General features: G+C 59.7%; 52 protein-coding genes, 1 tRNA gene and 1 pseudogene (2 of these 54 only partly in view). 20 read left to right on the forward strand and 34 right to left on the reverse strand.

Going from position 1 to position 56,545, the window contains the following annotated elements; translation table 11 throughout:
• The 6 genes from ACFVTJ_RS14465 to ACFVTJ_RS14490 form a co-directional block, all read right to left on the reverse strand.
• Positions 1-42, reverse strand: partial view of a glycosyltransferase gene (locus tag ACFVTJ_RS14465; protein WP_386908459.1) — the 5' portion only. The gene continues 903 nt to the left of window position 1, outside the view; 42 of the gene's 945 nt are visible here — the first part of the coding sequence; its start codon is at positions 40-42; its stop codon lies beyond the left edge, outside the window.
• The gene (locus tag ACFVTJ_RS14470; RefSeq protein ID WP_386908461.1) at positions 39-1,037 is read right to left on the reverse strand and encodes a glycosyltransferase family 2 protein; all 999 of its coding nucleotides are present in this window, start codon (positions 1,035-1,037) and stop codon (positions 39-41) included. The genes ACFVTJ_RS14465 and ACFVTJ_RS14470 overlap by 4 nt, the downstream gene beginning before the upstream one ends.
• A 17-nt stretch (positions 1,038-1,054) precedes the next feature.
• Entirely contained in the window at positions 1,055-2,236 is a 1,182-nt protein-coding gene (locus ACFVTJ_RS14475; protein WP_386908463.1) for a glycosyl transferase family 1, read from the reverse strand.
• 63 nt (positions 2,237-2,299) lie between these two features.
• Positions 2,300-3,091 carry a glycoside hydrolase family 16 protein gene (locus tag ACFVTJ_RS14480; RefSeq protein WP_386908465.1) on the reverse strand — a complete coding sequence of 264 codons (792 nt, stop codon included), beginning with the start codon at positions 3,089-3,091 and terminating at the stop codon, positions 2,300-2,302.
• A 4-nt stretch (positions 3,092-3,095) separates the two neighbouring features.
• Positions 3,096-4,244, reverse strand: a complete 1,149-nt coding sequence (locus ACFVTJ_RS14485; RefSeq protein WP_386908467.1) for an acyltransferase — start codon at positions 4,242-4,244, stop codon at positions 3,096-3,098.
• Positions 4,245-4,615: 371 nt separating this feature from the next.
• Positions 4,616-6,094: a lipopolysaccharide biosynthesis protein gene (locus ACFVTJ_RS14490; RefSeq protein ID WP_386908469.1), complete on the reverse strand. Its 1,479-nt coding sequence runs from the start codon at positions 6,092-6,094 to the stop codon at positions 4,616-4,618.
• A 117-nt stretch (positions 6,095-6,211) separates the two neighbouring features.
• On the opposite strand from ACFVTJ_RS14490, the gene ACFVTJ_RS14495 reads away from it, so the two are divergent.
• A complete protein-coding gene (locus ACFVTJ_RS14495; protein ID WP_386908470.1) occupies positions 6,212-7,177 on the forward strand; it encodes a glycosyltransferase family 2 protein in 966 nt (321 codons plus the stop codon).
• A gap of 52 nt (positions 7,178-7,229) precedes the next feature.
• Positions 7,230-8,183: a polysaccharide pyruvyl transferase family protein gene (locus tag ACFVTJ_RS14500; RefSeq protein WP_386908471.1), complete on the forward strand. Its 954-nt coding sequence runs from the start codon at positions 7,230-7,232 to the stop codon at positions 8,181-8,183.
• Positions 8,184-8,373: 190 nt separating this feature from the next.
• Here ACFVTJ_RS14500 and ACFVTJ_RS14505 read toward each other — a convergent pair whose 3' ends face one another.
• Together ACFVTJ_RS14505 and ACFVTJ_RS14510 are read right to left on the reverse strand one after the other, a co-directional pair.
• Positions 8,374-9,363 carry a glycosyltransferase family 2 protein gene (locus ACFVTJ_RS14505; protein ID WP_386908473.1) on the reverse strand — a complete coding sequence of 330 codons (990 nt, stop codon included), beginning with the start codon at positions 9,361-9,363 and terminating at the stop codon, positions 8,374-8,376.
• 109 nt (positions 9,364-9,472) lie between these two features.
• Positions 9,473-9,751, reverse strand: coding sequence for an exopolysaccharide production repressor protein (locus ACFVTJ_RS14510; RefSeq protein ID WP_386908664.1), 279 nt, complete (start codon positions 9,749-9,751; stop codon positions 9,473-9,475).
• Between the two features lie 339 nt (positions 9,752-10,090).
• On the opposite strand from ACFVTJ_RS14510, the gene ACFVTJ_RS14515 reads away from it, so the two are divergent.
• The gene (locus ACFVTJ_RS14515) at positions 10,091-10,357 is read left to right on the forward strand and encodes a DUF6074 family protein (RefSeq protein ID WP_080794423.1); all 267 of its coding nucleotides are present in this window, start codon (positions 10,091-10,093) and stop codon (positions 10,355-10,357) included.
• Positions 10,358-10,428: 71 nt separating this feature from the next.
• Here ACFVTJ_RS14515 and ACFVTJ_RS14520 read toward each other — a convergent pair.
• Both ACFVTJ_RS14520 and rpsU read right to left on the reverse strand, forming a co-directional pair.
• Positions 10,429-11,166 (reverse strand): annotated as a pseudogene (locus tag ACFVTJ_RS14520) (tetratricopeptide repeat protein); the annotation flags it as partial.
• Positions 11,167-11,461: 295 nt separating this feature from the next.
• Positions 11,462-11,689: a 30S ribosomal protein S21 gene (gene rpsU / locus ACFVTJ_RS14525; RefSeq protein ID WP_003498359.1), complete on the reverse strand. Its 228-nt coding sequence runs from the start codon at positions 11,687-11,689 to the stop codon at positions 11,462-11,464.
• Positions 11,690-12,006: 317 nt separating this feature from the next.
• On the opposite strand from rpsU, the gene ACFVTJ_RS14530 reads away from it, so the two are divergent.
• From ACFVTJ_RS14530 to ACFVTJ_RS14550, 5 genes are read left to right on the forward strand one after another with little or no spacing between them, the layout of a single operon-like run.
• Entirely contained in the window at positions 12,007-13,260 is a 1,254-nt protein-coding gene (locus ACFVTJ_RS14530; RefSeq protein WP_003522141.1) for a sarcosine oxidase subunit beta family protein, read from the forward strand.
• Positions 13,260-13,670 carry a hypothetical protein gene (locus tag ACFVTJ_RS14535; RefSeq protein WP_386908476.1) on the forward strand — a complete coding sequence of 137 codons (411 nt, stop codon included), beginning with the start codon at positions 13,260-13,262 and terminating at the stop codon, positions 13,668-13,670. Before ACFVTJ_RS14530 ends, ACFVTJ_RS14535 begins: the two co-directional genes overlap by 1 nt.
• Before the next feature lie 11 nt (positions 13,671-13,681).
• Entirely contained in the window at positions 13,682-13,996 is a 315-nt protein-coding gene (locus tag ACFVTJ_RS14540; RefSeq protein WP_173615648.1) for a sarcosine oxidase subunit delta, read from the forward strand.
• Positions 13,993-16,953 (forward strand): sarcosine oxidase subunit alpha, encoded by a 2,961-nt coding sequence (locus ACFVTJ_RS14545; RefSeq protein ID WP_386908478.1) that lies wholly within the window; start codon positions 13,993-13,995, stop codon positions 16,951-16,953. The genes ACFVTJ_RS14540 and ACFVTJ_RS14545 overlap by 4 nt, the downstream gene beginning before the upstream one ends.
• Entirely contained in the window at positions 16,946-17,500 is a 555-nt protein-coding gene (locus tag ACFVTJ_RS14550; RefSeq protein WP_386908480.1) for a sarcosine oxidase subunit gamma, read from the forward strand. The genes ACFVTJ_RS14545 and ACFVTJ_RS14550 overlap by 8 nt, the downstream gene beginning before the upstream one ends.
• Here ACFVTJ_RS14550 and ACFVTJ_RS14555 read toward each other — a convergent pair.
• From ACFVTJ_RS14555 to ACFVTJ_RS14600, 10 genes are all read right to left on the reverse strand, one after another.
• Positions 17,497-18,537: a DUF2332 domain-containing protein gene (locus ACFVTJ_RS14555; protein ID WP_386908482.1), complete on the reverse strand. Its 1,041-nt coding sequence runs from the start codon at positions 18,535-18,537 to the stop codon at positions 17,497-17,499. The two genes, ACFVTJ_RS14550 and ACFVTJ_RS14555, sit on opposite strands and share 4 nt — an antisense overlap.
• Positions 18,538-18,559: 22 nt before the next feature.
• The gene (locus ACFVTJ_RS14560) at positions 18,560-19,048 is read right to left on the reverse strand and encodes a MaoC family dehydratase (RefSeq protein ID WP_386908483.1); all 489 of its coding nucleotides are present in this window, start codon (positions 19,046-19,048) and stop codon (positions 18,560-18,562) included.
• Positions 19,049-19,102: 54 nt separating this feature from the next.
• Positions 19,103-21,058, reverse strand: a complete 1,956-nt coding sequence (gene glgX, locus ACFVTJ_RS14565) for a glycogen debranching protein GlgX (protein ID WP_386908485.1) — start codon at positions 21,056-21,058, stop codon at positions 19,103-19,105.
• Between the two features lie 307 nt (positions 21,059-21,365).
• A complete protein-coding gene (locus ACFVTJ_RS14570; protein WP_386908486.1) occupies positions 21,366-22,994 on the reverse strand; it encodes an alpha-D-glucose phosphate-specific phosphoglucomutase in 1,629 nt (542 codons plus the stop codon).
• Positions 22,995-22,998: 4 nt separating this feature from the next.
• Entirely contained in the window at positions 22,999-24,441 is a 1,443-nt protein-coding gene (glgA, locus tag ACFVTJ_RS14575) for a glycogen synthase GlgA (RefSeq protein WP_386908488.1), read from the reverse strand.
• A 5-nt stretch (positions 24,442-24,446) separates the two neighbouring features.
• The gene (gene glgC / locus ACFVTJ_RS14580; protein WP_386908490.1) at positions 24,447-25,709 is read right to left on the reverse strand and encodes a glucose-1-phosphate adenylyltransferase; all 1,263 of its coding nucleotides are present in this window, start codon (positions 25,707-25,709) and stop codon (positions 24,447-24,449) included.
• Between the two features lie 21 nt (positions 25,710-25,730).
• A complete protein-coding gene (gene glgB / locus ACFVTJ_RS14585; RefSeq protein WP_386908492.1) occupies positions 25,731-27,938 on the reverse strand; it encodes a 1,4-alpha-glucan branching protein GlgB in 2,208 nt (735 codons plus the stop codon).
• Entirely contained in the window at positions 27,938-30,400 is a 2,463-nt protein-coding gene (locus tag ACFVTJ_RS14590) for a glycogen/starch/alpha-glucan phosphorylase (protein WP_386908494.1), read from the reverse strand. Before ACFVTJ_RS14590 ends, glgB begins: the two co-directional genes overlap by 1 nt.
• Before the next feature lie 481 nt (positions 30,401-30,881).
• Positions 30,882-31,652: a class II glutamine amidotransferase gene (locus ACFVTJ_RS14595; protein WP_386908495.1), complete on the reverse strand. Its 771-nt coding sequence runs from the start codon at positions 31,650-31,652 to the stop codon at positions 30,882-30,884.
• Complete coding sequence (locus ACFVTJ_RS14600; RefSeq protein ID WP_386908497.1) at positions 31,653-32,366, reverse strand: aspartate/glutamate racemase family protein; 714 nt, start codon at positions 32,364-32,366, stop codon at positions 31,653-31,655. It abuts the gene before it with no gap.
• A gap of 167 nt (positions 32,367-32,533) precedes the next feature.
• Here ACFVTJ_RS14600 and ACFVTJ_RS14605 point away from each other — a divergent pair, with 167 nt between their 5' ends.
• Positions 32,534-32,995 (forward strand): Lrp/AsnC family transcriptional regulator, encoded by a 462-nt coding sequence (locus ACFVTJ_RS14605; RefSeq protein WP_386908499.1) that lies wholly within the window; start codon positions 32,534-32,536, stop codon positions 32,993-32,995.
• 30 nt (positions 32,996-33,025) lie between these two features.
• On the opposite strand, the gene ACFVTJ_RS14610 is transcribed toward ACFVTJ_RS14605, so the two are convergent.
• The 3 genes from ACFVTJ_RS14610 to ACFVTJ_RS14620 all read right to left on the reverse strand — a co-directional run bounded on the left by ACFVTJ_RS14610 (position 33,026) and on the right by ACFVTJ_RS14620 (position 35,877).
• Positions 33,026-34,009, reverse strand: coding sequence for an aldose 1-epimerase (locus ACFVTJ_RS14610; protein WP_386908501.1), 984 nt, complete (start codon positions 34,007-34,009; stop codon positions 33,026-33,028).
• A 175-nt stretch (positions 34,010-34,184) separates the two neighbouring features.
• Entirely contained in the window at positions 34,185-35,078 is an 894-nt protein-coding gene (locus ACFVTJ_RS14615; RefSeq protein WP_386908503.1) for an NAD(P)-dependent oxidoreductase, read from the reverse strand.
• A gap of 43 nt (positions 35,079-35,121) precedes the next feature.
• On the reverse strand, positions 35,122-35,877 hold the full coding sequence (locus ACFVTJ_RS14620) for an SDR family oxidoreductase (protein WP_386908505.1): 756 nt from the start codon (positions 35,875-35,877) through the stop codon (positions 35,122-35,124).
• Between the two features lie 214 nt (positions 35,878-36,091).
• On the opposite strand from ACFVTJ_RS14620, the gene ACFVTJ_RS14625 reads away from it, so the two are divergent.
• The 7 genes from ACFVTJ_RS14625 (at position 36,092) to cydX (ending at position 44,427) form a co-directional block, all read left to right on the forward strand.
• Positions 36,092-37,123, forward strand: coding sequence for an L-idonate 5-dehydrogenase (locus ACFVTJ_RS14625; protein WP_386908507.1), 1,032 nt, complete (start codon positions 36,092-36,094; stop codon positions 37,121-37,123).
• Positions 37,124-37,412: 289 nt separating this feature from the next.
• A complete protein-coding gene (locus ACFVTJ_RS14630) occupies positions 37,413-37,991 on the forward strand; it encodes a GbsR/MarR family transcriptional regulator (RefSeq protein WP_386908508.1) in 579 nt (192 codons plus the stop codon).
• A 17-nt stretch (positions 37,992-38,008) separates the two neighbouring features.
• On the forward strand, positions 38,009-39,784 hold the full coding sequence (cydD, locus tag ACFVTJ_RS14635; protein WP_386908666.1) for a thiol reductant ABC exporter subunit CydD: 1,776 nt from the start codon (positions 38,009-38,011) through the stop codon (positions 39,782-39,784).
• Positions 39,781-41,472, forward strand: coding sequence for a thiol reductant ABC exporter subunit CydC (gene cydC / locus ACFVTJ_RS14640; RefSeq protein ID WP_386908510.1), 1,692 nt, complete (start codon positions 39,781-39,783; stop codon positions 41,470-41,472). Before cydD ends, cydC begins: the two co-directional genes overlap by 4 nt.
• Before the next feature lie 68 nt (positions 41,473-41,540).
• Entirely contained in the window at positions 41,541-43,118 is a 1,578-nt protein-coding gene (locus ACFVTJ_RS14645; RefSeq protein WP_386908512.1) for a cytochrome ubiquinol oxidase subunit I, read from the forward strand.
• 6 nt (positions 43,119-43,124) lie between these two features.
• Positions 43,125-44,282, forward strand: coding sequence for a cytochrome d ubiquinol oxidase subunit II (cydB, locus tag ACFVTJ_RS14650; protein ID WP_386908514.1), 1,158 nt, complete (start codon positions 43,125-43,127; stop codon positions 44,280-44,282).
• Between the two features lie 22 nt (positions 44,283-44,304).
• Positions 44,305-44,427: a cytochrome bd-I oxidase subunit CydX gene (gene cydX, locus ACFVTJ_RS14655; RefSeq protein WP_045015706.1), complete on the forward strand. Its 123-nt coding sequence runs from the start codon at positions 44,305-44,307 to the stop codon at positions 44,425-44,427.
• 84 nt (positions 44,428-44,511) lie between these two features.
• Here the strand turns inward: cydX and ACFVTJ_RS14660 are convergent, their stop codons facing one another.
• The 7 genes from ACFVTJ_RS14660 to ACFVTJ_RS14690 all read right to left on the reverse strand — a co-directional run bounded on the left by ACFVTJ_RS14660 (position 44,512) and on the right by ACFVTJ_RS14690 (position 49,920).
• Entirely contained in the window at positions 44,512-44,700 is a 189-nt protein-coding gene (locus ACFVTJ_RS14660; protein WP_006313812.1) for a hypothetical protein, read from the reverse strand.
• Positions 44,701-44,722: 22 nt separating this feature from the next.
• On the reverse strand, positions 44,723-45,142 hold the full coding sequence (locus ACFVTJ_RS14665) for a DUF3597 domain-containing protein (protein WP_386908517.1): 420 nt from the start codon (positions 45,140-45,142) through the stop codon (positions 44,723-44,725).
• Between the two features lie 12 nt (positions 45,143-45,154).
• Positions 45,155-45,406 (reverse strand): GlsB/YeaQ/YmgE family stress response membrane protein, encoded by a 252-nt coding sequence (locus ACFVTJ_RS14670; protein WP_386908519.1) that lies wholly within the window; start codon positions 45,404-45,406, stop codon positions 45,155-45,157.
• Between the two features lie 146 nt (positions 45,407-45,552).
• Positions 45,553-46,410 (reverse strand): carboxylating nicotinate-nucleotide diphosphorylase, encoded by an 858-nt coding sequence (nadC, locus tag ACFVTJ_RS14675; RefSeq protein ID WP_386908521.1) that lies wholly within the window; start codon positions 46,408-46,410, stop codon positions 45,553-45,555.
• 1 nt (position 46,411) lies between these two features.
• Positions 46,412-47,980, reverse strand: a complete 1,569-nt coding sequence (locus tag ACFVTJ_RS14680; protein WP_386908523.1) for an L-aspartate oxidase — start codon at positions 47,978-47,980, stop codon at positions 46,412-46,414.
• Complete coding sequence (nadA, locus tag ACFVTJ_RS14685) at positions 47,977-48,948, reverse strand: quinolinate synthase NadA (protein WP_386908525.1); 972 nt, start codon at positions 48,946-48,948, stop codon at positions 47,977-47,979. The genes ACFVTJ_RS14680 and nadA overlap by 4 nt, the downstream gene beginning before the upstream one ends.
• A gap of 69 nt (positions 48,949-49,017) precedes the next feature.
• Entirely contained in the window at positions 49,018-49,920 is a 903-nt protein-coding gene (locus ACFVTJ_RS14690) for a hypothetical protein (protein WP_386908527.1), read from the reverse strand.
• A gap of 204 nt (positions 49,921-50,124) precedes the next feature.
• On the opposite strand from ACFVTJ_RS14690, the gene ACFVTJ_RS14695 reads away from it, so the two are divergent.
• Positions 50,125-50,499, forward strand: a complete 375-nt coding sequence (locus ACFVTJ_RS14695; RefSeq protein WP_386908529.1) for a PAS domain-containing protein — start codon at positions 50,125-50,127, stop codon at positions 50,497-50,499.
• 71 nt (positions 50,500-50,570) lie between these two features.
• Positions 50,571-51,068: a thermonuclease family protein gene (locus tag ACFVTJ_RS14700; protein WP_386908531.1), complete on the forward strand. Its 498-nt coding sequence runs from the start codon at positions 50,571-50,573 to the stop codon at positions 51,066-51,068.
• Between the two features lie 74 nt (positions 51,069-51,142).
• Here the strand turns inward: ACFVTJ_RS14700 and ACFVTJ_RS14705 are convergent.
• Together ACFVTJ_RS14705 and ACFVTJ_RS14710 are read right to left on the reverse strand one after the other, a co-directional pair.
• Positions 51,143-51,218, reverse strand: a tRNA-Ala gene (locus tag ACFVTJ_RS14705).
• Between the two features lie 153 nt (positions 51,219-51,371).
• The gene (locus ACFVTJ_RS14710) at positions 51,372-51,758 is read right to left on the reverse strand and encodes a TIGR02300 family protein (RefSeq protein ID WP_063947181.1); all 387 of its coding nucleotides are present in this window, start codon (positions 51,756-51,758) and stop codon (positions 51,372-51,374) included.
• Positions 51,759-51,958: 200 nt separating this feature from the next.
• Between ACFVTJ_RS14710 and cmk the strand changes: the two genes are divergently transcribed.
• Complete coding sequence (gene cmk, locus ACFVTJ_RS14715; RefSeq protein ID WP_386908533.1) at positions 51,959-52,618, forward strand: (d)CMP kinase; 660 nt, start codon at positions 51,959-51,961, stop codon at positions 52,616-52,618.
• A 168-nt stretch (positions 52,619-52,786) separates the two neighbouring features.
• Positions 52,787-54,487 carry a 30S ribosomal protein S1 gene (gene rpsA, locus ACFVTJ_RS14720; RefSeq protein WP_063947182.1) on the forward strand — a complete coding sequence of 567 codons (1,701 nt, stop codon included), beginning with the start codon at positions 52,787-52,789 and terminating at the stop codon, positions 54,485-54,487.
• A gap of 89 nt (positions 54,488-54,576) precedes the next feature.
• On the opposite strand, the gene ACFVTJ_RS14725 is transcribed toward rpsA, so the two are convergent.
• Both ACFVTJ_RS14725 and ACFVTJ_RS14730 read right to left on the reverse strand, forming a co-directional pair.
• A complete protein-coding gene (locus ACFVTJ_RS14725; RefSeq protein ID WP_386908535.1) occupies positions 54,577-56,109 on the reverse strand; it encodes a hypothetical protein in 1,533 nt (510 codons plus the stop codon).
• 258 nt (positions 56,110-56,367) lie between these two features.
• Positions 56,368-56,545: the 3' portion of a hypothetical protein gene (locus tag ACFVTJ_RS14730; protein ID WP_386908537.1), read on the reverse strand. It continues 131 nt past the right edge of the window; the window shows 178 of its 309 coding nt (coding positions 132-309); the start codon falls outside the window, past its right edge; it ends in the stop codon at positions 56,368-56,370.

Consider the following 56,545-nt stretch of genomic DNA (forward strand, 5'->3'; position numbering starts at 1 on the left):
GGTTTTCGAAAAATGCGGGCGGGTGACGGTGTTGTCGGTCATGAGACAGCCTTTCTTCCCCGGAATTTCAGGAGTTCCAGCCAGAAGCCGGTGGACCAGGCCAGATGCATCACCATCGCCGAAAAGGCGGCGAGTGGGCCGTATGGGTTTTTCTGACCTATTGCCATCCACAAGCCATAACCCACACATGCGGCAATCCAGAGGCCGAGCGGAATAAGGGCTGCCCAATGCACAAGCGACAGCAGCGCAAGCACGAAGACCGGCAGCACGGCGAGCGGAATCATCTGGCGGATTTTCGGGATCGAGCGATGTTTCAGCAGGTTCTTCGCCCGGCCGCGGCCATAGGCGAGATATTGCCTGAAGAGCGGCATGACGCTCGCGCGCGGATAATAGGTCATGCGGGTCTTGTCGGTCATCCAGATGCGGAAACCGGATTTGCGCAGGCGAAAATCCAGCTCGGCATCCTCATTGTGGCTGAAGCTCTCATCATAACCGCCCACCGCATCGAAAGCGGCGATCCGCATCAGCGCGTGGTGGCCGTGATCGATCCAGTGGCCTTTGGCACCTTCGCGGTGCTTGGAACCGCCATTGCCGAGCTTGGAGTTCTGGGCGATGGCCGTGGCCTTCTGGAACAGGCCGTGACCGACCGTATCCATGGCGACGACGACGGAATCCGCGCCCGTCCGTTCGGCATCCTCGATCAGCCGCTGGCAATAATCATCGGGATAATCGCCATGGGCGTCGATCCGGATGAGATAATCGAAATCCTCGCCGAAGGTGGCGACGGCAAGATTGATGCCGGCGCTCTGGATACGCTTCGGATTGGCAAGAAGCGTGACGCGTTCGTCCTTTGCCGCAAAGGCGGAAACGATGTCGCGCGTTCCATCCGTGCTGCCGCCATCGGCGACGACGATGCGGAACAGGCGCCCCTGCATCGCGCCGGTGAATTTGACGAGCAGCCCCTCGATCGTCTTCTCCTCATTGAGGCAGGGTATGACGATCAGCGTTCTGATGCCGGAATGACCAAGACCTTCCATAACTTGCCCCCTACGCACTACACGGGTGAAAACTGCGCTTCACGGGCGTGGCCGGAAGCGGATTTGGCGAGAGAAGACAATTGCTGCACCAGCAGACGGCAATCGTCGCGGTCGGTCAGCCATTGTTTCCTGTCTGTTGCCGACAGGGCTTGGAAGGCATCCGCATAGGTTTGCGGGGTCATCTGGTTGAAGAGGGCGGCAAGATCGTCAGCGCCCGCCTTTTGCAGGACGAAGCCGATATCGCGCTTTTCGATGAATCGGGCTGTTTCCGTGCCGGAAAGCGCAATCGGCAGGGTGCCATAAAGGCAGCCCTCGTAAAGCCGATTGGGCAGCAGCCAGCTGGAATTTTGGCCTTCTTCGAAAAAGTCGATGGCCCAGGTGAATTGCACCTCGTTATAGATGGCGGCAAGGTCCTCGGGGTTCTTGTATGGCCCATGGAAATGCACATGCGGGGCAGCGGCCACGAAGCCATCGAAATCGGCAAATTCCGAATAGGCCGGCCGGCCGCGCAGGATGATTTCGACCTTGCCCTCCATTCGATGGGCAAATTCGGCGAGGATTTCGAGCGACCTGCGGCAGCGAAGCGCCCCGAACCAGCCGATTTTCCACGGTTCTCCGGGCGCAGGCGCGCGTGGTCGTGGCGAGGTGGCAACAGTGCTGTCGAGCGCCAGCACCTTGTTTTCCTGCAACAGGACGGGAAGGTCGAGGCCCGACACTGGTTTGAAATAATGCTCCACGAATGCCGGAGAACTTGTAACCAGCAGTTTGGCGTCGCGTGCGAAATAACGCTGAGCGGCGTTCAGCATCTGTCCGGGCTTGCCCTCGTTGAGAAGCAGGCGGTGAATATCGAGACATTCGTAAACCAGCGCTGGCTGGCTGCCATAGATCGACATGGCGCGCTTTGCCAGAGCCAGCATTTCGAGGTTTCTGGCAAGAATGACGTCGGGTGTCGGGATGCCGCTCAGGACCTTTCCAAGCGAAAGGCTTGCTTTTGCCACCGCCGCCATGCGCTGCAGAAACTGCCCGTCGGCGGTCTCTCCGAGCACGACGGGCACGACGCCCTCGATTTCCGCCAGCCGGTTCTGCCCGCGCCGGAAACCTGCCAGCGTGACCCGCGCCGCGCCCGCGAGCAAGGTCAGCACCCGCCGGCGAATGGCGGGGTCCGACAGATCATGCGCGAGATATAGAACATGGGTCATGCAAAGGGTCCGGTTGGTTTCACGCGTCAGAGACGCTGTGGATTATGTTTTGGTTCAAAAAAATCAGTTGAGGGCGCAGGCAATGGATTCCGGGAACTGGCATTTGTCACCGAGCGCGGTGAAGGCGAAACGGTCAACGACCATTTGCGACGGCCCGGCATAAGCAAACTTGCCCATCCAGTCCTTCAGCGTATCGGTGCCCCAAAGGCTGAAGAAAATCTTCTGGGCGTTTTGCGGGATTTTTGTTGCGTCCGTGACTTCGTGGACGAGCTTGCCGTTGACGTAATAACGCAGGCGCTGTGGTTCCCAGACAAAGGCATAGTCGTTGAAACCGGCATCGGCTCCACCTTCCACCGGTACCAGCTTCTCATTGCCGCCCTTGGCGGAGATATATTGGTTGAGCTGCACCTGACTGGTATTTTTGCCCAGAACCTCGAAGTCGATTTCGTCATGCGGTTTCTTGTCGGTCGGGCCGATATAGGTGAAGAAGGCGGAGTTCAGTCCGGAGCCGGTGGCGGCCTTCATGCGGGCTTCATAGGTGCCGTAACGATAACGGCCCTTGGTCTGGATTTCACCGCAGGCGAAATTGCGCTCGCCTGCTTTGGCTTCCTCGAAACCAAGCGTCAGCTGGCCGTTTTCCACCGTCGCCAATTTTTTCGACCAGGTGCAGTTTTGATGCGCGCCGTTGTTCCAGCCGTCGGAAACGTACCAGAAGCTTCTGTCCATCTGATCGAAGTTCTCGATGAAGGACGTGCCGTTGCCTTCCTGGGCATGGACGGGCGCTATGAAGGCCGTGGCCGAAAGGGCTGCGGCAAGAAAAATGCGTGTCTTAACGCGGGTGACAAATGTTGTCATTGGTTCACCTCTGTCGTTGCGAATAAAGCGTTTCGGATGTGGGCGGACCGATGATGGAACTCCGTTTGTTCGCAAAATCGGCTTTCGTCTTGCTTTTGCCGTTGCGGCTTCCCGTGAGCACGGAATAGACGGTCGGTAGATATTTGCGCACCTGCTTATTGCTGATGATCAGGATGACGAAGGCGGACAATGTCGCGCTGATATAGAAGGCGGGATAGAAGTCCGGCCCGCCTTTGTTCCAGACCATCCACATGATGACGAGTAGCGGGTAATGGGCGCAGAAAATCCAAAAGCTCAGGCTGCCGGTGTCGGCGAGCCGCTGGCCCAGCCGGCTGCGGATCAGGATCGCCGAGGAAACCCAGAAACCGAGCGCGCCGAAGACGGCCAGCAGGTTGCGCGACATGTTGAGCCAGAAGGTGAATTCCGGGCCGGTGAAATAAAGGCCAGTCGCCAGCATGGCGGAGGCGGCGAAAGTCAATGCCATGATCGGCAGGGCATAGGGATCGAGCGCCTTGACATCGACCCGATGCAGCGCGAGCGCAATGCCGAGCGAAAAGCTGAAAAGGATTGATTTTTTCTGGACGATGAAGATCGTCAAATCAGGCATGGCGGTGATGATGAGCAGGATCGCCAGTGTCGGCAACGCGAAACGGCGCATCAAAAAGGCAAGCACCGGTGACAGCAGGATGCAGACGAAGAGATCACGCAGGAAATATAGCGGCACATTCACCGGCAGCTCTTCGAGCGCAGTTCCGTGGCTGATGATTTCACGCGGGCTGGCGTTCCAGAGATCGGGGAAATAACCGACGCCCACATCGAACAGCTGGATCAGTAGCACGGCGGCAAACAGCGCTCCATTCCACAGCAGGAAGGGTAATAGCACGGTTTTCGACTTGGAACGGATCGTCGCCGGATAATCGAAACTGCTCATGCCGCGACGAAACAGCAGGTAACCGGAAATGGCGCTGAGACAGGGCACGCCAATGCGAAACAGCGCGTCACCGAGAAAAACCCGCAGCCAGTCGAAGAAGCCGTAGAGGCCGAGAAACGGGCTGGTTTCCGCGTCGTGCGGTACATGCACGAACACGATCCCCGAGATCAGCAAAATGCGCATCAAATTGATACGGGAGGATAGGTTCTGATCGACAGTCACATCAGTCACCCCTATTGGGCGGCGTCCACCCACGCCGCGTTGCAACCAGAGCGAACTTACGCCCGCACTGGAAAGTCTGGTTTCGACTTTGGGATAAAATGTGGCGACGCGGGAAAAACACAAGCTTAGATTTTGCGGGTGAATGTCTGGCGTTTTCGCGATTTTTGTCGCCGCATAAAGTCAAGACGATGAAAAAGAACGATTTTTTAGAAATTCTGTTGTCGTTAAAAATCGCTGAACCGTGTGGAATTGTCATTTGCCGTGATGTTGCACTGCAAAAATGGCAATGTCCGGTCCTGCCGCGGCAAAGGGAATTGCCGCGGTGAGGACCGGTTAACGGCGGAAATGAGGCGCATTTCCCAGCAAAATTTCTAACCTTGGGTTGTGGCGTCTCGCATGCGCCGTGATTTCACCATCCCAAGGACCTTTCCAAGCAGAGCCCGTTCGGTCAGCAGGATCAGGATGCCATAGATGACGCCGCCTACGGCAGCGCCGACGAGGACCTGAAGGGTGGCGCTCGGGATATGATCGGAAACGGCGTGAAGCAGATAACGCACCGCAACGGCCATGACGAGCGCTGCGATCATCGGCCTGCTGCTGACGTAGAGGCCACGGAAAAACGGCGTGTCGCTTGCCTTGAACACGGCCCAGGAATAGGCGACCAACGTTACCGCATTGACGATGCAGAGCCACACCATGGCGTCGATCAGAGTGCCATAAAGTGCGGCGAGCCACACCGCGACCGTGGTAACGACGGCGCGGATCGTCGCCGACCAGAACAGGACGCGGCCATAGCCGGCGCCCTTCAGATAGGGAATGAAGGTGCTGCAGGGGGTGAGAATGGCTTTCGACAATGCCAGAAGGCCAAGCACCGGCCAGGCATAGGCCCAGTTCTGCCCGAAGATGACAAGCATGGCCGGTTCCGCAACGGCCCAGAGACCGAACATCATGGGCGCCAGAAGCACGGTTAGCACCTGCGTACTGAACATCAGTGCGTCGCGACGGCGTTGAGGATCGTCCATCATGCGGCTGAAGGCAGGAAACAGAACGCCCATAACGGCAGACAGCACGACCTGATTGGGAATGCTGGCAAACCGGTTGGAGGCGGAGTAGGCGCCAGCATCGGCAAGGCCGAGGTGCCGCGCGATGACCACCATAGGTGACTGGAACGTAACGAAATTGGCGATTTCAGAGCCCATCAGCCCCGAGCTGAAGCCGAGAAGCGGCACCAGCCGGCGCGGTTTCATGACGAAGCGGGGGCAATAGCGTGAAACGGCGTAAAGCCCGACGAGGCGAATGAGGGCTGCGGCAAAAAGCTGGATGATGAGCGCCCAGACGCCGAAGCCCATGATGGCGAGCGCCACGGCGACGACCGCGGCGATGCTTTCGGACGCCATGCTCCAGAGCGCGTCCTTGCTGAAGTTCATTCGTCGCGCCAGCAGCGAATAGGCGACATCACCGGCAAGCTGCAGCGGGATGAGGAATGCCATGATGCGCAGCAGATAGGCGCTTTCAACAGCACCCAGAAGCCCGCCAAAAAATTCCGCCCAGATGTAGAGGACGGCGGCCATGGTGCAGGAGATCGCCAGATTGGCCCAGAAGACGGTATGGATCGTGTCCATATCCTCTTCCTTCTCGACGATGAGAGCGGAGGTCAGCCCTGCGCCGGCAATCATGGTCAGGAACTGTACAACCGTAAGTCCTACCGCCACCACGCCGAATTCTTCCGGGGTAAGCAGTCTTGCGAGAATGGGGACCGTGACAAATTTAAGCCCGAATGTCCCTGTTTTTGATAAAACGCTCCAGCCGACATTCGTGGTGATGGTCTTTACATTTGGCGCTGGGGGCATACAAGCATCCTGTTTCTGGAGGCCGGCGGGAGGAAGCCGGTTGGGAGTTGCCGATACCATCGGGGCCGCTTTTAGGATCGGGCCCGACACTTCTTGATCAACGCAAGGGGCGAAACAATGGCAAGATTTACTGTCGTCATTCCCTACTACCAAAAGCAGCACGGTGTCCTGGGACGTGCACTCGCATCGGTTTTTGCGCAGACCTACCAGGACTTCGATCTTGTCATCGTCGATGACGAATCGCCATACCCGATCGATCAGGAACTTGCGGAACTTTCGCAGGAACAGAAAGACCGGATTCTTGTCATTAAGCAGGCCAATGCCGGCCCGGGCGGCGCGCGCAACACCGGTCTCGACCATGTGCCTGACGGCACCGACTATGTTGCCTTTCTTGATTCCGACGATATCTGGACGCCGGATCATCTGCAGAATGCGGCGTTTGCGCTTAAGACCTATGGCGGCGAGTGCTACTGGGCATCAATGCAGGCAAGTGACGAATTTTATTATCATTTCGCCATTTCCGAGCTGGAGAAAAATGAGGGCGCCGCACGGCTTTCCGAGAAACCGCTGGTGATCGAACTGCCGGATCTGGCAAGTGTCATGCTGCGCAACTGGAGCTTCCTGCACCTCTCCTGCATGGTGATCGGCCGTCCTCTCTTTGAAAAAATCCGCTTCGATCCGGCGCTCAGACTGGCGGCGGAAGACGTGCTGTTTTTCTGTGATTCCATCCTCGCATCGAAGCGGACACTGCTCTGTGATGATGCCGGTGCGATGCGCGGAATGGGCGTCAATATCTTCCACAGCATCGACAATACTTCGCCGGAATTCCTGCGCCAGCAGTTCAATACCTGGGTGGCGCTCGATACGCTGGAGGGGCGTTTTTCACGCCGGCCGGACGATGTCGCCTCCATTGCGTCCTACAAAAACACGGCGCGCAAACAGGCCCTGTGGAGCCAGGCGGGCAATCTGAAACGGCGCAAGGCTCCCGAATTCGGACTGCTGTTGAAGTGGGCGATGCGTGATCCGGCCCTGCTGCGTGCCGCTTTCGAACTCGGCGCCGGAAAAATCGTTCGCTTGCGATGAGCGAATTCTCGCCCGCAAGAATTTATGTGTTTTTTCACCCAGGAGTGACCTCATGAAACCTTACCACTGGGAATCTCATCACGGAAATTTCGGTGACGATCTCAACCTGTGGCTGTGGGACTTTCTGCTTCCGGGCCTGCGCGATGTGCATGACGATGTCATGCTCGTCGGAGTCGGCACTGTCCTGAACGATGTTCTTTTGCCGGGAAAACAGCGCAAGCTGGTGATCGGCAGCGGTTATGGTTACGGCGCGGTGCCGGATACCAGCACCGAGTTCTGGGACATTCGCTGTGTGCGCGGCGAAAAAACCGCCGCCAAGCTGGGGCTCGCGCCCGAAAAGGGCATCGTCGATCCGGCCGTCATGGTCACCGAGATGCCCGATTTCAAAGGCCTGCCGAAACTCTACAAGAAGACCTTCGTTCCCCATTGGGAATCGGCGGAATTCGGCATGTGGGAAACGGTCTGTGAGCCAGCAGGCCTCACCTATCTCGACCCGCGCGGCGAAGCGAAAGCGGTCATCCGCGCCATTGCCCAGTCGGAATTCATCGTGGCTGAATCCATGCACGGCGCAATCTTGGCGGATGCCTTCCGCGTGCCATGGGTCGCCGTCAGCACCTCACCGTCGATCAACAGCTTCAAATGGAGCGACTGGGCCGGCAGCGTCGGTGTCGAATATCAGCCGCGCTATGTGCCCGTTTCAACCCGCGCCGAGGCGGCGAAAAAGGGCTCGCGCTTCTGGGGCATGAGCTTCCCGCCGCCGCCCGGTCCGGTTATCGCAGAGCCCGGTTCTGTTTCGGCGCATGAGGGTGACGTGCTGGTGCGGCCGCAAGAAACGCAATCCCGCTCGCTGCGCAAGCTTGCCAAGCAGGTGTTGGCCGCGCCTTCCACGCTGGCGCTCTGGCAGGCAAGCCGCTCGGAACCACGTCTCAGCCCAGACGGCCGGCTGGAGGAGCGCAAGGAGCGTTTTGCCGCCGTGCTGGAAACGGTAAAGCGGGATTATCTCTAAGGGCAAGGGGCGGATGCGGCAGAGAATTTTCTGCCGGCCTTTGCTTGAGGATGCCATCCTCTAGGGTCTCTATCGTCATGCTCGGGCCTGTCCCGAGCATCTGCAACCGACCGATCATAAGATACGTGAGTAAATCCTCGGGACAAGCCCGAGGATGACGGCGAGGAATTGGCGTAGGTCGCCTTTTCCCTCACGAAACCGGCGTGCCGTCCAGCAGATAACGCACATCCCGCACCGGTGGCGATTTGCGGAAGCGGGCGGTCTTGTCGCTCCAGATGCCGCGCGTGATGGCGGGCAGGGCTGGCAGCCGCGCGAGGGCGTGGCTCAGCGCACCGCCCATGCCTTTCTGTTTTTTCGTATCGAGAAAATGACGAAGCTCGAATTTGGCGCGGATATGTTTCTCATGCTCGCGCAGGATCGCCGTTTCCTCTGTCGAGAGCCGGCAGCCGGCGAGAATCGCCCTGTCCGCCTCGTAGAGCAGGCGGAGATCTTCGGTCCCGTGCCGACCGCTCAGCGAGTTGCCGCGCACGATCGCGCCGTAACCGCAATGGCGAATAACCTTGTAACGCGCGCCGGCGGCAAGTGCCCGCACGTAAAGCTCATAATCTTCGCCAAGCCTCAGTGCCTCGTCATAACGCAGCGCATGCTTGTCGAGAAAAGAGCGGCGTATCACCGGTTTCAGGAACCCGGTTTCCCCGCGCTCCACCCCGGGCCTGGAGATATTGCCCTCCACGAATTCCGTGAGCGATAAAAACCGCGCCTGCGCCTCGAAACGGGCCGGCTGCATGGAGGAAGCGCCGGGAACCGATTGCTGGATGAAGGCGATATTGTCGGCCACAAGATCCCAGTTGTCATCGGCCAGCATGGCGGCGAAACGGCCCCGGAAAAAGAAGTCATCTGCATCCAGAATGCTGATGAGCGGGGCAGATGAAATCGAAATCGCGTGGTTGCGCGCGGCGGAGGGACCGCGATTCACATCGAACCGCACGACCCGCAAACGGCCCGTGCCATCATCTGCCGCATGCGCCACGTCGCTCGTTGTGTCGGTGGAGCCATCGTCGATAACCACGACTTCCCCGACCTCCGGCTCCACAAGAGCGGAGCGAATGGCGATATCGATGGTTTCAAATGCGTTTTTCGCAGCGATGATGACGCAAATGGGCTGTGAATCGCTCACCATGTGGTGTCCTTCTGCTTTGACCAACGGTCAGGATTTGGCCAGCAGAAAGTGTCAGGCGTATGGATGCAAGCGATTTTTTGCGGCGCAATAAAAGAAGCTGCGTAAAAGCTTACATATCGGTGAGTTTAGCGCCGTGCAGTGGGGCGCTTTTTGCCGGTTCCGCCGTCATGGTCTCGGCGCTGCGATCACGCGAAAAGGTTTCCCGCATCCGCCGTTTTTCTCGGGCGACGAGAACCAGAATTCCAATAAAATAACCGACTTGCAGAATGACCGCACAGATGAGGGTCTGAATGAATGCCGTATAGAAAGAGCCGTGGATGAAATATGTCGCCACCGCAAAGGCGAGCAATGCACCAATCATGCTGAAAAAAACACGAGGTGCATACATGGTGCTCTCCTCCCGAGAACGATTTCTCCATTTTTGACTGCTCTGCGGCATTTTTCTTCTTTGCAAGAAATATACGATGAGACCGGTGCTGTTTCAACACACATATACTTCTTCTAACGGTTGCGGCATGAAATTTCGGTAATCTTGATTGGTAAATTCCTCCATAACTGCCGATCCGCGCCGATCAAGCATGCCTGACGAGACCGCTTCCTGCGTCTGGAAGCGCCAGAACCGTGCTGCTGGCGGCCCTCGCGGGTTGTCTGTCCCGTTCTGCAGACTTCGTTAACCATCTCGCCTTTAAAAAGTCGGTATTGATTCCTCGAAGAGCAGGGTGCCCGCGTGACGACGAGTTCAGAAGTAATCGCCTTTCCGGCAAAGAACCGCATTGCCGACGTAAAACGATGTGCAACCATGCTCGACCGGCTGCATGGTGTGGAGGCGAATGATTTCTGGCGCAGGGAGTGCCGTGAACTGGCCGCCCGTCTGACGGCGCTTGGCTATGAGGACGCCGCCATGCGGCGCGAGGTCATGGAATTTCAAAACGCCGTGCAGGCTGAATTGTGGGCGGGGGATGCTGCGCCCGAGGCACGCCGCGACAGCCATTGATGGTTCTTTTTCTTCATTAAAAAAGCCGGCGGGTTATAAACCAGCCGGCTTTTTTATTGGTTCGGGACGCCTCAGGAGGCGCCAGCGGCGCCGCGCGTGCGGGCAACGCCATCCAGTGCGGGCTTGTATTTGGGATCGAGTCGCGCCGCATGCGCATAGGACTTGGCAGCCTTGGCCATCTCACCGCGGCGCTCATAGACCAGCGCCTGGTTCGCCCAGGATTCCGCCACATTCCCATCAAGCGAAATGGCGTGGTTGAAATCGGCGAAGGCATTTTCATCGTCGTTCAGCGCGACATAAGAAAGGCCGCGGCCATTATAGGGCTCGGGCGACGTCGACGACAGCGAGATCGCCTTGGAGAAGTCCTCGATAGCCTGGGCATGCTGGTTGCGCAGCTGGTAGATCAGGCCACGATTGTGCCAAGCGCGTCCGTCGGTGGTTTCCAGCTCGATGGCGCGGGAGAAATCGTTGAAAGCTTCGTTCACGCGTCCGGACTGGCGGTAAAGATTGCCACGTCCGATCAGCGCCACATCGTAGCTCGGATTGATCTGCAGGGCGGCGTTGTAGTCCTGCAGGGCCTGCTGCTGCTGGCCGCTATTGCGGTAAACCAGCGCGCGGTTGGCGTAGGCCTGATAGAAGCGCGGGTTCAGTTGCAGCGCCTTGTTGAAGTCCTCGATGGCGCGACGCGAATCGCCGGCGCGGCCGTAGGCCGAGCCGCGGACGTTGTAACCTTCAGGGTCCTGGGGATTGGCGTTGATGACCGAGGTGAGCGAGGCGATGTTTTCCTGCGAACCCTGTGCACGGTCGATCCGGAACACATCTTCGGTCTGGTTGGATGTCGCGCAGCCGGAAAGACCGGCAAGGATGGTGCAGACGACCAGAGAAGCGCGGAACCCTCTGTTGTTTTTCAATGGCACCCGGCGCGCGGAGGCATCGGCGTTTTTCACAACACAGGCATCGACAGCGATCATTCGGTGTGGGTTCCCTCGCAGGCCGGTCTCACGATCGTTCTCAAGAACATTCTCCGGCCACAAACACAAAGAGCGGCGGCGAATTGATCGCCCCCGCCCAACAAGCATTCAAAAACGTCCAAAAGACGGCCTATTAACGGCCTGCGCGGGGGGCTGCAACCAGACCTTCGCGCTGTGCACGCTTGCGTGCCAGCTTGCGAACGCGGCGAACGGCTTCCGCCTTTTCGCGAGCGCGCTTCTGGGAGGGCTTTTCGTAATAATCGCGCATCTTCATTTCACGGAAAATGCCTTCGCGCTGCATCTTTTTCTTCAGGGCGCGGAGCGCCTGATCAACGTTATTGTCGCGGACTAGTACCTGCACGTTAAACCCGTTCCTTTAGTTTGGTTATCTTGCTGTGAGAATAAAGGCATTCGCACGCAAACAAAAAATGGTTCGTCCGGCTGTCGAGCTGGGCGATTGGTGACGTGCAATAACAGATCATTTGCGCCAAGTCCAGCCGGTAGCGCACAATCACCCGGCAAAATGCGGCTTATCCCGAATTCTGCCGGCGATGTCGAAACAAAATCATTGCGGCGTCGCAAAATGAATATTGCCTCCCATCACGATTTGCCATGTGTATGATATTGGCCGGGCTTATATTGACGGCCGCTGGCCGGTTCTTGAGGAGCAGACTGCGAATGCGCAAATATTCCGTTTTTGCCGTGGCGCGTGAGGCGTTGCGGGGCCATAAAGGGTGGGATGCGCAATGGGCCTCACCCGAGCCGCGCAAGGACTATGATGTCATCATCATCGGCGGCGGCGGACATGGTCTGGGCGCCGCCTATTATCTGGCCAAGGAACACGGCATTACCAATGTCGCGGTTCTGGAAAAAGGCTGGCTCGGCGGCGGCAACACCGGCCGTAACACCACCATCATCCGCTCCAACTATCTCTATGAAGAGAGCATGGATATTTACGAGCATTCCCTGAAACTGTGGGAAGGCTTGAGCCAGGATCTCAACTACAACGTCATGTATTCGGCGCGCGGCGTGATGATGCTGTCGCACAATATCCATGACCGGCAGTCCTTCAGCCGGCATATCAATGCCAACCGTCTTTATGGCATCGACAATGAATGGCTGACGCCGGAGCAGGCAAAGGCGTACTGCCCGCCGCTCGATATATCAGGCAATGCGCGTTATCCGATCAATGGCGCGGCCCTTCAGCGCCGCGGCGGCACGGCTCGCCATGACGCTGTCGCCTGGGGTTATGCGCGTGCTGCTTCCGATCGCGGCGTGCACATCATCCAGAATTGCGAGGTCACGGGCATTCGCCGCGGACCGGACGGAGCGGTGACGGGTGTGGAGACCAATCGCGGTTTCATCGGCGCGAAGAAAATCGGGGTTTCCGCTGCCGGTCACTCCTCGGTCATCATGAAAATGGCGGATGTTCGCGTTCCCCTGCATTCCAACCCGCTGCAGGCGCTCGTCTCGGAGCCGCTGAAGCCGATCTTCCCCTGCGTCGTCATGTCCAACACGGTGCACGCCTATATTTCGCAATCCGACAAGGGCGAGCTGGTCATCGGTGCCGGCACCGACCAGTATAATTCCTATTCGCAGACCGGTGGTCTCCAGATCATCACCCACACGCTGGACGCTATCTGCGAGCTGTTTCCGATCTTCCGCCGTGTGAAGATGATGCGCCAGTGGGGTGGCATCACCGATAACACACCCGATCGTTCCGCCATCCAGAGCGTAACGCCGGTGCCGAATCTCTTCGTCAATTGCGGCTGGGGCACGGGCGGCTTCAAGGCGACGCCGGGTTCGGCCAATCTCTTCGCGCATCTCATTGCCCGCGGGGAGCCGCATCGTCTGGCGGCCGGGCTGACGCTGGACCGCTTCCGTACCGGCCGCCTGATCGATGAGGCTGCCGCTGCCGCGGTGGCGCATTGATGCTGGCGGCTGCCATGCTTGCGATCAATATATCAGGCGCGGCCGAGGCCGTGCCCATCGGCAACGTCATTCCCGAGGCCAGGGATTTTCGTAGTCAGAAGATTGCGAAGATGCAGGGCGAGAAAGACTGGCCGTTCAAGGCGGAAAAAGGCCTGCTTTTGTGTGCTCCCAGTCTCGCGAACAAGATGGTTTATTTCGTCGGAGAGAGTGAGGATGGCGAGCAGGATTATCCCTTCGCGATCGATACCGACATGATGGCGGTCGCCATCGTCAATATGGGCCGGGCCTCGGCGTTGCGCCCCTTTGATAATTTCGAGCAGCTTTTAAAGCGGCTTTCCCCTTTTGTAGCCATGGGGAAGCGGCTGTGTGACCAACCCGCCGGAACGATCCTTCCGGAAAATTCTCTCTAGGTGGAGCGACGATGCTTCTGATCCATTGCCCCTATTGCGGGGAAGACCGTTCCGAACTGGAATTCCGCTGGGCGGGCGAAGCCCATATCGCCCGGCCGGAAAACATCGCCGATATCTCCGATGAGGCCTTCGCGGAATATTTCTTCATCCGCGACAATGACAAGGGCCTTGTTTTCGAGCGCTGGCGTCACATTCACGGCTGCGGTCGCTTTTTCAACGCCGCCCGTGATTCGGTGAGCGACAAATTCCTGATGACCTACAAAGCGGGTGAACCGAAACCCGATATTGAAACGGTTCTTTCCGCAGAAAAGGGAGCCGGGCAATGAGCGGCGATTATCGTATCAAGGGCGCAGGACGTCTCACGCCGGCGAGAACCGCGCGCTTCACCTTCGACGGCAAGATCTATCCGGCGCTGGAGGGCGACACCGTCGCGTCGGCACTTCTGGCCAATGGCGTGCATCTGATCGGTCGTTCGTTCAAATATCACCGTCCGCGCGGTTTCCTCTCCGCCGGGCCGGAGGAGCCGAATGCGCTGATCGACGTGTCGCGCGACAGCCTGCGCAAGCAGCCGAACGTGCGTGCCACGGTGCAGGAAGTGTTCGACGGGGCGATTATCGCCTCGCAGAACCGTTTCCCGTCGCTGTCTTTCGATCTGAGCGCTATCAACGATCTTCTGTCGCCGATGTTCGCGGCCGGTTTCTACTACAAGACCTTCATGTGGCCGAAGGCCGCCTGGCATAAGATTTACGAACCGCTGATCCGCCGTGCTGCCGGTCTCGGCAAGGCGCCGAGCGAGCCGGATGCGGATCACTATTCCGGCCGTTATGCCCATTGCGACGTGCTCGTCGCTGGTGCAGGCCTCGCCGGCCTGACGGCGGCGCTTGCCGCAGCAAAAACCGGTGCCAGCGTCATTCTGGTTGATGAGAATGCCGAGGTCGGTGGTGCGTTGCGCTTCGACACTGGCGCTGTAATCGACGGCCTGCCCGGTTATGAATGGGCGCAGAAGGTGCTTGCCGAACTGCAATCCATGCCCAACGTCCGGGTTCTGACCCGCACGACGGCCTTTGGGTATTACAACCATAATTTTGTCGCGCTTGCCGAACGCGTTACCGATCATCTCGCGACGCCTGCCAGACACCAGCCGCGCGAGCGCCTCTGGCAGGTCCGCGCCAAAAAGGTCGTGCTGGCGGCCGGTGCGATCGAGCGCCATATGGTCTTCGCCAATAATGACCGGCCCGGCATCATGCTGGCTTCAGCGGCCCGCATTTATCTCAACCATTATGGTGTGTCCGTAGGCCACAATGTCGGTGTCTACACGGCGCATGATTCGGCCTATGAGACTGCCTTCGATCTGAAGAAGGCCGGGGTGAAGATCGCCGCCATCGTCGATTGCCGGGAAAATCCGGACCAGCGTCTGCTGGACGAGGCCCGGGCGCTCGGCATCGAAGTGCTGGCCGGTCACAGCGTTTATAACACCGCCGGCCGCCTGCGCGTATCTTCCATGACCGTTGGTCGTAATGGTGGCTCCAACAAACGCAAGATCGCCATCGATGCGCTTGTGGTTTCGGCGGGCTGGACGCCTTCAGTGCATCTCTTCTCGCAATCACGCGGAAAGCTGAAATTTGACGCGGCTAACCAGCGCTTCCTGCCGGATATCCATGTGCAGAACTGCGTCTCCATCGGCGCTTGTAACGGCACGGATGATGTTGCCGCGATCATTGCGGAGGCGGCAGTTGCTGGCGGCGGTTCGGTGGCGTTTTCCGGTGAAAATGCCCGGGCTTGGACAGGCGGAATGATCGGCGCTGCCGAAGGCGCAGGCGAGGGCACCGGCGTCAAGGCTTTCATCGATTTCCAGCACGATGTCTGCGCTAAGGATATTCGCCTTGCCGTCCGCGAAGGCATGCATTCGGTCGAACACATCAAGCGCTTCACCACCAATGGCATGGCGTCCGACCAGGGCAAGATGTCGAACATGCATGGCCTTGCGATTGCGTCGGAAGCGCTCGGCCGGGATTTGCCCAAGGTCGGTCTCACCACCTTCCGCCAGCCCTATACGCCGGTTACCTTCGGCACGCTCATCAATCATTCACGCGGCGCGCTGTTTGATCCGGCTCGCAAGACGCCGATGCATGACGAAGAACTGGCGGCCGGTGCGGTGTTCGAAGATGTCGGCAACTGGAAACGTGCCTGGTTCTTCCCGCGCGCGGGCGAGGACATGCATGAGGCAGTCAACCGCGAATGCAAAACGGTGCGGACAAGCGTCGGCGTGTTTGATGCCTCCACCCTCGGCAAGATTGAAGTGGTCGGGCCGGATGCGGCGAAGTTCCTGAACCTCATCTACACCAATGCCTGGGATACACTGAAACCCGGCCGCTGCCGTTATGGCATCATGACCCGCGAAGACGGTTTCGTTTATGATGACGGTGTCGTCGGGCGCCTTGCCGAAGACCGTTTCCATGTGACGACGACCACGGGCGGTGCACCGCGCGTTCTCCAGCACATGGAGGACTATCTCCAGACCGAATTCCCCGATCTCAATGTCTGGCTCACCTCGGCTACCGAACAATGGGCCGTGATTGCCGTGCAGGGGCCGAAGGCGCGGGAGGTCATTGCGCCTTTCGTCGAGGGCATCGACATTTCGCCGGAGGCCTTCCCGCATATGGCTGTGGCAGAGGGCAAGTTCTGCGGCGTGCCAACGCGGCTTTTCCGCGTGTCCTTTACCGGCGAACTCGGCTTCGAAATCAATGTGCCGGCCGATTACGGTGCAGCCGTCTGGTCCGCGATACGCGAGAGGGCAGAAGCCGTTGGCGGCTGCCTCTATGGCACCGAGACCATGCACATCCTGCGTGCCGAAAAGGGCTATATCATCGTCGGCCAGGACACGGATGGCACGGTGACCCCTGACGATGCCGGGCTCGCCTGGGCCGTCTCCAAGAAGAAAACGGATTTCGTCGGCATTCGCGGCCTGAAACGCATTGATCTGACACGAAGCGGCCGCAAGCAGCTCGTCGGTTTGAAAACGAAAGACAGGCTGACCGTGCCAGATGAGGGCGGCCAGATCGTTGCCGATCCAAACCAACCGAAGCCGATGACCATGCTCGGCCATGTCACCTCAGCCTACTGGTCGGAAAATCTCGGCCACTCCATCGCTTTTGCCTTGGTGGCGGATGGCAGGGCGCGCATGGGCGAAACGCTCTATATTCCGCTTGCCGATAAAACCATTGCCGTCGAAGTGACCGACATGGTCTTCCTCGACAAGGAAGGAGCCCGTCTCAATGGCTGATATGCTGCACGCAAAACGCAAATCCGTGCTCGAGGATTTCCATGGCGGCTCGCCCTTCGTTTCGCTAAAGCCCGCGGCTTCCGCGTCGCGGCTATCGCTGCGGGCGCGGGAAAGCGCCATCCCTGCCTTGTCAGAAGCGCTTGGTATTGCCCTGCCTGTAAGGCCAAAAACATCGGTAACCTCAGGTCTGCGCTCCGCCCTTTGGCTGGGGCCGGATGAATGGCTGGTGATTGATCAGGGCGAAAGCGACCTGGTGGCGGCGCTTGCCAATGTGTCCGATCTGTTCTCGGCAACGGACGTCTCCCATCGCAACAACGCCATCATCGTGTCGGGTGCTGGCGCTGAAGCCGCGCTGAATGCCGGCTGCCCGCAGGATCTGTCGCTAACAAGCTTCCCGGTCGGGGCGTGCTCGCGCACCGTGTTCGGCAAGGCAGAAGTCGTGCTACTGCGCACGGCGGACGACACGTTCCGGGTGGAGTGCTGGCGTTCCTTCGCGACCTATGTTGGTGGCCTACTGCAGGAAGCGGCGGAGGACGTGGCGGTTTAACGCCGCCATCCCCGCCATTCCACCCATCGCCCATGGAAATCGGCACGGCCGATCTCCTGTCCCTCACCCGTCGGCCAGATTTGCAGGGTAATGGCAGCGCCACCCGGTGTCGCATCCGCCTCCATTTGCAGGCGGGCAAGCGGCGCCTCCGGCGTGGCGCGGGCTCCAGCCTCGGCGATCAATGCTTCTCCTGCCCGCTTGAGGGCATCCGGCAGATATTGCCAGGCGATGGAGTGATAGACGACATGCGTCGCACCAGGATGCTGAGTGGAAAGGCGCCGCTTCAGCCAGTCGATCGCATCGGCTTTCTCCACCCGCAGGCCGTTCTCCACCGCGATCCGTAACGCTGCGGCGGTGCGCTCCAGCCTGTCCGTCTGGTCGGCCCAGATATAGGACATCAGCCGCAGGCGGTCCTCGGCCGAGGAAGGGTCGAGCGGGTTGAGATCGCATCCGGCACGTTCGACAACCTCTATCCGCCCATCCGGTGGGGCGTCGCCGCGCCATTCCGGCGACAGGAAAACATCGGATTGATTGCCCCATGTAACGTCACCGAGACGATAGCTGTATCGGTCAAATTGCAGGTTGAGCCCGGCGCTCGCTCCCACCTCGGACAGCACGAGCGGCTTGCCGCTGCGCTCCGCTATTGAAAGAAAGCCCGGCAACAGCACGGCGGAACGGCGGACTTCATTGGTCTGCGGCGGCGATTTCAGCCTTTCGAGGATAAAGGCCGAATGGAAGCGCAGGGCGCTGGAGCAGCCCTGCCATAGCGCCTCCTCGTCATCAGGCGCCATATCGACAAGCGGCGCGATCTTTTCCTGGATGGCAAGCGCGTGCAGGGCGCCCGCCAAGCGCAGGGGAACGGAATCGCCGGAAGGACCAACATCGCCGGGCCAGGACAAAATCCGCTCGCCCACCTCCGTCTGGCGGTCGAGCTTTGTTGCCACGGCGCGGCAAAGCCGTGCCGTGAAGGGAGAGCCGAGGCTGTCACAGGCGCTTGCCTGAACGAGAAATGCATTCCTTACGGCTTCGTCATGCATGCGGTCGCTCCCTTGCTGCGGTTCAGGCGTCCTCCGGCCTGTCTTCCGGGTTGAACTGGCTGATGGTGATCCAGCGGGCGGTGAGTGCGGGCTTTTTCTCGTTTTCGATTTCCACCGTCACGTCATAGGTCGTCATCAGCATGGCCGCGCCGCGAAAACGCGCTTCCGCCAGCGTGAAGCGACCGCGCACCCGCGCGCCGCTTTTCACCGGGGCAACGAAACGGACGGCATCGAAGCCGTAATTGATGCCCATGGTCTGCTCGCGAATGCGGGGCAGGGCGTCGTAATTCAGCGCTGAAAGCAGCGAGAGCGTCAGGAACCCATGGGCGATGGTGCCGCCAAAAGGGCTTTCCGCAAGGGCGCGATCGGGGTCCATATGGATGAATTGCTCATCCCGCGTCGCTTTCCCGAAAGCGTTAATCATTGTCTGGTCGACGGTAATCCAGTCGGAAACGCCCATTTCGGTGCCGACGAGATCCTTCATGTCCGCCAGCGCAATTTCTTTTGTCATGTTACCTCGTCCGTATTGTTTCCTGCGACTTATACGGCTCGTGACGCGAGTGGATCAACTGTGGAGATAAAACACCACCGAACGGGCGGGCAGGAAGGCCGGGTTGCCGAAATCCGTGCCGATGGCGTTCCAGCCATCGCCGGGGAGAATAAAGGGCACGATCTCTCGTCCGCGATTGATGAGGATGGCAAGCTCGGTATTCTTGCCGGTCTCCCGGTCGAGGGTGGAAAGCAGCATGGCAAAGGCCTGGGCATCCGGTCTTTCCCAGTCCGCAACCGTCATCGGCTCCCCGCCTGGGGCAAGCCATGTCACATCGCCTTTGCCGGAGAAGAAGCCGGTCTGCGAAAACACATCGAAGCGCTTGCGCAACGTGGCAAGAAACGCCGTATGGTCGATCAATTCGGGGACGAGCGATGACCAGTCGACCCAGTTGATCTCATTGTCCTGACAATAGGCATTGTTGTTACCCTGCTGGCTGCGCCCGCCTTCGTCGCCTGCCGTCAACATCAGGGTGCCACGGCTGACGAAAAGCGTGGAAAGCAGCGCTTTCACATCCGCAAGCCGAGCGGCCATAATGGCAGGATTGTCGGTCAGGCCCTCAAAACCATTATTCCAGGAATGGTTGTCATTGTGGCCATCGCGATTGTTCTCGCCGTTCTTGTCATTGTGTTTGCGTTCATGGCTGACGAGATCGAACAGGGTGAAACCGTCATGGGCGGCAAGGAAATTGACGCTGCGGGTGTTCAAACGGCCATGGCGGGAAAATATCGGTGAGGAGCCGGACAGCGCATCGGCCAGCGCCCCGGTCGTGCCGGCGTCACCACGCCAGAACCGGCGCATGTCATCGCGGGCACGATCGTTCCACTCGAGGAAGCTTTCGGGGAAGTTACCGAGTTGATAACCGCCTGGGCCGATATCCCAGGGTTCTGCAATCAATATCCGGTCGTAAAGTATGGCGTCTGAATGCATCGTCGCAAGGGTTTCACTCGCCATGTCGAAGCCCGCGGCTGTTCGCCCCAGCACGGGCGCGAGATCGAAACGGAAGCCATCCACGCCGGCATGGAGAACGAAATGCTTCAGCGAATCGATGATGAGCTGGCGAATATAGGGATGGTCGCAGGCGACCGTATTGCCGGTGCCGGTATCGTTGATGAGCACGCCCGGCTTTCCCTGCGGGTGGCGGAAGGCGGTGAGATTATCGAGACCGCGCAGCGATAGGATCGAGCCTTCGATATCGCTTTCACCCGTATGGTTGAATACCAGATCGAGAATGACGCCAATGCCTTGCGCATGCAGCGCCGCAACGGTGTCGCGCAGCTCCCGCACGCCGCCGGGGCAGAGGCGCGGATCGAGCGCCATGAATCCGACCGGATTATAACCCCAGGCATTGGAAAGCCCGAGCGGCGGCAGGTGGCGTTCGTCGATCCAGGCGGTGATCGGCATCAATTCCACCGCATCGACGCCGATTTTTTTTAAATGCGCGAGAATGGCGGGATGGGCAAGTGCGGCGACGGTGCCCCTGATTTCGTCGGGTACGTCAGGATGCAACTGGGTGAAGGATTTGACGGCAAGCTCGTAAATCAGTCCGCCTTTGGCAAAACAAGGCGGCTGGCGCTTGACCGTCTCATGCTCGGAAAGGATCGCCTTCGGCATGACCGCGCCGGTTTCCGCGCCGAAAGCATAAAGCGAAGGGTCATGACGAAAGGGACGGTCGATCTCCGTGGCATAGGGGTCGAGCAGCAGCTTTGCAGGATCAAACCACAGGCCATGTTCAGGGGCGTAAATGCCGTGGGCACGGAAGCCATATCGCGTGCCAGGACCGGCCTGCGCATGCGTGAGCCGATGAACGTCGTCTTCACCGCGTCTCATCGGCAGACGTGCCGTCTCTTTCTCGCCAGTGTCATCGAACAGGCAGAGATCGATCTGCGAGGCGTGCCGGGAATAGACCGTGAATTCCGTTCCGTTTTCCGTGCGGATTGCACCTTTGGGGAAAACGGAAGGTGTCTGCATGGTCTGTTTCTCCGGAGGATAGTTGTTTCTTCTTCGTAACGGTAGAGGGTGGCCGGTAATGGAAGGCGGGTATGCGTCCGCCTGTGATCGATGGCGAACCCAAAACCTCTCCTCCGTCAGGCTCGGGCCTGTCCCGAGCATCAGCTACGCATTGATTGGACGATACGTTGGCAGATCCTCGGCGCAAGGCCGAGGACGACGTCGAGTTTGAAGAGAAGTCTGTTACTCTCAGACGGCCTTGTGGCCGCCTGCCGTCTTTTCGATTCCGCGCCTCTCCAGCAACGGCTGATGCAACTGAACAAAACCCTCAGGTAATAACGCTCGGCTCGCTACGGCCGGTATGGGCCTTGATGCCGGCGATGGTATCGGCAACGGCAATCAGGTCAGCGAGCGCCGTCTGCGTTTCGATGCCGTGACGGGCCGCATCCGGCTCGTAACGTTCAACATAGAGGCGCAACGTCGCACCCGCCGTACCGGTGCCGGAAAGGCGCAGCACGATGCGCGAGCCGCCCTCGAACAGGATGCGGATGCCCTGATTTTTGCTGACGGACTGGTCGACCGGGTCGTTATAGGCAAAATCATCCGCTGCCGCGACCTTCAGATTACCGTAGCTGGTGCCGGGAAGGGTCGCGAGCTTTTCGCGCAGGGTAGCGACCAGCGTATTCGCCGCATCCGAGTCCACTTCCTCATAGTCGTGGCGCGAATAATAGTTACGGCCATATTCCGCCCAGTGCTTTGTGACGATGTCCTTCACGCTTTCCTTGCGCGCGGCGACGATGTTCAGCCAGTAAAGCACGGCCCAGAGGCCGTCCTTTTCGCGTACGTGGTTGGAGCCTGTGCCGAAGCTTTCTTCGCCGCAGATCGTCACCTTGCCGGCATCCATGAGGTTGCCGAAGAACTTCCAGCCGGTCGGCGTTTCATACATGCCAAGGCCGAGCTTTTCGGCGACACGATCCGCAGCGGCGCTCGTTGGCATCGAGCGGGCGATGCCGGAAATGCCGGCGGCATAGCCGGGCGCCAGTCTGGCATTGGCGGCGATGATCGCCAGACTATCGGACGGAGTGACGAACATGCCCTTGCCGACAACCATGTTGCGGTCGCCATCACCATCGGAGGCGGCGCCGAAATCGGGGCCTTCCGGGCTCATGACGTCGTCATAAAGCTCCTTGGCATGGACGAGGTTCGGATCGGGATGGTGGCCGCCGAAATCCGGCAGAGGTGTTGCGTTGCGGACAGAGCCCTTGGGAGCACCCAGGCGCTTTTCGATGATTTCCACGGCATAGGGGCCGGTGACGGCGCTCATGGAATCGATCACGACCTTGAAGCCGCCGGCAATCAGCGCACGGATCGCATTGAAATCGAACAGCTCTTCCATCAGGGCGGCATAATCGGCAACCGGATCGATGACCTCGACCGTCAGTTCATCCACCTTGAAGCTGCCCACCTTGTCGAGATCGATATCGGCGGCATCGGAAATCTTGTAGCTGTCGATGACCTTGGAACGGGCGTAGATTGCATCGGTGATCTTTTCCGGTGCCGGGCCGCCGTTGCCGATATTGTATTTGATGCCGAAATCTTCGTTCGGGCCGCCGGGATTATGGCTGGCGGAAAGCACGATGCCGCCAAACGCCTTGTATTTGCGGATGACGTTGGAGGCGGCGGGTGTGGAAAGAATGCCGCCCTGACCAACCAGCACCTTGCCGAAACCGGCCGCGGCGGCCATCTTGATCGCCTTCTGGATGACTTCGCGGTTGTAATAACGGCCATCGCCGCCGATCACCAGCGTCTGGCCTTCAAAGCCCTCAAGCGCGTCGAAGATCGACTGGATGAAGTTTTCGGCGTAATTTTCCTGTGCGAAGACCGGTACCTTCTTGCGCAGGCCTGAAGTGCCAGGCTTCTGGTCCTGATAGGGCTTCGTTTGAACAGTCTTTATCATTGGTTCAATGGCCTTTCGAAATAAGCTGGCTGTAAAGCGCGGCGTAAAGAGCGGCGCTTTTTTCCCAGGAAACATCGGATTTCATGCCGAGTTTCTGCATTTGTGTCCAAAGTTTCGGGTCGTGATAATAACGCACGGTGCGGCGGATTGCCTGTTTCAGACCGTCGAGCGTGACGGGTGAGAATTGTACACCGGTCGCCGATTTATTGGCGATGGCGGCATGGTTGGCGTCGATCACCGTATCGGCAAGGCCGCCGGTTCGGGCAACCACGGGAACGCAGCCATAACGCAGCGCGTAAAGCTGGGTGAGGCCGCAGGGCTCGAAGCGCGAGGGGATGATGATCGCATCGCAACCCGCCTGCATCAGATGCGACAGCGGCTCATTATAACCGATGGCGACACCGACGCGCCCATGGTGGCGGGATGCCGCCGCCAGTAGCGCGCCTTCCAGTGCCACATCGCCGGCGCCCAGCACGACCAGACGGCCGCCGAGGGAAACGATCTCGTCCACGGCTTCCGCCATGAGATCGATGCCCTTCTGCCAGGTGAGGCGCGAGATGACGCAGAACAGCGGGCTTTCATCGTCATCGATGCGGAAATGTTCGGCGACGGCCTTCTTGTTCAGTGCGCGGTTCTTGAGGTTGGCGGCTGAGTAATTGTCATGGATTAGATGATCCGTTGCCGGGTTCCAGACATCGGCGTCGATGCCGTTGACGATGCCGTGCAGCACATGGGCGCGGCTGCCGATGACGCCGTGCAGGCCCATGCCGAATTCCGCGGTGAGGATTTCCTCGGCATAGGACGGGCTGACGGTGCTGAGCGCCGTCGCCGTTTGCAGGCCACCCTTCAGGAAACTCACATCATTATAATATTCCACACCTTCCATGCCGAAAGCATGGGCAGGCAGACCAAGCTTGCTGAAGATGTTGGCCCCGAACTGGCCCTGGAAGGCGATGTTGTGGATGGTGAGAAGGCTCGGAATTTCAGGCGTTTCGGCATAACGCATATAGACCGGCGAAAGCGCTGCCTGCCAGTCGTGAGCATGCACAAGATCCGGCCGCCAGCCGGGAAGAGCGCCGGCCGCAATGCGGGCCGCCGCCAGAGACAGCGCCGCAAAGCGCCTCCAATTGTCAGGATAATCTTTGCCGGTCTGGTCGAGATAGGGGCCCCCCGAGCGCTCGTAATAGGCGGGCGCATCGAGAATGAGGAGGTCGAGCCCCTCATGCCGCACTTCCAGCACATCGGCTTTTTCACCGAGCAGATCGGCAAATTCGAAACATTTGACGGGATCGGTTACAGCGGCTTTCACCGCCGGATATCCGGGGATTAACGTCCGCGTCTTGATTCCAAGCGCATCCAGCGCGATGGGAAGCGCGCCGACAACGTCGGCGAGCCCTCCGGTCTTTATCAGGGGGTAGATTTCGGATGAAACCGAAAGGACATTCATCGGCGCTACAGGTCCAGCTTGTCGATCATCGATTGGGTGATAAGGCAGATGCCGTTTTCGGTACGGCGGAAACGTTTGGCATCCAGTTCCGGGTCTTCTCCTACAATCAATCCTTCCGGAATGACCACGCCATGGTCGATGACGACATTGCTAAGCTGGGCATGACGCCCGATCTTCACACTCGGCAGTACTACGGCATTCTCAAGGCGGGAGTATGAATTGGCGCGCACGCCTGTGAACAGAAGGCTGCGGTTGAGCGACGCACCCGAAATGATGCAGTCACCGGAAACAACCGAAGACACAGCGGAACCGCGGCGGTTCTCATCGTCATGCACGAATTTAGCCGGCGGTGTGATTTCCGCATAGGTCCAGATCGGCCAGGATTTGTCGTAAATATCGAGGTCGGGCACCACATCCGTCAGGTCGATATTGGCCTGCCAGTAGGCGTCGATGGTGCCGACGTCCCGCCAGTAGGGGCCATGCTCGAAATCCGAACGTACGCACGAGTCTGCGAAGCGGTGGGCGACGGCTTTGCCGTGCTCTACGATATAGGGAATGATGTCCTTGCCGAAGTCGCGGCTGGAGGTGGGGTCTGCGGCGTCGCGGCGCAACGCCTCCATCAGGAATTTCGTGTGAAAGACGTAGATGCCCATGGAGGCGAGCGCAAAACCCTCATTGCCGGGAATGCCAGGCGGATCGGCCGGCTTTTCGATGAAATCGATGATCTCGTCTTTTTCATTCACATGCATGACGCCGAAGCCGGTTGCTTCCATACGCGGCACTTCAAGGCAGCCGATCGTCACATCCGCACCGGAATCGACATGCTGCTGAAGCATGTATTCGTAGTCCATTTTATAGATATGGTCGCCGGCGAGGATGACCATATATTCCGGCCCGTAGGGCTCGATAATGTCGATGTTCTGGTAAACCGCGTCTGCCGTCCCTTCATACCATTGCGTTTCGGAAACGCGCTGGGAAGCGGGCAGGATGTCGAAGCTCTCATTACGTTCAGGGCGGAAGAAGTCCCAGCCGCGCTGCAGGTGCCGAATGAGGGAATGCGCCTTGTATTGCGTGGCAACGCCGATGCGGCGAATGCCGGAATTAAGCGCGTTGGAGAGCGCGAAATCGATGATGCGCGCCTTGCCGCCGAAATAGACGGCGGGTTTTGCCCGGCGGTCCGTCAGCTCTTTCAGGCGGCTTCCTCTTCCGCCTGCGAGGACATAGGCCATTGCATCACGCGCCAAAGGCTGAACTCTTTTTTCCGACATGGTGTCCTCCCTCTGTGTCTGTCAGTTTTCCGGCTCGAGCATGATCGTGGCGAGCGGCGGCAGGACGAGCATCGCCCCGATATCGCCGCCGGCATCGACCGCCTGAACGCGTCCGCCATTTCCCTTGCCGCTGCCGCCATAAATTTCGGCATCGGTGTTGAGAATCTCCCTCCACCGCCCCGCCTGGGGCAGTGGCACATAATAGTTTTCCCGATAGACCGGGGTGAGGTTGCAGATGACTGCGACCGGCTTTTCGCCAGGTGCCGTGCGCAGCCAGGCGAAAACGGAATTCTCGTGATCATCGACCACAAGCCAGCGGAAGCCCTCGGGTTCGCAATCGCGGGCGTGCAGGGCGGCTTTGGATCGATAGGTGAGGTTGAGATCGCGCACGAGGCGGCGCATGCCCTCATGCATCGGATATTGGCGCAGGTTCCAGTCGAGCGAGCCCTTTTCGCTCCATTCGCTCCACTGTGCGAACTCCTGCCCCATGAACAGCAGCTTCTTGCCGGGATAACCCCACATGAAGCCGTAGTAGGAGCGAAGATTGGCGAATTTCTGCCAGTCATCGCCGGACATTTTGGCGATCAGCGATCCCTTGCCGTGGACAACCTCGTCGTGGGACAGCGGCAGCACGAAATTTTCGGTGAAGGCGTAAAGCAGGCCGAAGGTCAGTTCCTGATGATGGAACTTGCGATGCACCGGCTCCCGCGAGAAATAACTCAGCGTGTCGTGCATGAAGCCCATGTTCCACTTAAAACCGAAACCGAGGCCGCCCTCATGAACCGGCTGCGACACTTTCGGCCAGGAGGTGGATTCCTCGGCAATCGTCATGACGCCCGGATGGGTGCCATAAACGAGGGAATTCATCTTCTGCAGGAAGCGCACGGATTCGAGATTTTCGCGCCCACCATATTCGTTGGGTATCCACTCGCCCTCCTTGCGGGAGTAGTCCAGGTAGAGCATCGAGGCGACTGCATCGACGCGCAGGCCATCGAGATGGAATTTCTCGGCCCAGTAAAGCGCATTGTTGATGAGGTAGGACATGACCTCGACGCGGCCGAAATTATAGATCGCCGTGTTCCAGTCGGGATGGAAACCCTGACGAGGATCGGCGTGCTCATAGAGCGCCGTGCCGTCGAACCAGCGAAGTCCATGTTCGTCGGTGGGAAAATGCGCGGGAACCCAGTCCAGGAGGATACCGATGCCGACCTTGTGCGCGCCGTTGACGAACCGCGCGAAACCTTCGGGGTCGCCGAAGCGTGCGGTCGGCGCGTAAAGGCCCGTGGTCTGATACCCCCAGGACGGGTCATAGGGGTGTTCGGTGATCGGCAGGAACTCGATGTGGGTGAAGCCCATATCCGTGCAATAGGGAATGAGCTGCGCGGCGAGCTCGTCCCAGCTTAGGAAGGTGCCGTCTTCGCGACGCTGCCAGGAACCGGCGTGAACTTCGTAAATGCTGATCGGCTGGCGGCGCTGATCCACCTGTGCCCAATGTTCCCGATGAGCCTGATCTTCCCATTTCTGCGTCAGTTCCGGGGTAGTGACAGAAGCATTCTTAGGCCGTAACTCGCCGCGCCGCGCATAGGGGTCAGCCTTTAGCGGCAGAAGCTCGCCATTCGCACCGAGGATCTCGAACTTGTAGGCGCAACCGGCATAGACGTCAGGCGCGAAGATTTCCCAGATGCCGGTATCCTTGCGGAAACGCATCACATGCCGGCGGCCGTCCCAATTGTTGAAATCTCCGACGACGGAAACGCGCCGCGCATTGGGAGCCCAGACGGCGAAGTGAAAACCTTCGACACCCTCGAGCTTCAGCGGATGCGCGCCCATTTTATCGAACAGCCGCAGATGCGAGCCTTCCCGGACGAAATAATCATCCATGGGGCCGAGAACCGGGCCGAAGCTGTAAGGGTCGGTCACCGCCCATTCGGCATCATCGCGACAGGCGCGATACCGCACCGGCTGGCGCTTTGAAAGATCGATACGGCCTTCGAAAAAGCCGTCGGGGTCCAGCCGTTTCAGTTCTCCGACGAAATTTCCATCCAGCGTCAGGACGGAAACCTCCTCTGCACCGGGAATGAAACAGCGGGCGGAAAATCCTTCCGGCGTTTCGTGAACGCCGAGAAGGGCAAAAGGATTGGAATGCAAACCGCTCTTGATCGCCTCGATTTCAGCCTTCGTGATGTCGCCAGTCTTTTTCTCTTCGGCCGAATTGAGCGGTTTTTTCATCAGGCTCTCCAAATCTCGGTGGCATATTGGCGGATTGTCCTGTCGGACGAGAACCAGCCCATGCGCGCCGTATTGCGCACTGTTTTGGCGTACCAGCTATCCGGATCGCTCCAGATCGCGTCCACTTCGCGCTGTGCATTGGCATAGGCATCGAAATCGGCGGCGACCATGAACCAGTCACTGTTATAAATACCGTCGATCAGGCCGGCGAAACGGGAGCGGTCATCCGGCGAGAAGACACCTGACGCGATGGAAGACAGCGCCTGCGACAGCTCGGACGATCCTTCGATAATCGCGCGAGGGTTGTGGCCTTCGGCGCGAGCCTTGGCCACTTCGTCCGCTGTCATTCCGAAGATGACGATGTTTTCCGCACCGACATGGTCGCGCATCTCAACATTTGCGCCATCGAGCGTGCCGATGGTAAGCGCACCGTTGAGCGCGAATTTCATGTTGCCGGTGCCGGAAGCTTCCATGCCAGCCGTCGAAATCTGCTCGGAAAGATCGGCGGCGGGAACCATGATTTCCGCAAGCGAGACGTTGTAGTTCGGAATAAACACCACTTTCAGAAGCCCGCGCACGGCCGGGTCGTTGTTGATGACCCGGGCAATATCGTTGGCAAGCTTAATGATCAGCTTCGCGTTGTGATAACTCGGCGCTGCCTTGCCTGCGAAGAACTTAACGCGCGGCACCCAATCCAGTTCCGGGTGGGACCGGATCTGGTCGTAAAGAGCGACGGTCTCAATGAGGTTCAGAAGCTGACGCTTATATTCATGGATGCGCTTGATCTGGATGTCGAACATGGCCGAGGGATCGACGCGGATACCCATGCGCTGCGCCACAGTATTGGCCAGCCGCACCTTGTTCAGACGCTTCACCTCGGCAAACTTCTCGCGGAACCCGGCATCGTCGGCGAAACGGTCAAGTGCTGTCAGCTTTTCCGCATCATCGAGGAAATCGTCGCCGATCGTCTCGCGCAGCAGGCTGGTCAGGCCGGGATTGCACTGCATCAGCCAGCGGCGCGGCGTGATGCCGTTGGTCTTGTTGTTGATGCGGTCAGGATAGAGGCTGTGCAGGTCGGCAAACACCGTTTCCTTCATCAGGTCGGTGTGAAGGGCGGAAACGCCGTTGATGGAATGCGAGCCGATGAAAGCGAGGTTGCCCATCCGCACACGTCTCTCGCCACCTTCGTCGATGAGCGAGATGGAGCGGATCTGCTGATCCGCCATCTTCTTTTCCTTGCGGGCAAAGAGCAGCGTATTCGCATTGATTGCATAGACGATCTGCATATGTCTTGGCAGAAGGCGCTCAAGCAGCGGCACCGGCCAGCTTTCCAGCGCCTCGGGCAACAGGGTGTGGTTGGTATAGGAGAAGGTGCCCTGCGTGATCTTCCAGGCTTCCTCGAACTCCAGACCATGCACATCGCACAGAAGACGTATCATTTCGGCGATGGAGATCGCCGGATGCGTATCGTTGAGCTGGATCGAGACTTTGTCCGGCAGCGAAGTGAAATCCGGGTACTGCTGCAGATGGCGGCGCAGAATGTCCTGCAGCGAGGCGGAGGAGAAGAAGAACTCCTGCCGCAGGCGCAGTTCCTGACCGGCCGGCGTTGCGTCCGCAGGGTAGAGAACCCGCGTCAGGCTTTCCGCCTTGTTGCTCTCCCTCAATGCGCCGATATGGTCGCCGGCGTTGAAGGCGGCCAGAAGAATGGGGTCGATCGGCTGCGCCGACCACAGGCGAAGCGTATTGACGCGCGTGCCGCGCCAGCCGACGACCGGCGTATCGTAAGCCATGGCGATCACGCGCTCGGCCGGTTTCCAGACGAAACGCTGCGGATCTTCATAACCGCCGATCGTCTCTACCGATCCGCCGAAGCCGATTTCATAAGAGCTTTCGCGCCGCTCGAATTCCCAGGGGTTGCCGTGCGCCAGCCAGGTTTCCGGCAGTTCCACCTGCCAGCCATCCGCCATCTGCTGGCGGAAGAGGCCGTGCACGTAACGGATGCCGTAGCCATAGGCGGGAATATCGACGGTCGCCATGGATTCCATGAAACAGGCGGCGAGACGGCCAAGGCCGCCATTGCCGAGTGCTGCGTCCGGCTCCAGACCGGCAATGACATCGAGATCGACACCGAGCGAGGACAATGCATCGCGGATTTCGTGCATCAGGCCGATATTGGAGATGGCATCGCGCATCAGGCGGCCGATCAGGAATTCCAGCGAGAGGTAATAAACGCGCTTGGAATTGTTGGCATAGGCCTTCCGAGTGGATTCCATCCACTTGTCGATGATGCGGTCGCGCACGACGAGGATGGTTGCGGTCAGCCAGTCATGGGGCTTGGCGACCTTGACATCCTTGCCGATGCGATAGGTAAGGCGTTCGATGATTTCCGACGCCATGATTTCCGGGTTGGAACTGCGCGGGGCGGGGCGGGGAAGATCGGCGGCGTTGAGATTATTGATCATTGGTCGGTCAGCACCTTGGTGGGAGGAGAGGGTCTGAGAGGTTGATCCGTGTTGCCTTTACTGATGCCAGTTTATGCATCGATATGGAGGCGTGGCAACAGCAATTTTCGCGGAAAGTTGAACGGCTTAGAATTTTGAAAAATAAGAACTTTTCTTCCGCGTCCCGAGGATCGCCGAAGGCATTGCCGGCCCTTTATCCGCCGTTACCGAAAAGGTTTGCGTGGTCGTTGCGATGCCGGGCATCGTTCAAAAAAGGGAAAGAGGCTGCAACACTTTTAAATTGTTCACCGGTCCAGAAATCTGTTTCGCTCGATTGTCATCTTTAAACACCGGGCCGAAAACCGCATATGGGTTCGGTCTGATACTTAAGATCACACACTAGCCTTCGCGGCCGCAAAAATTCAATGAAAATAAATGGGCCGGCGCCGCAGCCGCACCTGTTGCCGGTGGCGGCTGCGTGAAACCGGGCGATATCGCCGTGTTACCCCAGACAAAAAGGCTGCATCATCATTTCCCCGGCGCGGATCGTCACGCGGGTATTCGGTGGAACGGCGCACCATGGGGTGCAATCGAAGGAAAATGGCTCGGAACTCAACGCAATGCCTTCTTCCAGCCCACGCCAGTAGAGCGTCGGTGGTTTGTCATCGCTCGACCAGCGGAAGGCATGCACACAATCGCCGTCCATCAGCACCGCACTGAAGCGCAGGGCAGAGGAAACGCCGGCCGTGACCATTTTTTCGTGGCAAAGGCGCAGCGCGGTGGAAATGGCGTGCACGGGATTTGCATCAAGGCCAAGGCCGGCGGCGATGAGGAAGATCGCTTCGCTGTCGCCGGTGCCGCGCCGGGATGCATAGATATCATCGGGGATAAGGGAGTCGATATCGCGCCTTATCTGCTCGTAACCGCCGATCTGGCCATTATGCATGAACAGATATTGGCCATGCGCAAAGGGGTGGCAATTGGCGCGGGACACTTCGCCCGACGTGGCGGAGCGGACATGGGCCATGAACATGCCCGAGCGAAGCTGGTGGCAGAGTGCCGCAAGGTTGGCATCCGACCAGGCGGGTCTGGTATCGCGAAAGACGCCGGGCGTTCCGCGTTCGCCATACCAGCCAAGGCCGCAACCATCGCCATTCACGACGGTTTTCGCTTCCCTTGCGGCCATGGACTGGCTGACCAGCGATGCTTCCGGCTCGATCAGCAGGCTGTCGAGCCAGACGGGTTTACCGGAATAGGCAAAAAGGCGGCACATTCATGCGGCTCTGTCGAATGCCTCGTCTCCGAGCGCAAAGCCGACGGCGGCCTTCGCGTGAATGGCGGTCGAATCGTAACCTGGCAGCGGCAGCGCATCGGGATCGATCAGCAGGGAAATTTCGGTGCAGCCGAGGATGACGGAATCGACGCCGAGTGCACGGGCCTTTTCGATGACGGCAAGGTATCGTTCGCGCGAGCAGGACTTGATTTCGCCCTGGCACAGTTCACCGAAAATGATGTCATGGATCGCAGCCCGGTCTTCCGCTTCGGGCACAACCACGTCGATACCGTGATGGCGCATGCGGTCGGTATAAAAGCCATGTTCCATCGTGTAGCGGGTGGCGAGCAGCAGCGGCTTGCGGCGTCCGTCCGCCTTAAGCGTGGCGGCCGTTTCGTCGATGATGTCGATGAGCGCGACACCGGACATTTTCTCAACCGTGTCCGCAACCAGATGCATGGTATTGGTACAGATCAGCACACAATCGGCGCCGGCATTGGCAAGGCGTGCACCGGCAGCGCCCAGAAGCGCGCCGGCCTCATCCCAGCGGTCAGCCTTCTGAAGGGCGACAACCTCGGAAAAATCGAGCGAATGCATGACGATATCGGCCGAAACCAGACCGCCACGGCTGTCGCGAACCGCCTCGTTGATCATGCGGTAATAGGTTGCGGTGGATTCCCAGCTCATGCCGCCGATCAGGCCGATGCGTTTCATAAGTTTCCCCTTATCAAGTTTGATTGCAGACAAGGATGCCATCGCCACCACGAAAACGGCGTGCGTTTTTCAGGAAATTTCAGGGCTGGTATGCAAGTATGAAGCGTAGGTTATAAATTATGTGCAAATTTCTTGCGTCCTTACGTTAACCGATGCATTCTTTGTGGATGATTGATGATCGTGACCGCCGAATCCTTGCGATTCTCCAGGAAAATGCCGAAACGCCGCTCGCCGATATTGCGCAGCAGGTTTCCCTGTCTCTATCCGCCTGTTCGCGCCGCATCACGCGGCTGCGCACGGAGGGATATGTGACGGGCACGATGGCGCTGCTCGACCGGCGGAAGATCAACCTGCCGACCACGGTTTTTCTGCTGGTGAGGACGGGCCTGCATGCGGAAGACTGGCTGGACAAATTCCACGCCGCCGTCAGCACCATCCCTGAAATCGTCGAGGTTCACCGGCTGACCGGCAATTTCGACTATATTCTGAAACTCGTTCTACCGAACGTCGAATATTACGACACGGTCTATAAGCAGATCCTGCGCCGCGTTCAGCTTTATGACATGTCCGCCTATATCTCGATGGAGACGGTGAAGCTGTCCTCGTCGCTGCCGACGACGCATATCTGAGACATCATCGAGTCCCCGTTAACGTCCTTGTCAGTGGCCCGCCTCAAAACGGACGCCAAAGCGGAAGCTGCGCGTTTCGCCCGGCTGCAACGTAATAGCAGCCGCTAGTTCCTGATGGTTGAAGGCATTGGTGGGTGTTTCCACTGGTTCGAGCGCGATGGATTGCCGTCTGTCACGGGCGAGCGTATCGCCGGTAAAGACGTGCATATGGCCGCGCTCCTGCCAAACCGTGAGGCTCGATCCGTTATGCCGGTTTTCGAGCCGTGTCTCATAAAGTCCGTTTTCGGATGCGATCAGGTCGGTGAAGCAGACATCCAGCACATGGCCGGATAGCGGCGCATAGAGAAAGCGCGGGTCGTCCCGTTTGGTGATCCCGCCCTGCTGGTCCCGCAGGGGAATGAGATTGTCGTCCGTTTCGATCGCGGTTCGCGAGGGTATCGTGAGATGAAGGTCATCGATGGAGGTTGTGCCAGGCAGGCGAAAATAGGGATGCCATCCGGCGGCGAAAGGCAACGGCCGGTCGCCGCGATTGGTGCCGCGAATGTCGATTGTGACGTCGTGGCCGGCAAAGCGATATTCCACCTCGATGCTCAGCGAATAGGGATAGCCGCTGAAATCTGCAGGCGCGATCTCTGTCCGGAAAACGAGAATACGCGCGCCATTTTCCTCGAAGGACCGGTCGAGACGAAACGGCAGGGCGCGCGCAAAACCGTGAAAAACAAGGTTTTCATGGGCAAGCACCGGCTTGATTTGGTGCGTTTCGCCGGCGAAATCATATTGGCCTTGCGGAATGCGGTTGGTGAAGGGTGCAAGAAAGCCGTTTCTCACGCCGTTCTGCGACTGCAACTCCGCAGCTGTCAGATATCCGTCGACCAGATCCTCGCCGTTTTCGCCATCGGCAGAGAGCGGTCGCCAGCTGAGAAGCGTTGCACCCTCATAGGCGATCTCGGCGCAAAAACCGTTTCCGGAAACGGCCAGACCGGCAATCCCCGTGCCTGTTGCGGAAGTGGTCATAGGGAATTGTCCTTTGTATGCATGCATCTGCGACGGCCGGGCCGATTGCCTCGCCGATTCGCGCGATCATCTTCGCTGCAGAGACTTTTCGCAATGGTTATGATGCGCCGCACCATCCGTGGCCGGCGCTTTCCGCAACGTTGTTCGCAGGAGGCCGTGGGGGCCGGAATGGCGATCAGTCCGCGAAGCTTCGTTTTGCGCCGCTGAAGAACTCCATCAGCGCCGCCTGGTCTTCTCCGCCAAGCCCCGCCGCCGTCAGCATGCGGTGCACCTCGGCGCAAACAGCTGTCAGCGGCATGGCCGTGTTGGTGCGCCGGGCCAGATCCTGTGCGCCATTCAAGTCCTTGACCATGTTGTCGATACGGCCGGTGCGGCGGTAATCCTTCGCCACATAGCGTAGCATGTATTCCTGAAGGATGGCGCTGTCGGCGCGGCCGCCCTTCAGCGCCTGCGGTATCTTGGCGGCATCGACGCCGGCATCCAGCGCGAGTTGCGTTGCTTCCGCCACCGCAAGGAAGTTCAGGCCGCACAGAACCTGATTGATGAGCTTGGTTGTCTGCCCGGCGCCACAGGGGCCCATATGGGTGTAGTTGCTGGCCACATGCTGCAGCACGCGGTGGGCATCGGCCACATCCTTCTCGCTGCCGCCAGCCATCAGCGTCAATTGCCCGATGAGCGCCTTGGGTGCGCCGCCCGAAAGCGGACTATCCACCCAGCGAAGGCCCTTTTCCGCAGCGTCGGCCGCCAGTTCTTTGGTTGCTTCCGGGTCGATGGAGGACATGTCGATAATCAGCGTGCCGGGTTTTGCCCCTGCTGCCACGCCATCCTTGCCGAAGACGGCGATGCGGACGATTTTTGGTGAATTCAGGCTGAGTATGACCACGTCGGAAACTGCGGCCGCCTCTGCCGCCGTGCGAGCGCTCTCCGCACCATGGCTTGTCAGCGCCGCGACCTTTTCCGCATCCAGATCGAAAACCGTCAGGTGATTGCCGGTCTCCACCAGCCGTGTGCCGATCGCGCCGCCCATGGCGCCCGCGCCGATGAGAGCGATGTTGTTCTTCCCGGTCATGCTGTTTACGGCCTCCTCCCAAGGTGTCGTGTTTTGGTATTTGTCACAGGGACGCGGTGATGCCGCCGTCGACGTAGAGAATATGGCCGTTCACGAAGGACGAGGCGTCGGACGACAGGAAAATGCAGGCGCCGACAAGCTCTTCCACCTTGCCCCAGCGTCCGGCCGGCGTGCGCTTTTCAAGCCAGGCCGAAAAGGTTTCGTCTGCGACAAGGGCGGCGTTGAGCGGGGTGTCGAAATAACCGGGCGCAATGGCATTGCATTGCAGGCCGTATTTGGCCCAATCCGTCGCCATGCCCTTGGTGAGGTTGCCAACTGCACCCTTGGTGGCGGTGTAGGGCGCGATGCCGGGTCGGGCAAGTGCCGTCTGAACGCTGGCGATATTGATGATCTTGCCGCGTCCGCGGGAGATCATGTGGCGCGCGGCGGCCTGTCCGGCGTGGAATACCGAGGCGATGTTGGTCTGCAGCAGGCGCTCGAAGGCATCGGCCGGAAAATCCTCCAGCGGCGTGCGGTGCTGCATGCCGGCATTGTTGACGAGAATATCGATCGCGCCAATTTCCGCCTCGAAACCGTCGATAGCCTTGCGAACCGCTTCATGATCGGTGGCGTCGAAGGCAAGTGTCCTGGCGCCCTTGATGCCGGCAGCTGCGGCTTTCAATTTCGCCTCGTCCCGCCCGTTCAGCACCACTTCCGCCCCGGCTTCCGAAAGCCCCTGCGCCAGCGCGAAACCGATGCCCTGGGATGAACCCGTAATCAGGGCGCGGCGGCCGGAAAGATTGAACAAATTAAGGCCCACTGTTTCCTCCAGTCTCTCGACATTGCATTCTTGAATGTGTATGTTACCGATAACATTTGTCCGTTTTAGGACGGATGTCAAGGCTGATGCGCCCGCTTTCGGTACGTATCGGGCGGGTGGCGAACTGACAAGGTGCGTCGAGGCGCATCTTGCGGCAGCAATCGGATGAAGAATTTTATGCGCCGTAATGGCGCGCGCTTGAACGGGAGTTGTCATGAAAGCGATTGTCGCCCACGGGGCAAAGGATGTGCGCATCGAAGACCGGCCGGAGGAAAAGCCGGGACCGGGTGAGGTGCGGCTCCGTCTGGCCAGGGGCGGGATCTGCGGCAGCGATTTGCACTATTACAATCATGGCGGCTTCGGCGCCGTGCGGCTGCGTGAACCTATGGTGCTCGGTCACGAGGTCTCCGCTGTCATTGAGGAGCTGGGTGAGGGCGTTGAGGGGCTGAAGATCGGCGGTCTGGTGGCGGTATCGCCGTCCCGCCCGTGCCGGACCTGCCGTTTCTGCCAGGAGGGCCTGCACAATCAGTGCCTGAACATGCGGTTTTATGGCAGCGCCATGCCGTTCCCGCATATTCAGGGCGCGTTCCGCGAAGTTCTTGTGGCGGATGCCCTGCAATGCGTGCCGGCCGATGGTCTCAGCGCCGGTGAAGCCGCCATGGCGGAACCGCTGGCCGTAACGCTGCATGCCACACGCCGCGCCGGCGATTTGCTGGGAAAACGCGTGCTCGTCACGGGTTGTGGCCCCATCGGCATTCTCTCCATTCTGGCTGCGCGCCGGGCGGGTGCGGCGGAAATCGTTGCCACCGATCTTTCCGATTTCACCCTCGCAAAAGCACGTGAAGCGGGGGCGGATCGTGTCATCAACAGCAAGGACGAGCCCGATGCGCTTGCCGCCTACGGCGTAAACAAGGGAACCTTTGATGTTCTCTATGAATGCTCGGGTGCTGCCGTGGCACTTGCGGGCGGCATTGCGGCACTGCGGCCGCGTGGCATCATCGTCCAGCTTGGCCTTGGTGGCGATATGAGCCTGCCGATGATGGCGATCACCGCCAAGGAACTCGACCTGCGCGGTTCCTTCCGCTTCCACGAGGAATTCGCCACCGGTGTCGAATTGATGCGCAAGGGCCTGATTGACGTCAAGCCGTTCATCACTCAGACCGTCGGTCTTGCCGATGCCATCTCGGCCTTCGAATTCGCGTCGGACCGCAGTCGTGCGATGAAGGTGCAGATCGCTTTTTCGTAAGCGCTTTTCCCCGCACGTGGGTGTTTGAAACTTTTGACCGGTGGCGGATCATTCTGCCGCCGGCTTTTTTGTGGGCGCTCTACCATCTACGACAACCGTTGCGGATGTTATCGGTATCATGTCAGGTTTTGTGTGCTTTACGGGAAAAGCCAACCATTGGCTTCTTTCCTCTGGCAGTCACCTCCACCGGCTTGCACATTTTGACGCAGGTCAAAAAGGTGATTTGCCGCCTGCCTGTTTTTGCTTTATCGAAGTTTCAGAAATTACTGAAAATTCAGGAAGTGAAGAAATGCCGACCAGCCTGTCACCGCTCGTTCAGTCCTTCGTGCTGCATTTCGGGGAGATGGGCAGCCGTTGGGGCATCAACCGCACCGTCGGCCAAGTCTATGCTTTGCTTTACATTTCGCCGCAGCCTCTCTGTGCGGACGAGATTGTCGAGGCGCTTGGTATTTCCCGTTCCAACGTGTCGATGAGCCTGAAGGAGCTTCAGGCGTGGAACCTTGCAATTCTCAAACACTTCCCCGGCGACAGGCGCGATTTTTTCACGACGCCTGACGATGTCTGGCAAATTCTCCGCACGCTCGCCGAAGAGCGCAAGAAGCGCGAGATCGACCCCACCCTCAGCGTGCTGCGCGAAATCCTGATGGAAACGCCGGAAAACGAGGATGAGCGGCATGCGCAAAGGCGCATCGACGAGATGAAGACGCTGATCGAGCAGCTTACCGGCTGGTATGATGATGTGAAGCGGCTGGAGACGGAGAGGCTGGCCTCGCTCCTGGCGCTCGGTTCGAAGGTCACGAAGCTTCTGGAGGCGAAGGACAAGATCGTCTCGCTTGCAAGACCGCGCGGCGCGAAGAAAAATGGGTGAGGTGATCGGTCGTGAGCATGTCCGCACAAATCTCCCGGTCGGCCGAAGGTGATGCCGCAAACTGTCCCGCGCCCGGTGCCGGGCAACGGCCGCTCTTCGGCCGAACCCGCCGCAGCTCCGCACCCGACAAAGCTGCGGTGAAGACACAACATGCTCCAGCAGTGGGCAGGTCCGTTGCCCTGCTGCATGTGCTTCCAGCGCTTCTCTGGCTGCCGCAGGCGGGTCTGCTGGCCTTTTCCGTCGGCAAAATCGCCGCTGGTGAGCCGATGATGGCGATTGTGCCGGCAGCCGCCGCGGTTCTTATCCTGGGGCTTCTCAAGGCATGGCTGGAAAAAGTCGCGGCGCGGGCGTCTTTCCGGGCCGCACGCGCAGCGCTTTCGCAGCGGCGGTTCGAAGCGCTGCAGGCCGTGGCGAAGGTTTCCCCGCTCGATCTGTCGCGCACGGCCTCGGGTGAGGCGGCAGGCGTCGTGACGGAGGCAGCGGAGGCGCTGGTACCCTATCTCTCCCGGTTCCAGCCGGCGCGCATGAAGGCCACCATTATTCCCCTGGTTTTTGTGCTCGCCATCCTGCCCTTCACCTGGATTGCGGCGCTGGTACTTCTGCTCGCCATGCCCACCATCCCGCTTTTCATGGCGCTGATCGGCTGGCAGGCCAAGGCCGCCAGTGAAAAGCAGCTGGCCGAAACGGGCAATATGAATGCCTTCCTGCTCGATCGTCTGCGCGGACTGGAAACGATCCGCACGCTCAAGGCTGTCGATCTGACGGCGGCGCGCCTCGGCGCCGATGCGCAGAACCTCAAGAAACGGACGATGGCCGTTCTGAGGATCGCCTTCCTCTCCTCCGCCGTGCTGGAGCTTTTTGCGGCGATCGGCGTTGCCATGACCGCCGTTTATATCGGTTTCCACCTGCTCGGCTTCCTCGATTTCGGCGCCTGGGGCGGAAAGCTCACGCTGGCTGAGGGCCTCTTCATCCTGCTGCTTGCACCGGCCTTTTTCGAGCCATTGCGAGAACTCTCCGCCGTCTGGCATGACCGTGCGGCCGGCGAGGCGGCGCTCGATGCGCTCGACAGATTGACGGCCGGCGGTGCGACCATCTTGGGCGAGGGCGCGGAAGTGGTGCGCGCTCCAACTTCGACGCCCGGTCTCCTTGAGATGGACAATCTTTCCTTCGCCTATCCGGGGGCTCCGCCTGTCCTCAGGAATTTCAACCTGACGGTTCAGCAGGGCGAGAGAGTGGCGATCCTTGGGCCTTCCGGTTGTGGCAAATCCACTGTACTCTCCTTGATTGCCGGATTGGCCGAGGCGGGTGAGGGCTCGATCAGGATCGGCGGCGTCGCGCTTGATGATGCAACCGCCGATGGGCTGCGCAGAACGATCGGCTGGGTCAGCCAGAAGCCGTTCTTTTTTGCCGGGTCCCTGAAGGCGAATATTCGTTTTGGCCGCCCGGCGGTCAGCGACAACATGGTGGAAGAGGCCCTGCGCTGTACCGGGCTGGATGGTTTGACGCAGGCGCGCCGGCATCTGCAGATCGGTGACGGCGGATATGGCATTTCAGGCGGGGAGGTGGTGCGGCTCGCCATAGCGCGCGCTTTCGCAGGCCCCGCAACGCAGCTTGTCCTGGCCGATGAGCCAACGGCGCATCTCGACCGGGAAACGGCTGCTCTGGTCACGGATAACCTGCTGCAACTGGCAAAGGGCAGGACATTGATCGTCGCGACCCATGATCCGGTGCTTGCGGCGCGTATGGACAGGATCGTGGATATGACGGCGATCCATTCGAGGGGGCAGCCATGATCGCGCGTTTTGCCATATTGAGACCAGTTATCGTCCTGTTCTGGTCGACACGGCGCGGCATGTTGCTTGCGGGCGCGGTTCTCGCGGTCACGACGGTTCTGGCGGGCATCGGTCTTCTCGGCGTGTCGGGCTGGTTCATCACCGCGACAGCCATTGCCGGCCTGCTGCCGGCGACGGCCTTCGCCTTCGATGTTTTTGCCCCCTCCGCCGCCATTCGGCTTCTGGCGCTGGCGCGCACCGCCGCCCGTTATGGCGAGCGCATGACGACCCACGAAGCAACGCTCTCCGTGCTGGCAGCGCTTCGCGAGAAATTGTTTCGCGGTTTTGCCGCACCGCAGGCCGCCAAATCTCTGGAGGCGCGGCCTGCGCGCCTGCTGAACCGGCTGACGGCGGATATTGATGCGCTGGATTCGCTTTATCTGCGCGTTCTGGTTCCGGCCACTGTGGCCATTCTCGCTGCGCTCGCTACCGGCTTCGGGCTTGCTTTCCTGCATCCGCTTGCCGGCGTGCTGGTGGCCACTTTTCTCATTGCGGCGGGGTTGGGCATTTCTGCGCGCTCTGCCCTGCGGGCGGAAAAATTTTCGCGTCGGCGGGCCATAGGGCTCGAGGCGTTGCGTGCCCGCACGGCCGATCTGGTGAGTGGACAGACGGAGCTTTTGACCACCGGCCGACTTTCCGCACAGGTTGCGGCGGTCAAGCGGGCGGATGACTATCTCGCTGCCTGCGATGACAGTCTCAACCGCATCGAGACCAATACCGGTTTTTCCTTTGGCGTTTCATCGGCCATTCTTTTGAGTGCCGCTCTTCTTGGCGTGGCCTGGCTGGCGGAGCACGGGGCGGTGAGTGCACCTGCCGCCGCCCTAGGCCTGCTGGTCTGTTTCGCCGCGCTGGAGCCTTTCGCAGCACTTCGCCGCGGGGCGATGGAGCTGGGTCGCACGCTGTTTTCCGCGAGGCGTATCGCCCCGCGCCTCGCCGCAGTGGCTGAGGTACGCAGTCTCGCGGTGCCTGCGAGCGATATTGCGGCGGAGCTTCGAGACGTGCGTCTGGACCGGCAAGGAAACGACAATCCGGTCCTGACGAATATCAACCTCGCCATTGCCGCCGGAGAGAGGGTTGCGATCATCGGCCCGAGCGGTGCGGGCAAGACGAGCCTTATCCAGCTTCTGGCCGGTGAGTTGCAACCAGCCACGGGGGGAATCAGCGCCTTGCCGTCCACCCTGATGACGCAGCGCAGTCAGCTTTTCCGCGACAGCATTGCCGATAATCTGCGACTGGCAAAACCTGCGGCGGCAGGTTGCGAGTTGTGGGAAGCGCTCGCGGCGGCGGGACTTGCCGAACACGTCAAAAGCTTGCCGAAAGGGCTGGAGACGGAGCTCGGCGAGGCCGGGCAGGGTCTTTCCGGAGGCCAATCGCGCCGGCTGGCGCTTGCCCGTTTCCTGCTCGCTGATCGGCCGCTGTGGCTTCTCGACGAGGTGACGGAAGGGCTGGATGGGGAGACCGCCCGCGACGTGCTCGCCCGGCTCTTCGCGAAGGCGGAGGGAAAGACTGTCGTGATGATCACCCATAATCGCCGCGAGGCAGAATTTGCCGATCGCATCATCGTGCTGAAAGACGGACGCCAGCTTGATCAATGTCAAAGCGGCACCCCGGAATACGGCGTAGTGCTTGAGACACTACGTCCGGACTGAGATTTTTTTGAGAGCCGGCGTCGTCTTGAAAATGGAAGGCCGGCCTTCCGGAAAAGGTGGGTAAGATTATGGAACTCGACATAGTGGCGCTGTCGCGCCTGCAATTTGCAGTGACGGCTTTATATCACTTCCTGTTCGTTCCCCTGACGATCGGGCTGTCGGTGGTGATCGCCATCATGGAAACGGTCTATGTCATGACCGGCCGCACGATCTGGCGGCAGATGACGAAATTCTGGGGCACCCTGTTCGGCATCAATTTCGTGCTCGGAGTTTCCACCGGCATCGTCATGGAATTCCAGTTCGGCATGAACTGGAGTTACTACAGCCACTATGTCGGCGATATCTTCGGCGCGCCGCTGGCAATCGAAGGCATGATGGCCTTCTTCCTGGAGGCCACCTTCGTCGGCCTGTTCTTCTTCGGCTGGGACAAGCTGTCGAAACTCGGCCATCTCGTCGCAACCTGGTGCGTTGCCATCGGCTCGAATTTTTCGGCGCTGTGGATATTGATCGCCAATGGCTGGATGCAGAACCCGACGGGCTCCGCCTTCAATCCCCAGACCATGCGCATGGAAGTGACGGATTTCGCCGCTGTTCTGTTCAATCCTGTGGCGCAGGCGAAATTCGTCCACACCGTTTCCGCCGGCTACGTGACGGCTTCTATCTTCGTGCTCGGCGTTTCCGCCTGGTATGTGCTGAAAGGCCGCCATGTCGATCTCGCCAAACGCTCGATGACGGTTGCCGCTTCCTTCGGTCTTGCCTCGGCGCTTTCGGTCGTCGTGCTGGGCGACGAAAGCGGTTATCTCTCCACCGAACACCAGAAGATGAAGCTCGCCTCCATCGAGGCCATGTGGGAAACAGAGCCGGCCCCGGCTCCCTTCACCGCCATCGGTTTTCCCGATCAGGAAGCACGCGAAACACATTTTGCCGTGAAGATTCCGTGGGTGATGGGTCTCATCGGCACCCGCTCACTCGACACGCAGATTCCCGGCATCAACGATCTGGTGGAGCAGGCCAAGACCCGCATCCGCGACGGCATCAAGGCCTATGATGCGCTGATGCAGATCCGCGCCACCGGTAAAGGCGCGCAACTGCCGGAAGAGGTGCGGGGCACCTTTGCCGAGCTCGGTCATGAGCTTGGTTACGCCCTCCTGCTGAAACGATATGTCGATGATCCGCGTCAGGCGAGCGAAGAGCAGATTGCCAAGGCCGCGGCAGATACGATCCCGCATGTGCCGACGCTGTTCTGGTCGTTCCGCATCATGGTCGGCCTCGGTATGTTCTTCATTCTGCTGACGGCGACTTTCTTCTATCTCTCGGCTCGTCGCCGGCTGGATCACTATCCATGGCTGCTGAAAGTGGCGGTCTTTGCCATTCCTTTGCCGTGGATCGCGGCGGAAATGGGCTGGGTGGTGGCCGAATTCGGTCGCCAGCCGTGGATCATCGAGGGTGTGCTGCCCACGGCTGCCGCCGTCTCCAGCCTCAGCGCCTCGACGGTTCTGATTACGCTTCTGTGTTTCATCGCCATCTACACGGTGCTGTTCATCGTCGAGATGGGACTGATGCTGAAAGCGATCCGCAAAGGGCCGGACCCCGACCACGAGCCGGAGGCACCGCTCGTTCCTGAAAAACTCGTCGCTGCGGAGTAAGATATCATGATCCTGCATCAACTCATCGACTATGAAATCCTCCGCGTCATCTGGTGGCTGCTGCTCGGCGTGGTGCTAATCGGTTTTGCGGTGACCGGCGGTTTCGATCTCGGCACGGGGGCGCTGCTGCCTTTCGTTGCGAAAACGGACATCGAGCGCCGTGTCGTCATCAATTCCATCGGCCCCGTCTGGGAAGGCAATCAGGTCTGGCTCATCCTTGGTGGCGGCGCAATTTTCGCCGCCTGGCCGCCGCTTTATGCGGTGTCGTTTTCGGGCTTCTATCTGGCGATGTTCGCCACACTGTTCGCGCTGATCCTGCGGCCGGTCGGTTTCAAATACCGCTCCAAGCGTGAAAGCACCGCATGGCGCACCGGCTGGGACTGGGCGCTCTTTATCGGTGGCTTTGTTCCGTCGCTGATCTTTGGCGTCGCGATCGGCAATGTGCTGCAGGGCGTTCCCTTCCACCTCAATGACGACCTCAGGATTTTCTACGACGGCACGACGCTGTTCGAACTTCTGAACCCCTACGCCATCCTTTGCGGTCTCGTTTCGGTGGCCATGCTCGTCATGCATGGTGCGGCATGGCTGGTGCTGAAGACCGATGGTCCGGTTGCTGCCCGTGCCCGGGGCTTCGGCAGCGTCGCGGCCCTTGCCACATCAGTTCTTTTTGCGCTTGGCGGCGTCTTTCTGTGGCTGGGCATCGATGGCTATCGCTTCACCTCTGACATCGTCACCAATGGTCCGTCCAATCCGCTGTCAAAGACGGTAGACGTTGCGAGCGGTGTCTGGTTCTCAAACTATGCGGCGCATCCCTGGATGATGCTGGCGCCAGCGCTCGGTCTTGCCTTCCCGCTCGTCGCTTTCGTCCTGTTCCGGGCCCACAGGCAAGTGCTGGCGCTGCTTTCCAGCTCGCTCGCCATTTTTGGCATCATCTCGACGGTCGGGTTGACGATGTTTCCCTTCATCCTGCCGTCTTCGGTCGATCCGAAATCGAGCTTGACGGTCTGGGATGCGTCGTCCAGCCATATGACGCTGTTCATCATGCTGGTCGTCGCCCTCATCTTCATCCCGATCATAGTCGCCTATACGTCATGGGTCTATCGCGTGCTGTGGGGCAAGGTGGATGAAAAGGCGATCCGCGACGACAGCGGTCATGCTTATTGATTGAGAAAGAAGGAGATCGAACATGTGGTATTTCGCCTGGCTGCTCGGCCTGCCTCTCGCCGCCATTTTCGCCGTCATGAACGCGATGTGGTATGAGCTGATGGAAGAAAACGCTAAAAAGGCTGAAGCTAAACTGGAAAAATAAAGCCTTGCGGTACGCCATTAAAAAAGGGCGGCATCCAAACCGATGCCGCCCTTTTTGTAATTACCGCGCCTGCGAGGCGCAGCCTCAGTGGATCGCGATGCCGCGCTTGTCCGCTTCTTCCTTGATGATGTCCTCGACGATGGCTCGCTTGAGATTTGGATCTCCGAGCAGATAGTCATCGGCGATTTCGAAAATCGACTTCGGGTTCTCGGTCCTGTGCAGGGTGTCGAGATCCTGGCCGATCTGCTCTCTCAGACTGGAATAGTCGTCCATCGCGGTTCACCTTTTTCCCGGTTCAGTCCAGAAGATCGGCCGGCACCTTGCCGCCATTTTCGGAGAGTTTCTTGATCACCGCCTTGTGCAGCCAGATATTCATCGTGGCCGAATCCGACGTGTCGCCGGTATAGCCGAGCTCGTTCGCCAGTTCCTTTCGGGCGGTGAGACTGCTGTCCAGGTCGAGGGCCTTGAGAAGGTCGACGATGGAGTGTTTCCAGTCGAGGTTCTGGCCGTTCTTCTTGACAGCAGCGTCCAGAATGGAACCGACATCGACGTTACCGGTCGGTGCCGGTGCGGCGGCTGTGGGCGCAGGCGAAGCAGGCTGCGCAGGTGCTGCCGGGCTCGCAGTCGTCGTCGGCGTTCCGGCCGGAGCCGAAGTCTGCGGCGCGGCCTCTGCCTTGCCGAAAATCGCGTTCTTGATCTTGTCGAAAAAGCTCATTGTGTCCTCCCCTTATCTGCGAATTGCACGCCCGACGGCGATAAGAATGCAGGCGCCGATGAAGCCGGCGATGAGATAGCCAATCCAGCCTCCGAGCGAGACGCCGATGAGCCCAAGAAGGAAATTGGCGACGACGGCGCCGACAATGCCCAGGATGATGTTCATGAAAACACCCATATTGCTTTTCATGAACTGTTCGGCGAGCCAACCGGCTACGCCGCCGATGATGATTGCTGCAATCCAGCCAACTTGTGCGTCTTCCATAACAGGCCTTTCCTTTCTAAAGAGAGGTCAGAAGGCACCGGACCCGCATTTTTTGCGCACGTCCCCCCGCCTTGAATTGACCCCAAGCGGGATATTAACGATGGCGTGGATATTTTGTTCCGTGCGACGTGTACGCTGTCGCAAATTCAACCGTGGCTCTTAAAATCCAGGCCGATATCGAGAACCGGTGCGCTATGGGTGATCCAGCCGATGGAGATGAGATCGACGCCGGTTGCGGCGATGGCTGGAGCGGTCTGAGGATTGATGCGCCCGGATGCTTCGGTGATGGCGCGCCCTGAAACGATCTCCACCGCTTCGCGCAGCTGTTCCTGCGTCATATTGTCGAGAAGAACCGCATCAACGCCCTCATCCATGGCCTCGTGCAGCTGCACAAGCGTATCCACTTCGACCTCGATCTTGACGAGGTGTCCGACGCCCTGCCTTGCGCGGCTGATGGCTTCTCGAACGCTGCCGGCAACTGCGATGTGATTGTCCTTGATGAGAACGGCGTCATAAAGCGCAAAACGGTGGTTCATGCCGCCCCCGGCACGCACGGCATATTTTTCCAGCGCCCGCAGCCCCGGCGTCGTCTTGCGGGTGCAGGCGACCGAAGCCTTCGTGCCCGCAATGGCGGCGACGATTTTGGCCGTGACGGAGGCGATGCCTGAGAGATAGCCGAGAAAATTCAGAGCCGTTCGTTCCCCGGTCAGAAGCCCGCGTGAGGGCCCCTCGATGGTTGCGATGATATCGCCGGGAGCCACGGCCGCCCCATCCGCAATATGCCTGTTCATCCTGATCGCCGGGTCCACAAGCTGGAAGGCAAGTTCCGCCGCATCGAGCCCGGCGATGACGCCCGGCTCCCGCGCCGCCATGACAACGACCGAGCGGTGCTCGGCGGGGATGACAGCGGTGGAGGTTATGTCGCCTGCCAGGCCGAGATCTTCCAGAAGGGCATTGCGCACAAGCGGTTCGACGATGAGGCGTTGCAAGGGGGAAAGGGTCATGTCAGGCGCTCCGCGCGAAACCGGCCGTGGATAGGCGGGAAGAGGAAAATTCGTGGGCGATGGTGATGATGTCGTTTAGCGCCAGTCTGCGTCTCGTTGGCATCGCGTCCTTTTGCGGAAAATCGTCGCGAAAATGCGCGCCGCGCGATTCCATTCGCAGAGCCGCGAAGACGGCGATGGAGAGTGCGACGACGGCCGGGTCGGATGCCGGGCCGTTCCGCTCGGCGAGCGGCAACAAATCGCTGATAGCTGCGGCCAACCCCGCGGCATGTCTGACGATGCCGAGATGACGGGAAACGACGGGCCTGACAGGGGTGAGATCGGCGGGCGAGAAATCGGCTGTGGTGTCGGGTGAGACGGCAGCAGACGGTCTCGCCGAAGGTGCGGGACGGCCGGCTATATCATGAGCCGCACGCATGCCCATGGCAGCCGCCTCCAGCAGCGAGTTGCTGGCAAGCCGGTTTGCGCCGTGAAGGCCGGTGCAGGCGGTTTCACCTGCAACCCAGAGGCCCGGAACCGAGCTTCGGCCCCTTCCATCAGTGGCGACGCCGCCCATATGATAATGCACGGCCGGGCGGACCGGCACGAGCTCGCGGGCAGGGTCGATGCCCGCCTCGCGGCAAAGCAGGTCGATCGACGGGAAACGGGCGGAAAAACCCGAGCCGAGCGCCTGGCGGGCATCGAGAAAGACGCTGCCGCCGCGCAGGATTTCACGGTCGATGGCGCGGGCGACGATATCGCGCGACGCGAGTTCCGCGCCCGGCACCGCCGCCATGAACCTTTCGCCATTTTCATTGACCAGCAGTGCGCCTTCACCGCGCACCGCTTCGCTCACCAGTGCCAGCGGCCGCCGGGGCGAGGAAAGTGCCGTCGGGTGAAACTGCACGAATTCCATGTCGGCAAGGATGGCGCCGGCTCGGGCGGCGAGCATCATGCCCTGCCCGAAATTGCCGGAGGGATTGGTCGTGGCGTCATAAAGCCCGCCAAGGCCGCCGGTGGCAAGAACGACCCGGCTTGCCGATAGAAAGAAGCTGCCCCTTGGACCCGCGCAGGCAAGACCGGCGATCACGCCATCCTCCGTCAGCAACCGGCGCACTTCCGTGCTCTCCAGAACCGTGATCGAAGGCGTGCGACGAACGGCCTTTGCGAGAGCACTGACGATCGCGGCACCCGATCCGTCGCCTTCGGCGTGGAGAATGCGTCGCCTGCTATGGGCGGCTTCCAGCCCGAAGACGTAGTTGCCGCTGGTGTCCCGGTCGAAGCGAACGTCCGCCCGTTCCAGTGCGTCGATAACTGTGGGAGCTGCGGCGATGATTCCAACCGCCATATCTTCATCGCAAAGGCCGTCGCCTGCGGCGAGCGTATCGGCGACATGCAGGGCTGCGCGATCATCCGGCCCGAGGCTGGCCGCGATGCCGCCCTGCGCCCAGGCGCTTGAGGTTTCGCCGCCGAGCGCGCCGCGCGTCACAAGCAGCACGGGCTGCGGCGCCAGCGTCAGCGCCGCCATCAACCCGGCAATACCGCTGCCGACGATGACCGTCCAGTCCCGCTGCGGCGAAATTGCGCTCATATCTGCAGCATCCTTTCCACGGCGCGGCGGGCGGCGCCGGCAATGGCTGGATCGACCGTCACCTCATGGCGATTTTCTTCCAGTGCCGTGCGGATATTGCCAAGCGTGATGCGCTTCATATGCGGGCAGAGATTGCAGGGGCGGATGAATTCGACATCGGGATGATGCACGGCGACGTTGTCGCTCATTGAGCACTCCGTCAAAAGAACCACGCGGGCAGGGCGCTCGCGACCGACATAGTCAGACATGCCGGCGGTGGAGCCGGAAAAATCCGCAGCATCAACGACCTCAGGCGGACATTCGGGATGCGCCAGTACGATCACGCCGGGATGGCCCTCTCTCAATTCCCTGATGTCGTCGGTGGTGAAAAGCTCGTGCACCTCGCAATGGCCACGCCAGGCGATCAGCTCGACATTGGTTTCCTTGGCCACGTTCTTCGCCAGATATTCATCCGGCAGCATCAGTACGCGCGGCACACCAAGCGATTCCACCACCTGGCGGGCGTTACCCGACGTGCAGCAGATGTCTGACGCCGCCTTCACCGCGGCGGAGGTGTTCACATAGGTGACCACGGGAACGCCGGGATAGGCCTTGCGCAGAAGCGCGATGTCGTCCGGCGTGATGGAATCGGCGAGCGAACAACCGGCGGCCATATCCGGAATGAGCACCGTCTTTTCCGGATTGAGCAGCTTTGCCGTCTCGGCCATGAAATGCACGCCGGCGAGAACAATCACATCCGCTTCCACGTCTATTGCCTTGCGGGCGAGTGCGAGGCTGTCGCCAACGATATCGGCGACGCCATGGAAGATTTCCGGTGTCTGGTAGTTATGGGCGAGAATGACGGCATTGCGCTTGCGCTTCAGTTCAAGGATTGCCTCCACATCATCCTGGAAGCTCATCCATTCGGCCTTGGGGATGACGCGGGCAACGCGGTCATAAAGGCGGGCGGCGGAAATCTGCTCGTTCACGGTGCTCTCCCATTTATACTCTTATTGAGCATATCTAGAGCAAATACATATTCTCATCATGAGCATATGTCAATTGCGAGCGAGGGGCAGTTTCGTTCCGGAGAGCGCGCGTTCGTCAAGAACGGTCTGGCGGAAGCGGAAAAGCTTCGCCGGGCGGCCTCCGGTTTCGGTCGCCATGTCGCCGGTTTCCTCCACCAGCTGCTGTTGTTCGATCAGCCGGCGGAAATTTTGCTTGTGCAGCGTCAGCCCGGCCAGCGCCTCGATCGCGCGCTGCAATTGCAGCAGGGTGAAGCTGTCGGGCATGAGCTCGAATACCACTGGCCGGTATTTTATCTTGGCACGCAGGCGGGCAATGCCGGTGGCGAGAATGCGGCGGTGATCGGCAAACATCGGCCTGCCGAAATTGATCCGTGGCTCGCCTTGCGCCTCTTCGACCAGCCCAGCCTCATAAAGCAGCTCGTAACGCTGCAGGGTCAGCTCTTCGTTCCAGCCGCCGCCATCCAGCCCGAAGGTGAAATCGGCGCGCAGGTGGCGCTGCGCCCTGCTGGCGGAATCGGAATCGGCCCAGGCGCGCAGCCTGTCGATGATGTTGTCGAGGACCTCAGGGCGGCCATGCCGATGGTCTTCCCATGGAAAATATTCGTACCAGCCATGCCAGAGAGCGTGCTTGCCGCCGGATGCCTCCTGCTCGCGCACCAGGCCGAGATAACCGATGGAGATGGTTCTGCCGCCCGGAATATCATTGTTGCGGTCGCGATCGGCGAAAGTATAGAGCTGTTCCAGATAGCCCACCGGGTGATGGGTCTGTTCGTGAATCCATTCCCGCAGCCCGCTCTGAAGCGTCCTGTGGCCGAATTCGAAGGGGCCGGAGGGCAGGGCGGCCCCATCGCGAACGGTCATGACCCGTGGTTCATCCGTGGTGATGGCGGTGACGACGGCGATGAGTTCGGCATGGGCAAGTCCGATGGTCACGGCGGCTCCTCTGGTCGCTGGCTTCGGTATCAGCCTTCTTGGCACAGGAAGGTTCTTTCGCCAACATGGCGGCCAAAAAGGGCTGTCGATAATCCGCCGCCCGCAAGCCGTGTCTCATCAGACGAAAGGACGAATTCTTGTCGTTAGCCGTTCGGCCTCTACTATGTTAGAGAGCCGCTACAGGCATTGGATACTGTAAGGCTAATGTTGGAAAACATATCTCTCGAAGAGACACTTGTGGGTTACTACACCTGGAACGTCGGCCAGAATCTGGTTTATCTGGATGCCGTGGCCGCTTATCTGCGCGAATTTTCCCTCGAAGAAGGCGCCAGAGGCATTCCAGTCGAAGATTTCATCGCCCAGATTGAAAGTCCTTCTCGCGCACGCGTCGCCGAGGCCGTTTATAATTCGCTGACGAATGGCGTGTTTTATGATCAGGAATACCGCATCCAGCTTAAATCGGGCGGGTTACGCTGGTTGCGCACAACGGGAAGAGTGATTCTGGACGGCGACCGGGTTCCCATCATGGCCATAGGCACGGTACGGGATGTCACGGCGTGCAAGGTTTTATTGATGTGATATGCGGCCGGCCTTTTTGTAAAGGCGGCCGTTCCATTTTATGTCGTTCATTGTTTTGATGTTGCGGTGATATGGTCAGGCAGATCGCAATCTTGCTGTTTCAGATCGCCCTGGCCATAGGCCTCGGCATATCAGGCATTCGCATTGCCTCGCTCGTCAATGGTGAGGCGACCTCCGTACCGGCAGGACTCGCCGCCAATACGGAACTTCTCTGGACCACCTCACCGGTGCGGGTCGATCCCCTTCGCCAGAATTACGAGCGCATTCCAACGCCGCCCGATCTCTATCCGCTGAAAATGCACGCCGACCAGCGCCTGCGGGTGATTTCCAGCAGCCGTTTCACCTTCAAGGGCGAGGAATTCCGCCTCGCCGGCGTGGAAGAGATCGAACGCAATCGCGTCTGTACGGGCCCCGACGGCCGCCGCTACGCCTGCGGCCTCAATGCCTTCAAGGCGCTGCAGAACCGCCTGCGCGGCCGATATCTGGAATGTCGGGTGGTGGAGGCGAGTTCGCCGAGTTCCCTGGAGTGTCGTATCAACGGGCAGGACGTGCGGGCACTGCTGCAATAGTCGATCACGCCAAACGGCTATAACGATAATGGGGCCAGTTGGCCGAAAGCGAAAATTTATCGTCTGGGAAGATTTGGTGGAGCTAAGCGGGATCGAACCGCTGACCTCTTGCATGCCATGCAAGCGCTCTCCCAGCTGAGCTATAGCCCCATAAGGGTTCCGGCATTTCTTCCGGTTCCGGGAACCGAAGCGGTTGTTGTTTCCGTTCGGTGGCGGCTTACTACTGCGGCTTTCCGGTCAGTGCAAGCATAAAAAACGGCCCGGCGTCATTTTTTTGTCGCCGGGCCGAATTATCAAGGAAAATCAAGCTTCTTCGTCGTCGCCGGGCACGCCGATGATGCCGGACATGTCGTCGTCGTCATCTTCGTCATCGGTTTCGAGGAAGGTATCGTCATCGTCGTCGATTTCGACGTCGTCGTCATCGCCCAGATCAGGGATGTCGTCGCCGCTGTTGTCGCCATCGGCATCTTCCAGCGAGACGAGTTCGACTTCCGTGTTTTCGGTATCGACTTCCGCCACTTCCTCTTCTTCAGCCTGCTCCATCTTGGCCTGGGCGGTGCTTTCCTCGAAGAAGGAGAGCGGCCAGGACTTGCCGGTGTAGGGAGAAACGACCGGGTCACGGTTCAGATCGTAGAACTTCTTGCCGGTATCGGGGTCTGTGCGCTTGGTACCAAGTTCCGCTTTTGCCACTGTCTAAGCCTCAAATTGTCGAATGAGTTTCGGTGTGTACGCCGTAAAACCGGCATAGACGGTAAAATTTATAGCCGGTCCCCTTAATCGTTGCGCTCTTTCGTGTCAAAGACAAACTTCGGGTGCTGCCTCCCCTGGTGCAAGCCCTATGCGTCAATGCTGATGCAATAAGGGGAGGCTTTGCACACTTTATTATACTGATGACGGATGCACGGACGGAACGCTTCATGACCTTCACGATTGCCATAGACGGGCCAGCTGCGGCCGGCAAAGGGACCCTTTCGCGCAGGATAGCCGAGACCTATGGCTTTCATCACCTCGATACAGGCCTGACCTACCGCGCGACCGCCAAGGCCCTTCTGGATGCGGGGTTGCCGCTCGATGATGAGGCCGTGGCCGAAAGGATGGCGCTGGAGGTCGATCTTGCCGGCCTGGATCGCGCCGTGCTTTCACGGCACGATATCGGCGAGGCTGCTTCAAAGATTGCGGTGATGACGCCGGTGAGGCGGGCGCTGGTCGAGGCACAGCAGCGTTTTGCCGCGAAGGATCCCGGTACGGTGCTTGATGGCCGCGACATCGGGACCGTGGTGTGCCCTGAGGCGCCGGTGAAGCTCTATGTGACGGCCTCTCCAGACGTGCGGGCGCGCCGGCGCTACGATGAAATTCTGGAGAGTGGCGGCGCCGCGGATTATGATGCCATTTTCGCCGAGGTGAAAAAACGTGACGAGCGCGACATGGGCCGCGCCGATAGCCCGTTGAAACCGGCTGAAGACGCGCACTTGCTAGATACGTCGGAAATGAGTATAGAGGCGGCGTTTCAGGCCGCGCGCACGATTATCGACGCCGCTCTGAAGAGATAGGTTTTTCGCGGAACGGCTTGCCGCCCTCTGCGTTTAGTCCGGAATTGCCTGAAGACATGTCCTTGCGCCGGAAAGCCTCTTGAAGAGGCGGGCATGGGTTCGGGTATCAACAACACTAGCCCACCGGCGCTTTGTATTCGCCCCGTGCGGATGCATTCAGGAGATTTCATGTCAGTATCTACCCCCACGCGCGACGATTTCGCAGCGCTTCTCGAAGAATCCTTTGCCTCCAACGATCTTGCCGAAGGCTATGTTGCCAAGGGTATCGTCACGGCAATCGAGAAGGACGTCGCGATCGTTGACGTCGGTCTCAAGGTCGAAGGTCGCGTTCCGCTCAAGGAATTCGGCGCGAAGTCCAAGGACGGCACGCTGAAGGTCGGCGACGAAGTCGAAGTTTACGTCGAGCGCATCGAAAACGCTCTCGGCGAAGCCGTTCTGTCGCGCGAGAAGGCTCGCCGCGAAGAAAGCTGGGTCAAGCTCGAAGCCAAGTTCGAAGCTGGCGAGCGCGTCGAAGGCGTCATCTTCAACCAGGTCAAGGGTGGTTTCACCGTCGATCTGGACGGCGCTGTTGCGTTCCTGCCGCGTTCGCAGGTGGACATCCGTCCGATCCGCGACGTTACCCCGCTGATGCACAACCCGCAGCCCTTCGAAATCCTCAAGATGGACAAGCGTCGCGGCAACATCGTTGTCTCGCGTCGTACGGTTCTCGAAGAGTCGCGTGCCGAGCAGCGTTCTGAAATCGTTCAGAACCTCGAAGAAGGCCAGGTTGTTGACGGCGTCGTCAAGAACATCACCGATTACGGTGCGTTCGTTGACCTCGGCGGCATCGACGGCCTGCTGCACGTCACCGACATGGCATGGCGCCGCGTCAACCATCCTTCGGAAATCCTCAACATTGGCCAGCAGGTCAAGGTTCAGATCATCCGCATCAACCAGGAAACCCACCGTATCTCGCTCGGCATGAAGCAGCTCGAGTCGGATCCGTGGGATGGCATCTCCGCCAAGTACCCGGTTGGCAAGAAGATCTCCGGTACCGTCACGAACATCACCGACTACGGTGCATTCGTTGAACTGGAGCCGGGCATCGAAGGCCTGATCCACATTTCCGAAATGTCCTGGACCAAGAAGAACGTACATCCCGGCAAAATCCTGTCCACCAGCCAGGAAGTTGACGTTGTCGTTCTCGAAGTCGATCCGTCCAAGCGCCGTATCTCGCTCGGTCTCAAGCAGACGCTTGAAAACCCGTGGCAGGCATTCGCTTACAGCCATCCGGCTGGCACGGAAGTCGAAGGCGAAGTCAAGAACAAGACCGAATTCGGCCTCTTCATTGGCCTTGAAGGCGATGTCGACGGCATGGTTCACCTGTCGGACCTCGACTGGAACCGTCCGGGCGAGCAGGTTATCGAAGAGTATAACAAGGGTGACGTCGTTAAGGCTGTCGTTCTCGACGTTGACGTTGAGAAGGAACGCATCTCGCTCGGCATCAAGCAGCTCGGCAAGGACGCTGTCGGCGAAGCCGCTTCTTCTGGCGACCTGCGCAAGAACGCAGTCGTTTCCGCTGAAGTCACCGCGGTTAACGATGGCGGCATCGAAGTGAAGCTCGTCAACCACGAAGACCTCACCTCGTTCATCCGTCGCGCTGATCTCTCCCGTGACCGTGACGAGCAGCGCCCTGAGCGCTTCTCCGTTGGCCAGGTTGTCGACGCCCGCGTCGTCAACTTCTCGAAGAAGGACCGCAAGGTCATGCTTTCGATCAAGGCTCTGGAAATCGCTGAAGAGAAGGAAGCCGTCGCACAGTTCGGTTCGTCCGACTCGGGCGCATCGCTCGGCGACATCCTCGGCGCGGCTCTGAAGAACCGCGGCGAATAATCGCTCCGATCTTTGAAATGAAGAACCCGCCGGAATTTCCGGCGGGTTTTTTGTTGGCTCTGCTCGCTTTTCCGTCGGTACCGCCGAATTCAGAGCATGCCGCTCATCTTGAGATAATAGTTCTCCGCGCTGTCGTCGGAAACCGCTATGGGCGCGCTTTCCTGCTCGTTGGTCGCGTCATTGGAGGCGATGCGCTCTTCCGTTTCCGCCTGATCATCGGAATTGTCAGCGCCGGCCTCGGCCTCGCTTTCCGCTTCATCGTCGGAAAATGGGCCGCCGCCACGGGGCGGTGTTTCTGATTCATGATCCTCATCCGCCGGCGGATAAGCGATGAGCGGCAGCGGCGTGCCGTCCTTCGCCAGAGCAGCGGCGATCAGGGATTGTGAAGCCGATTGCTCCAGCATGGCCATTCTCGTTTCCTGATCCAATGCACCGCGGGGCAGCGGCTGGGCATCGGGACGAGGGGCTACGGTCTCGGTTTCGTCGCCCGAAGGTCGGGCAGTGGCCGTGGTCAGGGCGGCTTTCTCGGCGGGTTGATCTTCGAGAGGTTGTGCCGCAACGCCCTGCGGCGCGACGAGCAGCTGCTGTGTTGCGTTCGCCCTGGCAGGCAGTTTGCCGGTTGCGGCGGCCAGCAGAAGATTGGCGACGGTCTCGCCGTCGCCATCCGCCTGGCTGGCGATCGACGACGAGACCAAGCGGGCCTCCTTCTGCTCGATTTTTGTCATCTCGCGATTCGTAAGGACAGTGCGCGTCTCGCTGGCTTCCACGCGTGACGAATTGGCCGGGCGCGGTTCTGCAGGGGCTTCTTTGGGCGCGCTGTCGGTTTGTGATGGAAGCGGACGCAGCGTGTTTTCTGTTTTCGCACCGGGTTTCGTCGCACCGCCCGGCGGTTCGGCTGTGTCGGAAGGTGGGGCAGCGACAGGTGCTCGCACATCCGGCTGGGTGGTCAGCGCCGCCACCGTCGCTTTCACCGCGGCGCCGCTGAAGGAAAGCGGGCCGATGAGCAGGGGCAGCAGCCGGTTTGCAATCGTGGAACTTGCCGGTTGTGCCGTCGCCGTCGGTGCCTGGCGGCTTTCCGGATTCTGGCTCGGCACGTTCTGCTGTTTTGGCTGGGTGGGGACGGGATTGTTCTGCTGATAGGAAGACACCACCGCCTTTGTCGCGAGATCCATTCCCCTGTAGCGCGAGAGTTCGATCAGCAAGGCCAGACGGGCGGCATCCGGCCCGGTCGGTTGTTTCAGGATTTCGGCGAGCATGGCAAGGGTCAGGCCCTGCAGGGCTTTGCCGACCTGCTGTTCCAGCGCTTGCCGCTGGGCTGCAGGCAGGGTGCGCAGGGCCTCCGTCAGCCGCGTCACATAGGCCTCTACGGCTTCGCCATCCCTTCGGGGAAGATTCATCAGCTTGCCCAGCGCTTCCGCAAGAACTGCGGTGCTGCGGGAAAGCTGGAATTCGCTGGCAAGGGAGGCGATTGCGGCGCGGGCGAAGAGGTTGCCGTTATTTTCTGGGACGGGATCGCTCGCCTGCGGCGGCACGCCTTCCTTCACCTGTGCGCGCGGTGTAAGCGGTACGGTGGTGCCATAGGCGGCATCGGCTGCCGCAATTTTCGGTACAGGCGGTAACATGCTGCGCTCCGTTCCTATCGGTGACCGCGGCTGGCTGCGAAAGGACCAATCCCCATTGGCTCTCTGATCCGCATCTGGCTTGAATGTTGAAAATCGCCGCGCCGGTGATGTACAGGTGTCATCTCGCCCGCTCATGCGGGAGCGCCATATGCGCCCCGCTAACTATGCCGGTTACTGCGCATACAGAATCATCTGGCTCAATCTTGGCTTGCAGATATTAAGATTTGGCTAACCAACGAAGTGCGCGGTGCGGCGTGGTCAGGGGGAGACGCCGATGAACATGCGGTAAAGGCCATTATCGTCGGAGTTAACAGAGGAAATATGGTCGGGGTCGCTGGTTGCGGCCTCAAAGGCTTCCGACGGCATGGCATCGAGCCAGCTTGCCTTGGGAAGGCTCCGTTTCGGTTGCATCTCCACGGCGGCGTTGGGCCGGTCC

This window comes from Agrobacterium sp. NPDC058088 (genome assembly GCF_042885035.1).
Classification (GTDB): Bacteria; Pseudomonadota; Alphaproteobacteria; order Rhizobiales; family Rhizobiaceae; genus Agrobacterium.

Excerpts from the sequence above, each read along its gene's own strand:
- cydC (WP_386908510.1), top strand. The coding sequence starts at position 39,781 with ATGATCGCGCGTTTTGCCATATTGAGACCAGTTATCGTCCTGTTCTGG.
- ACFVTJ_RS14545 (WP_386908478.1), top strand. The coding sequence starts at position 13,993 with ATGAGCGGCGATTATCGTATCAAGGGCGCAGGACGTCTCACGCCGGCG.
- cydX (WP_045015706.1), top strand. The coding sequence starts at position 44,305 with ATGTGGTATTTCGCCTGGCTGCTCGGCCTGCCTCTCGCCGCCATTTTC.
- ACFVTJ_RS14540 (WP_173615648.1), top strand. The coding sequence starts at position 13,682 with ATGCTTCTGATCCATTGCCCCTATTGCGGGGAAGACCGTTCCGAACTG.
- ACFVTJ_RS14665 (WP_386908517.1), bottom strand. The coding sequence starts at position 45,142 with ATGAGCTTTTTCGACAAGATCAAGAACGCGATTTTCGGCAAGGCAGAG.
- ACFVTJ_RS14560 (WP_386908483.1), bottom strand. The coding sequence starts at position 19,048 with ATGACAAAAGAAATTGCGCTGGCGGACATGAAGGATCTCGTCGGCACC.
- ACFVTJ_RS14505 (WP_386908473.1), bottom strand. The coding sequence starts at position 9,363 with ATGGTGAGCGATTCACAGCCCATTTGCGTCATCATCGCTGCGAAAAAC.
- ACFVTJ_RS14550 (WP_386908480.1), top strand. The coding sequence starts at position 16,946 with ATGGCTGATATGCTGCACGCAAAACGCAAATCCGTGCTCGAGGATTTC.
- glgX (WP_386908485.1), bottom strand. The coding sequence starts at position 21,058 with ATGCAGACACCTTCCGTTTTCCCCAAAGGTGCAATCCGCACGGAAAAC.
- cydD (WP_386908666.1), top strand. The coding sequence starts at position 38,009 with ATGTCCGCACAAATCTCCCGGTCGGCCGAAGGTGATGCCGCAAACTGT.
- ACFVTJ_RS14535 (WP_386908476.1), top strand. The coding sequence starts at position 13,260 with ATGCTGGCGGCTGCCATGCTTGCGATCAATATATCAGGCGCGGCCGAG.
- rpsA (WP_063947182.1), top strand. The coding sequence starts at position 52,787 with ATGTCAGTATCTACCCCCACGCGCGACGATTTCGCAGCGCTTCTCGAA.
- ACFVTJ_RS14725 (WP_386908535.1), bottom strand. The coding sequence starts at position 56,109 with ATGTTACCGCCTGTACCGAAAATTGCGGCAGCCGATGCCGCCTATGGC.
- ACFVTJ_RS14605 (WP_386908499.1), top strand. The coding sequence starts at position 32,534 with ATGATTGATGATCGTGACCGCCGAATCCTTGCGATTCTCCAGGAAAAT.
- glgA (WP_386908488.1), bottom strand. The coding sequence starts at position 24,441 with ATGAATGTCCTTTCGGTTTCATCCGAAATCTACCCCCTGATAAAGACC.
- ACFVTJ_RS14510 (WP_386908664.1), bottom strand. The coding sequence starts at position 9,751 with ATGTATGCACCTCGTGTTTTTTTCAGCATGATTGGTGCATTGCTCGCC.
- ACFVTJ_RS14555 (WP_386908482.1), bottom strand. The coding sequence starts at position 18,537 with ATGCATGACGAAGCCGTAAGGAATGCATTTCTCGTTCAGGCAAGCGCC.
- ACFVTJ_RS14630 (WP_386908508.1), top strand. The coding sequence starts at position 37,413 with ATGCCGACCAGCCTGTCACCGCTCGTTCAGTCCTTCGTGCTGCATTTC.
- ACFVTJ_RS14700 (WP_386908531.1), top strand. The coding sequence starts at position 50,571 with ATGGTCAGGCAGATCGCAATCTTGCTGTTTCAGATCGCCCTGGCCATA.
- ACFVTJ_RS14530 (WP_003522141.1), top strand. The coding sequence starts at position 12,007 with ATGCGCAAATATTCCGTTTTTGCCGTGGCGCGTGAGGCGTTGCGGGGC.
- ACFVTJ_RS14475 (WP_386908463.1), bottom strand. The coding sequence starts at position 2,236 with ATGACCCATGTTCTATATCTCGCGCATGATCTGTCGGACCCCGCCATT.
- nadC (WP_386908521.1), bottom strand. The coding sequence starts at position 46,410 with ATGACCCTTTCCCCCTTGCAACGCCTCATCGTCGAACCGCTTGTGCGC.
- ACFVTJ_RS14570 (WP_386908486.1), bottom strand. The coding sequence starts at position 22,994 with ATGATAAAGACTGTTCAAACGAAGCCCTATCAGGACCAGAAGCCTGGC.
- ACFVTJ_RS14495 (WP_386908470.1), top strand. The coding sequence starts at position 6,212 with ATGGCAAGATTTACTGTCGTCATTCCCTACTACCAAAAGCAGCACGGT.
- ACFVTJ_RS14470 (WP_386908461.1), bottom strand. The coding sequence starts at position 1,037 with ATGGAAGGTCTTGGTCATTCCGGCATCAGAACGCTGATCGTCATACCC.
- ACFVTJ_RS14695 (WP_386908529.1), top strand. The coding sequence starts at position 50,125 with ATGTTGGAAAACATATCTCTCGAAGAGACACTTGTGGGTTACTACACC.
- glgC (WP_386908490.1), bottom strand. The coding sequence starts at position 25,709 with ATGTCGGAAAAAAGAGTTCAGCCTTTGGCGCGTGATGCAATGGCCTAT.
- ACFVTJ_RS14680 (WP_386908523.1), bottom strand. The coding sequence starts at position 47,980 with ATGAGCGCAATTTCGCCGCAGCGGGACTGGACGGTCATCGTCGGCAGC.
- glgB (WP_386908492.1), bottom strand. The coding sequence starts at position 27,938 with ATGAAAAAACCGCTCAATTCGGCCGAAGAGAAAAAGACTGGCGACATC.
- ACFVTJ_RS14600 (WP_386908497.1), bottom strand. The coding sequence starts at position 32,366 with ATGAAACGCATCGGCCTGATCGGCGGCATGAGCTGGGAATCCACCGCA.
- ACFVTJ_RS14590 (WP_386908494.1), bottom strand. The coding sequence starts at position 30,400 with ATGATCAATAATCTCAACGCCGCCGATCTTCCCCGCCCCGCCCCGCGC.
- ACFVTJ_RS14595 (WP_386908495.1), bottom strand. The coding sequence starts at position 31,652 with ATGTGCCGCCTTTTTGCCTATTCCGGTAAACCCGTCTGGCTCGACAGC.
- cmk (WP_386908533.1), top strand. The coding sequence starts at position 51,959 with ATGACGGATGCACGGACGGAACGCTTCATGACCTTCACGATTGCCATA.
- ACFVTJ_RS14490 (WP_386908469.1), bottom strand. The coding sequence starts at position 6,094 with ATGCCCCCAGCGCCAAATGTAAAGACCATCACCACGAATGTCGGCTGG.
- ACFVTJ_RS14500 (WP_386908471.1), top strand. The coding sequence starts at position 7,230 with ATGAAACCTTACCACTGGGAATCTCATCACGGAAATTTCGGTGACGAT.
- cydB (WP_386908514.1), top strand. The coding sequence starts at position 43,125 with ATGATCCTGCATCAACTCATCGACTATGAAATCCTCCGCGTCATCTGG.
- ACFVTJ_RS14670 (WP_386908519.1), bottom strand. The coding sequence starts at position 45,406 with ATGGAAGACGCACAAGTTGGCTGGATTGCAGCAATCATCATCGGCGGC.
- ACFVTJ_RS14625 (WP_386908507.1), top strand. The coding sequence starts at position 36,092 with ATGAAAGCGATTGTCGCCCACGGGGCAAAGGATGTGCGCATCGAAGAC.
- ACFVTJ_RS14660 (WP_006313812.1), bottom strand. The coding sequence starts at position 44,700 with ATGGACGACTATTCCAGTCTGAGAGAGCAGATCGGCCAGGATCTCGAC.
- ACFVTJ_RS14645 (WP_386908512.1), top strand. The coding sequence starts at position 41,541 with ATGGAACTCGACATAGTGGCGCTGTCGCGCCTGCAATTTGCAGTGACG.
- ACFVTJ_RS14615 (WP_386908503.1), bottom strand. The coding sequence starts at position 35,078 with ATGACCGGGAAGAACAACATCGCTCTCATCGGCGCGGGCGCCATGGGC.
- ACFVTJ_RS14610 (WP_386908501.1), bottom strand. The coding sequence starts at position 34,009 with ATGACCACTTCCGCAACAGGCACGGGGATTGCCGGTCTGGCCGTTTCC.
- ACFVTJ_RS14480 (WP_386908465.1), bottom strand. The coding sequence starts at position 3,091 with ATGACAACATTTGTCACCCGCGTTAAGACACGCATTTTTCTTGCCGCA.